This window comes from Bradyrhizobium sp., from assembly GCF_030693485.1.
Lineage (GTDB): Bacteria > Pseudomonadota > Alphaproteobacteria > Rhizobiales > Xanthobacteraceae > Bradyrhizobium.
This window is the reverse complement of sequence record NZ_JAUYAN010000009.1, coordinates 1-57,671: the sequence shown is the minus strand read 5'-3', so window position 1 is coordinate 57,671 and position 57,671 is coordinate 1. Positions and strand designations below refer to the sequence as shown.

Below are 57,671 nucleotides of genomic sequence, written 5' to 3'. Positions count from 1 at the left end.
GCGCCGAAGGGTACGGGAGCGCCGGCGAGGACGGCCGTGCAGCCGGTGCCAGCCGCCGCGCCGAAGACCACCGGCGCCGTCGGCCCGGCCCCCAAAGCCGGTCAGAAGCAGGCAGCCGGCCAGCCCGGCGACATCGGCGATATCTGCCTACTCCCCGACATCGCGCGGTTTGCCCATTAGCGCCGGCTGGAACAGCAGCACCGCCGCCAGCGTGATGACGAACGAGATCGCCAGCAGCTTGCCCATGCTGGCCGTTCCCGGATGACTCGAGAGCCACAGGCTCCCGAACGCCGTGGCTGTCGTCAGCGCGCTGAAGAAGATTGCGCGCGTCAGGCTGGTCTGCAACAGATTGGTGCGGCCCGACCGCCAGGCCGTAACGTAGTAGATCTTGAACGCGACGCCGACGCCGAGCAGCAGCGGCAGTGCGACAATGTTGGCGAAGTTGAGCGGCAACCCGATCAGCACGCAGACTTCCAGCGTCACTGCTCCCGCCACCAATAGCGGCACCATGGTATTCAGCACGTCGGTGATGTGCCGCAAGGCCAGCCAAAGCAGCAGGCTGATCACGACCAGCGCCCCGATGCCGGCGTAAATGAACGCCCGCACGATGGTTTCGCCCGATTTCAGAATCGATACCGGTCCGCCGATCGCATTCGGCTCGGCTGCCAGCACCGCATTGGCAAAGTTGCGCAGCGTTTCGTTGTCGTTGGGATCGCCGCGCGGCAACGCCTCGACGCGGATCAGACCGCCCTTGGTCTTCCAGCCGGCCACCAAATCGGCCGGCAGGGTTTTCAGGCTGACCGGCTGCGCCTGCATCGAATTCCTGAGCTGGTCGAGCGTGACCTTCAGCGGCGTGACGAAAATCGCCTGAACCTTGTTGCGCATCGCCTCGTTCGATTCGGCGAGCTTCGACAGCGCGTCGGCCAGCCGCCGCGATGCCACCGCGCCCGGGCCCTTGCCGTCGCCGGCGACCTTGCGCAGGGCCTCCACCGATCCCTGCAGGGACGCGACGTTCTCTTCGTCGGAAGGCGCGGCATCGACCGAATCGGGGTTGAGCACAGGAAGCAGGACTTTCGCCCCCTGCGCGATCAGCTTCAGCTTCGCGGGCTGATCCTCCGGCACGAAACTGTCCAGCGACATCACGCGGAGCACTTCAGGAAGCTTTTCCAGCCGGGCTTCGATCTTCCTGGCGTCGGCTTCCGAATTCGTCATCACGTTGACGGCGTTGGCGCCGGTGTTGGGATCCTTGCGCAGATCGAGGAAGGTCGCGATCGATTCGACCTCCGAGTTGCGCAGATTGATCGGGTTGAAGTCGAACTTGAGGAAATACAGCAACGGCAGGCCGGCCACCACGAGGGCCAGCGTGCCGACGATGATGATGATGCGGTGCTTCTCCAGGAACACGTCGAGCGGCGCCAGGAATGCGTAACCGACCGGCTCCTTCTCACCGGGCGGGTTGAGCATCTTGAGCAATGCCGGCAGCACCGTGATGCTGGTCAGGAACGCAATCAGCATGCCGGCGCCGGCGATCTTGCCGAGTTCCGAGATGCCCTTGTAGTCGGTCGGCAGGAAGCAGAGGAATCCGGCCGCCGTCGCCATCGCCGCGAGCGAGAGCGGGACCGCGGAGCGTTCCGCCGCCGTCGCCAGCGCCTGCGCCAGGTCGTCGTTCTTGAAACGCTCGGAGCGGTAGCGGACGCTGTACTGGATGCCGAAATCGACGCCGAGCCCGACGAACAGCACGGCGAACGCGATCGAGAGCAGGTTCAGCGAGCCCACCATGATCAGGCCCGCCGCGGTAGTGATCGCAAGTCCGATGAACAGATTGACGAACACGGCGAAGATGATTTTCGACGAATGCAGCGCCATCCAGAGAATCAGAAGCACGACCAGCACGGTGCCGACGCCGTTGACGATGGCGCCGTCCTGAACGGTTGCGAACTCCTCGTTGGCGATCGGGACCGGGCCGGTCAGCCTGACCCGGGCGCCATACTCGTCCGCGAAATTGAGGTCGGTGGCCGCCTGCCGGATCGCGTCGGTCGCGGCCTTGCCGGGTTCAAGCGCGTTGAAATCGAGGATCGGCTTGAATTCGATGAAGGCGCGCTTGTCCGAGTCGGTGAGCGGCTTGTCGCTCGTGAGTTCGCGCCACGAGAAGGTCGCACTGCCCTTGTTCAGCGCGGTCTCGACCGTCTGGGCGATCAGGTTGAAGGGCCGTTCGGTGCTGTCGAGCCTGACCTGCCCGCGCTTGATGCCGGCAAGGCCGGTTTCCAGCGCACCGGTCAGGCCGCGAATGCTGGGATCGCCCGCCATGATCTCGATCAGGGGGGCGGCGGAAGTGAACTGGCTGGTCAGCTTGCCGACTTCATCCGCCGGAAGGAACAACAGCCCGTTCTTCTCGAAAAACTCTCCGGAGCCGAGCGGCTGAATCGATTCGAAATTCTTGCTGTCGCCCGCCAGCTTCTTCGCCAGCCCGGCACTTGCCGTGCTGGTGAGTTCAGGCGTCGGCGCCTCGATGACGGCCAGGATGGTTCGGTCCCGATCGAACGCCGCGCCGAACTGATTGTCGCGCTTGCGCCAGTCCAGGTCGGGCGAAATCAGGGTGTTGATGTCGGTATTGATGGCGAAGTTCCGGGCCGCATAGAAGCCCGACGCAATCGCGAGGACGAGAGCGATCAGGACAGTTGGGACGGCAAAACGCGTGCAGGCCTTAACGATCGAGACGACAATACTTGTCAGCACATCTATTCTTTCTGATGATATCCGCTCGCCGGAAACGCCCGCTGTCTATCGGAGTTCCGCAGGCCGATCTAATGTTGTTTCTCAGGGCTTTTAGTTGGATGCACGACCAAATGGCGCAAGATTGGGCGAACTGCGCTGCCGGGCTGATATAGTCCGCTTCATAGGGCGGTAAAGTGACGAACGAGTGAGGGGGACAGGGTCATCCGCCGCGGCTTGAGCGCAACTGTATTATATTACCTATCGACTTAACGCCATTATGCGATCGTGTTGCGGGACGGCTTTTCTAATCCACCGTTTTTTGCCACAAAGCCCTGTTCCTCCATAGGCTTGGATGGAAGCACACGGCCAACCGGCATGGTGTGGATATTGCAGATCCGGAGGGCCGGACCTGGAGAGTGATTTTGGTGCAACTGCGTAACGGGCATCCCATGGAAGTTTATCTGGCACAGCCGCGAGGCTTTTGCGCGGGCGTCGTCCGCGCGATCGAGATCGTCGAGCGCGCGCTGCAGAAATACGGCCCGCCGGTCTATGTCCGGCACGAGATCGTCCACAATAAATACGTGGTCGAAAGCCTGAAGAACAAGGGCGCCATCTTCGTCGAGGATCTGTCGGAAGTACCGCCGCTGGCGGTCACCGTCTTCAGCGCCCATGGCGTGGCCAGGAGCGTCGAGGAGGAAGCCGCGGTCCGCGGCCTGCCGGTGCTCAACGCCACCTGCCCCCTCGTCACCAAGGTCCACAACCAGGGCAAGCGCTACATGTCGAAAGGGCGGGCGCTGATCCTGATCGGCCATGCCGGCCATCCCGAGGTCGAGGGAACCATGGGCCAGGTTCCAGGCCCGGTCACGCTGGTCCAGAACGTCGACGACGTCGGTTCGCTGACGCTGCCGGCCGACACCCCGGTGGCCTATATCACCCAGACCACGCTCAGCGTGGACGACACAAAAGACATAATTTCCGCCCTTCAGGCCCGATTTACCGATATTCAAGGCCCTGACATCCGGGATATCTGCTATGCGACACAGAACCGCCAATCTGCGGTAAGGGACCTGAGCAAGCTCGTGGATGTCATCCTGGTGGTGGGGGCCACCAACAGTTCCAACTCAAACAGGCTGCGTGAAATCGGCACCGAGGTCGGGGTCGCGAGTTATCTCATTGCCGACGGCAGCGAGCTGAACCCGGAATGGCTGAAAGATGCCAGGGCCGTCGGCATTACCGCCGGCGCCTCGGCACCCGAAGTTCTGGTCGATGACGTGATCGAGGCCCTGCGGCGGATCGGACCGGTCAAGGTTTCGGTGCTGCCGGGCCGGGAAGAAAATATCGAATTCCGGCTTCCGGCCGAACTGACTGCGGGCTGATCTGCTTTCGCTACCAAAGTCCAGAAAGAAAACCTGTAATGGCAATACCGTTCTTCAAAGAGTTGCGTATCGGCGGCTACATGATGAAGCAGAAGCTGCTTGGCCGAAAACGCTATCCGCTGGTGCTGATGCTCGAACCGTTGTTTCGCTGCAACCTCGCCTGCGTCGGCTGCGGCAAGATCGACTATCCCGACGCGATCCTCAACCGCCGCATGTCGGCGCAGGAATGCTGGGATGCCGCCGACGAATGCGGCGCGCCGATGGTGGCGATTCCCGGCGGCGAGCCGCTGATCCACAAGGAAATCGGCGAGATCGTCCGCGGCCTGGTGGCGCGCAAGAAATTCGTGTCGCTGTGCACCAACGCGCTGCTGCTGGAAAAGAAGCTCGATCTGTTCGAGCCGTCACCCTATCTGTTCTTCTCGGTGCATCTCGACGGCCTGAAGGACCACCACGACAAGGCGGTGTCGCAGAAGGGCGTGTTCGATCGCGCGGTCTCGGCGATCAAGGCCGCCAAGGCCAAGGGCTTCGCCGTCAACGTCAATGCCACCATCTTCGACGGCCATGCCGCGGAAGATATCGCCAAGTTCCTCGACTTCACCACTGAGCTCGGGGTCGGCGTCTCGATGTCGCCCGGCTATGCCTATGAACGCGCGCCCGACCAGGAGCACTTCCTCAACCGCACCAAGACCAAGAAGCTGTTCCGCGACGTGTTCGCGCTCGGCAAGGGCAAGAAGTGGAATTTCATGCATTCCGGCCTGTTCCTGGATTTCCTTGCCGGCAATCAGGAATACGAGTGCACCCCCTGGGGCATGCCGGCGCGCAACATTTTCGGCTGGCAGAAGCCGTGCTATTTGCTCGGCGAGGGCTACACCCAGACCTTCAAGGAACTGATGGACACCACGGACTGGGACACCTACGGCACCGGCAAATACGAGAAGTGCGCCGACTGCATGGCGCATTGCGGCTACGAGCCGACCGCGGCGAACGCGGCGCTGGCCAATCCGCTGAAGGCGATGTGGGTGTCGCTGCGCGGCATCAGGACCACGGGTCCGATGGCGCCCGAGATCAGTCTCGATCACCAGCGTCCGGCACAGTACATCTTCTCGGCTGAAGTGCAGAAGCGCCTGTCGGATATCCGCCGCGACGAGGCCGCCGCGGCTGCCGCCAAGGCGCAGCAGAAGGCTTCAACCGCCGCCTGATCAGGGCACGTCAAACAACAAGACGGGGCGCGATGCCGATCGCGCCCCGTTTTCGTTTTTCGTCAAAGATTCGGTATTCAGAGCTCCGCCGCGACGAGGCGCTCGCCGCGGAGCAGGAAGCCCCTGGTGTCGCGCAGGCTTTTCAGTGCGCGGTTGAAATCGAACCCGGTGTAGACCAGCGCGCGCAGCGTCAGCGGGTTGCGGGCCACGCCGCTCAGCACCTTGCGCAAATCGATATCGCCGTTCGGCTTGATCGCGGCCATCGCCAGCGCCGGCAAGGCCCGGCTGGCGGGATCGCTGATCACGCGCAGGGCCGCGAAGGGCAAACCGGCCCCGGTCGCGTAGGCAGCTGCGATATGGCTTTCCATGTCGACGGCGGCAGCACCCGTCTCCGAGCGCAGCGCGGCTTTGCAGGCCTGCGCGGCAACCACCCGTTCGACCCCGGCAAGACCGCCCCTGACCACGCGGCGGCGCCCAAGGGCAACGCTGGAGATCAGTTCCTCGTTGAGCGCCAGACCGGCCAGCCAGCGGGTGTCGCCGGCCAGCACCTCGGTGGCCACCACGACGTCACCTGATTTCAGGCTCGGGTCCAATCCGCCGGCGACCCCGAAGCTGATCACGCCCCTGATCGTCGATGGGTCGAAAACAGTCAGCAGCGCCCGCAATTGCTTGGGATCGCTACTACTGCAGATGACGGTCATCCCGGGCCCGGCCGCGATGCGGGCCTCCTGCACCAATCCAGTCACAATCAGTACCGGCCGCGGATCAATTGGATTGCCCACGGACGCGTCGTCCCCCGCCCCCAAAATCACATCCCGACCCCTACCACCTTGCTGTTGGTGTTCCGCAAATTCCGGTACCGCGCCAACGCCCAGAGCGGGAAGAACTTCGGATATCCATGATAGCGCAGATAAAACACCCGAGGAAAGCCTGTTGCCGTGTAGCGTTGCTCATCCCACAACCCTTTTTCGGTCTGTGTGCCTATTAGGTACTCCACGCCACGCGCGACCGCCGGATGTTCGACCTCGCCCGCTGCCATGAGACCAAGCAAGGCCCATGCCGTTTGCGAGGCGGTGCTGGGGGCACCCTCGAATCCCTTATAATCGAGTCGGTAGCTGACGGCATCCTCGCCCCAGCCGCCGTCGGCATTCTGGATCGACAGCAGCCAGTTAGCCGCCTTGCGCATCGCGGGGTCCTGGTGGTCGACGCCGGCGGCATTCAGCGCGCACAGCACCGACCAGGTGCCGTAGATATAGTTCAGCCCCCAGCGGCCATACCACGATCCCTCCACCAGCTGGGTCCGGCGCAAGTAGTCGACGCCGTCAGCGACCACCTTGCTGGTTTGCGCGGTCTCGCCGAGCTGAGCCAGCATCGAGACGCAGCGGGCGGTGACGTCCTCGGTCGGCGGATCGAGCAGCGCACCATGATCGGAAAACGGGATGTTGTTGAGATAATATTCTAGATTGTTGACGTCGAAGGCGGCCCAGCCGCCGTCGCGGCTTTGCATGCCCTCGATCCATTCGCGGCCGCGATTGATCGCAACATCATATTCCGGATCGTGGCTGGCGCGCCGGGCGCGGTCCATCGCCATCACCACGACCGCAGTATCGTCGAGGTCGGGATAGTAGTCATTGTTGTACTGGAACGCCCAGCCGCCGGGGCGAACGTCGGGCCGCTTCACGGCCCAGTCGCCCTGGACGTCCAGCACCTGCCTCGGCTTCAGCCAGTCCAGACCGTGTTTGGCCGGCGCCAGCGCCGCGTCGCTGCCGGCTTCGATCAGGGCATGACAGCTCAGCGCGGTGTCCCACACCGGCGAGACGCAGGGCTGGCAATAGGCCTCGTGCTCGCCGATCACGAGAAGCCTGTCGATGCCTCTACGGGTGATGGCGCGCGGCGGATAGTCCGCGCCCTTGCCCAGCACCTCGTACATCATCACGGTGTTGGCCATCGGCGGATAGATCGCGCCGAGGCCATCCTCGCCGTTCAGCCGTTCTTCGATGAAGGCGACGGCGGCATCGATCGCGCGGGCGCGCAACTTCCTAGGAAACAGCGGCTCGATCGTCCGCAGGATGCCGTCGATGCCGCGGAACAGATAGAACCAGCCCGCGCTCTGATGCGGTGCCTTGGCGGTCATCCCGATCGAATGCGGCGGCTGCAGGAACAATTCGTCGATGCCGATGCCGCTGACGTTCTTGGCACGCGGCTTCAGCGCCGCCAGCACCATCAGCGGCACGATGGTGGTCCGCGCCCAATAGGAAATCTTGTTGAGGTGGAACGGCGACCACATCGGCAGCAGCATGATCTCGATCGGTAATACCGGCACGCTGCGCCAGGTCAGCACCCCGAACATCGACAGCATGAAGCGCGTGAAGACGTTGCTGTGGATGGCGCCGCCACGCGAGCGGATCGCCTCGCGCGCCCGCACCATATGCGGGGCATCGGTGGAATCGCCGATCATCTTCAGCGCGAAGTAGGCCTTCACGCTGGCGCTCATTTCGAAGGCGCCGTCATGCACCAGCGCCCAGCCACCATGGGCGCCCTGGATCCGGCGCAGGTAGTTGGCGATCTTGCCCTCGAGGTCGCGATCGACGGGCTCGCCGAGATAGTGGCGGAGCAGCACATATTCCGAGGGGATGGTGCAATCGGCTTCCAGTTCGAACACCAGATGTCCGTCCGGCTGCCGGTAGCCGAGCAACCCCTGCGTCGCCGACGCGATGCTCGCCTCCAGGGCGCCACCGCTTTCATTGCCAACTGATTTGTTGCCGGAATGCATGTTGCTCGACCTCAATATTGCCCTGCCCGGTCTCACCGGAAACCTGAGGTAATGCCGTCCCCGGTCAACTCTTCGATCAGGCCTTGCGCATGGCGAGAACGAGATCGGCGGCGCGGTTGCCCGACCGTACCGATCCCTCGATGGTGGCCGGCAACCCCGTATCAGTCCAGTCGCCGGCAAGAAACAGGTTTTTGTAGGCCGTCACAGGGCCCGGCCGCTGCGCGTTCTGCTCCGGCGTGGCCTCGAAGGTGGCGCGGCGCTCGCGTACGATCTGCCACGGCGGCAGTTCGCCCTCGACGCCAGCCGCCTTGCAGATATCCCGCCAGATCGCCTGCGCCAGTTCCTCGCGCGGCATATCCACCAGGCGGTCGGCGTTGCTGATGGTGACGGACAGGCGCTGCGGAAACGCGAACAGCCACTCCACCAGTCCGCCGACCACACCGAGGATGGCGGGCTGCCCCTTCGGCGGATCGAAGCGGAAATGCGCATTGACGATGGCGCGGTATTTGGTGGGGGTTTTCAGGCCCGGCAGCATGGCGGCGGCCGGGCGTGGCGGAACCGCCAACACGACGGCGTCGCCGGGCTGGACCGCAACGCTGTCGTCGCCGAATTTCAGTTCACCGAGGCGGCCCGCCGCGACGACGAATTCGCGCAGCTCATGTCCGAACGAGATGCTGGCGCCCTTGTCCTGCAACAGCTTGATCGCTGGCTCGACCAGCACCGCGCTGAGGCCGTCGCGCGCGATCAGTGGCCGGCAGGCTTGTCCTCCCGCCAGCAGCGTTTCGCGCACCACCGCGCCGGCGAGCCCCGCGGACCCCTCCGGCGGATCGACGTTGAGCGCCGCCAGCAGCAGCGGCTGCACCAGCCGCTGATACAGTGTTCCCTCGCACGGGATCGCGTCGCCGACCAGTTTGCTCTGCGCTGACCAGATCAGCGGCATCAATGCCAAATAATCGAGCACGCCGGTGTCGGGGACGCGGCGGGCCTCGTCGAAGATCCACAGCGGCAGCCGGCTCTCGCCGAGATCGAGCTGCCAGCGCTGCCCGGTCGCGAGATCGACGAACGGGAATTGCGCGCGCTTCGGCCCGACCAGCCCCGCCTCGGTGCCGATCGACCTTGCATATTCGACCGCGGCCCGGTTGCCCGAGAGCAACAAATGGTTGCCATTGTCGATCATGAGGTTGGTCGCCGCATCGAAATAGGAACGGCAGCGGCCGCCGGCCTGCTGCGTGGCCTCGTGGAGGTGCACCCGGTAATTGGCGTTCATCAGCCGCACGGCGGCCGACAGGCCCGAGATTCCAGCGCCGATGATATGGACGGTGTTTTGCATCAGATGAACGCGTAACGAAGGAGGATGAGGAGGCGGGCCATCTTGTTGAGGCGGACCGGCGCGCGCGGCGCGGCGAACCCCCTGACAACAAGCAGCTCCAGAATCGCGCGATAATATTTCGACATGATTCGGGGCGCGCGCACCACCCGCCGCGGATTGCGGCGCATGATCTCGTCGGCCTTCTCGAAATGCGTCCGCGCGCGCGCCACCAGCGGCACGCATACTTTCGGCAGCGCCGGTTCGAGCGTGACCCTGGCCGGATCGGTCGAGGTGATGCCGGCGTGCAGCAGTCCCTCGAGCGGCAGATAGAGCCGGCCGAGGCCGGCGTCTTCGTCGATATCGCGCAGGATGTTGGTCAACTGCAGCGCTCGGCCAAGATGATGCGCCAGCAGGATGCCGTCGGCCTCGGCGAGCCCGAACACCCGCACCGACAACCGCCCGACCGCGCTGGCGACGCGGTCGCAATACAAATCGAGCGTGGCCAGGTCCGGCGCCCGGATGTCCTGCGGCACGTCCATCTCCATGCCGTCGACGATGGCCAGGAAATCCTCGCGCTTGAGCCCAAATCGCTGAACCGACACCACATAGCCGCGCAAGCGCGCCGGCGGATGGCCCTGATAGAGCGCGTCGATATCGTTGCGCCACTGCTGCAGTTCGGCCAGCCGCGCATCTCGCGGGCCGTCGGAATCCGCGATATCGTCGACCTGTCGGCAGAAATCATAGATCTGGAACATGGCCTCGCGCTGCTCGCGCGGCAGAATGCGCATCGCCGCGTAGAACGAACTGCCGGACGCCGATGTCCCGTCACTCGCATTGGCTGCCGCCGCCTCCAGCGTCATGCGCCGGCCGCCGGTTTGGAGACGGGACGCCGTCCCACCGCGCGGCGGCCAATCTCGCCGGCGATCCCGCCGAGGCTATGGGTGAGCAATTCGACCGCACCGAGATGCACCCTCTCGCTGAGGGGATCGCGCACCTTCAGCAATCCGACGATCTTGTCGGCGAAAGCCTGGATCACGGAGATTTCGCACCCCAGCCGAAAATCCCTGACTTCGGCACCTAGGGATTTGCTTTCATCGAGCAGCGCCTCGGTGCGCAACGCGAGCGCATGCAGGCATCGCAGCAGGGCCGGCGATGACCGCGCCTGTCCGAGCTCTTCGACGGAAGCGCCGGCGGAGGCGAGCGCATCGCGCGGTAGATAGACCCGGTTGAGATCGCGAAAATCCTTGCCGCAGTCCTGCAGGTGGTTGTTGATTTGCAGCCCCGCGCAGAGCGCGTCCGACGCCGCCCAGGTCGAGGTGCTTTCGCCATGGACATCGAGCATGAAGCGCCCGACCGGCATCGCTGAGTATCGGCAGTAGTGAATCACTTCGTCCCAGTTTTCATAGCGAAGCTTGGTGACGTCCATCCGGAAGGCGATCAGGACGTCGAGCGCGTGGCGCGGCGGCATCGAACGCTCCGCCAGCGCGCGGCGCAGATTGACGGCCTCGGGCTGGGTATCGCCCTTGCCGAGCAATTCGGATTCAAGCAGATCGAGAAGCGCGAGCTTCTCCGGCGCGCCGAGCGTGGCATGATCGGCGATGTCGTCGGCGGTTCGCACGAAATTGTAGAACGCGAGGATCAGCGCCCGGTGTTTCGGGTGAATGATCCAGGACGCCACCGGAAAGTTCTCGTCGCGGTGAGTCTTGCCGGATCGCAGTTCGCTCGCAATAGTCATCAGGAACTGGCTACATTCATCTGGGCATGGTTACGACGCACCCGCCAGCGGGGCCGGCTCATGCGTATCGATCGCGGACCCCATATAGGGGAATACGATGCCAAAACCAATGCTATCTGCGGTTTCCCGCACATTCAGACCGCGTCCGAACGAGGCCCCGCCAGCGTTTGCGGCGGCGATTGCCGCCGCTGCGGGCCGTCTTACTGGCCGTGGCTTTTCAGTACCTGGTCGCAGGCCTTGGTGATCTTGGGACGGTTCTGCTGGAGGCAGGCCAGAATGGTGAAGTCGCCCTGATCGATGACCGGACGGCAGAAGCGCTGAACGTCGCGCGAACAGGCCGCCTGCTCTTCCGCCGTGCCGCTGCGCTGCTGCTGGGCGATGGCGGCGGCCGGAACCGATACCGACAACAGTGTGAGTGCAAAGAGAAATTTACGCATCATCTTCCTTCATCGTGGAAATGGGAAATCCGGCACAAGGCCCGGAGGGAGCGGATTGCGGGCGCAGCGGACCGCGAGCGACCAGAAGCACTGGTAATTGCGGCCAAATTTGCAGCGGCCCGATTCCAAATTGCTGGAACCAATTCGCGAATATAACCGTTTGATATATATGACACATTTATTGCCTATCTTTTTTGCCATGGACGGTTGCAGGAAGCCCCCGAGGATAGCTAAATGGAACAATGCGAATCTTGGCGACATCATCGGCGTTTTGATTTCGCCGGATCGGAAAATGCAGTGCGCCGGCGTTATCCGGCTTGTAAATTTGCTGACTTCCGGTCCAGGGGGACGGGCAATCGCCGTGGCGGCAGGCGGCCGCCGGACATGTCATTTGAACCTAACACACTGCGGCGACACTAAATCTTCGATGCGGCGCGACGGTTCTGGTATCAGAGCGTCACTTTAAATGGGAAAACTCGCGATGAAGTTGTTTGGATCCGGCTTGTTTGGACAAGCGATCAAGGCTGCTGGCGTCGGCGCCGCACTGATGTTGTCGGTGTCAGCAGGTCATGCCCAATCGGGGCCCTTTGCCGGTTTCGAGGGGTCATGGGGCGGCAACGGGACGGTTGCGCTCTCCGATGGCACGGTCGAGCGCATCCGATGCAAGGCCAACTACAAGGTCAACGGCAACGGGCTCGGTCTGAAGCAAAACCTCAACTGCGCCAGCGACAGCTACAAATTCGTTCTGAGCAGCGATGTTACGAGCAATGGCGAGCGCATTTCCGGCAACTGGAGCGAAAAGAGCCGCAATATTTTCGGCAATCTGCAGGGCACGGCGGGCGGTGGCCAGATCGACGTGTTCGTGGAAGCTTCAGGATTTGCCGCCAACCTGACGTTGCGGACCACCGGCAACAAGCAGACCGTGCAGATCAGCTCCAAGGGCGAAATAAGGGGCGTGACCATCACGATGTCGAAGGGCGGCTGACGCCCGCACTTTCAGCAGCCGGTCACTCCACCGGCTGCTTTCGGTCCAGGGCTCGTTTCTGATTGCATCAGAACCGGGCCCTTTTCGTTTGTCTCGAAAGACTATCGAGTCCCCCGAATCCGCTGCGATACGTTGATCAGCCACATCGCTGTCGGCCGCAGGATGAAGAGATCCGCGACCAGGGCCGCGACCATCGCAAACGCGCTGAGCCAGCCGAACAGGCGCAGCGACGGCAGGTCGGAAAAAACCGTCACGACAAGTCCGCAGGCCAGCACCACCGTGGTCAGGATCAGCGCCGGACCGACCAGCACGGTCGCGCGCTCGACGGCCAGCGCGGGGTCGATGCCCGGCGTAGTCTCCATCCGCAAGCGGTTGAGGAAGTGGATGGTCGCGCTGAGGCCGAGACCGAACGACACCGTCAGCGCCACCACGCTGGCGAATTGCAGCCCCTCGCCGAGCATCCATAGCACCGTGCCCGAAAGCACCACCGGAAAGATGCCGGGGAGGATGGAGGCGAACATCACGACCCATGAGCGGAATGCCAGCCCGATGAACACGGCGACGAGCGCGAATTCGATAGTCAGTCCGTGATTGAGCTTTTCGATCATGCTGGCGCTGTTGCGCGCCGCGATCGCCGACAGGCCGGTAACGGCAATCTCGAAGCCCGGGTGTTTTTTGCGGACGCCGTTCAGGGCGGCGTCGAGCTTGTCTACCACCGGCAGGATGGCGCTCGAATCGAGGTCCGGCACCCTGCCCGAGACCACCACCGCATCCTGATCCGCGGAGATGAAGCGCCGGACCAGGTGCTCCGGGATCACGCTGACATATTCCCTCAGGGTCGCGACGTCTGAATTGCCGGCCTTTTCAGCCAGCCAGCGCCGCAAGGTTTCGAGCGACCACACATTGCCGACGCCGGCCTGGGATTCGACCACCGAGTGGACATCCGCAATGGTCTGCAAGGTCTCCGGCGCATACAGCGACGCGCCCTTGGGGAATTCGATCAGGATGTCGATCGGGTTGGCACCGGTCAACTTGGCGTCGAGCCGGCCGCTGGCCGCCACGGCCTGTTGCTTGTCCGGGACCTGATCGGCCAACCGGTAGCGCGGTTCGAGATTGGCGTAGATCACGCCGAGACCGCCGACAAATACCACCGCGATCAGGCTGAACAGCCCGGGACGCCCGACCATGCGCACCGCGATCCAGTAACAGAAGGTACGCAGCGCGTTGACGCCGGCATCGGCCGCCTGGAATTTGGCGGCAAAGACCTGTTCGTTGCGTACCAGTAGCACGCCGAACACCGGAACCAGCGATAACACCGCGATCAACGCGATGATGGTGGCCGCAAGGCCGGCTTCGCCGAAGGTGCGGATCAAATCCGAATCCGAGAACTGCAGCGCCAGGAAGGAGATTCCGGCGGTGGCGTGGGTCAGCACGCAGGCAGGCCCCACCACCAGCACAGCATTGCGGAAAGCGGTGAAACGGTCCTCGCCCGCCAGCAGCCGGTCGCGCGCGGCGAATGTCAGCTGCATCGAATCGGAGAAACTGATGACCATGATCAGCGGCGTCATCACGTTGAGGAACATGTTGAGGCTGAATCCGGCCCATCCGAGCGCGCCGAGCGACAGCAGGATGGCGAGCAGCGGCGGGAACGCCGCCACGATCATGAACGACACCTTGCGGAAGAACAGGATCGCGATCAGGCATCCCGCCAGGATGCCGGCGACGTTGTAGATCAGGCCGTCGCGCTCGACTGCGTTGCGGATCTCGAGCTGCATGACCGGGACGCCCGACAGTTCCTTGCTGAGCCCGGTATCGGCGAGATCCGTCGCCATGATCTTGCGGATTTCGTCGATCGTCTTCTTCAATCCGTTGTTGCCGACAATCGACGGCTCCAGTGAGAGCACGACCAGCGCCAGCGTGCCGTCTTCCGACAAGAGCTTGCCGCGGATGATCTCGTTGGTTTTGACCGTTTCGATGAACTTGTCGTAGTCGGCGCCCTGCGGCAGGTCGGCCGGAAACAGCGCCGCGGGCAGCTTGCCCGGCGCCGGCGCCTGACGCGCCGAGAACAGCGAGATCAGGCCGCGCGTGCCCTCGACCAGTTGCAGGTCCGTGACCAGGTCCCGGATCTTCTCCAGGTTATCCCGCTGCAACAGCGTCTTGCCTTCGACCACCACCAGCACGTCGAATTCGGTGGAGGGGAAGCGCCTGGTGACTTCCTCGTATTGCCGGTATTCCCTGGAGTCGGAACGGAACAACTGGCTGAGCGAATCGTCGATCTTGATGCGCTGGATGCCGAACACGGCGCCGATCACCATCGCGAGCAGGATGATGCAGGACAGGATCGGCGCGCGCATGGCGATCAGGCCCATGCGTTCGAGGCCGAACGCGATGCTTAGCCGCGGCTTTTCCAGCATCTGCGCGCCAGCTTCGACCGGGTTTCTCTCCAGCATGTCCTGTCCAGTTCTCACATCGGCTCAGTCTGTCTAGCTTGAATTCGTCGGGCGCGAAGGAGACTGAATCGGCCACGTCTGGTCGGCGCTAGCCGTTGAAATCATGTGATAAATTAGCCGCGAGAGGTTTAGCAGGTCTATCCGGCATCTCGCAAGCGCGCGCCCACCACCAAATCGGTGTGGATGAGGCCATAATGGCCTTCAAATCACGGATTTGTCATGCCCGCCTTCATTGGTATCGATTTGCAGATGTGCCGGACCGCCGCTCTCGTCCTTCAAGGCGACGCCGGTGACTTCCCGGGCAAGGCCCTCGCGGATCAGCCAGGCAATCCGCAAGGCCGCCTCCTCGTAGCCGAGCCCCGCGCCGTGGATGTTGGACACGCAATTGCGCTCGGCGTCGGTGATGTCGGGCCGGGGCGCAAATGTCAGATAGGCGCCGAGGCTGTCGGGCGCGGAAAGGCCAGGCCGCTCGCCGATCAACACCACGACCATGCGCGCGCCGAGAATGGCGCCGATCTCATCGCCCAATGCGACCCGCGCGCCGGAGGCGACCACGGCGCAGCCGATGTCGATTCGCATTGCCGCCAGCCGCGGCACCAGGCTGCCGACCAGCGCTACCGCATGCGCATTGACCGCAGCCGGCGACAGGCCATCGCCGACCACGATGGCCAGCTGGCAAGCACCGGCATGGCGGTTCGCCAGCAGATCTCTTGAGGCCTGGTCGAGCTTTCGCCCCAAATCCGGACGCTTCAGATATTCTCGCCGGTCGCGCGCACCGCTGGATACTTCGGGGGATTCGAGGCCGAGGGCGCCAAGGCCCGCGACCAGCGCCGGCACATCGAAGGCGGCATGCACGGCGTCGCGGGCACGCGCGTGATCGAGCGTGAATTCGAGCAACGCCCGGGTCGGCAGACCGGCGCCGGTCCGGCCGAGCCCGACGCGCGCCGGGGTAAGGTCCTGCAGATCGCGCAGCGAACGGGACGGCGGCGCCGGTACAGTCATCGCGGATTACTCGGCAGGGACCGAAGCCTCGCGCAGCCGGATCGAATAATTCGAGGCATTCTGCTGGCCGCCCGAGGCGTCGCGCGCGAACATGATCAGGTGATGCCCGATCATCGTCGATCCGATCAGGCCCTCGATGTCGCCATGGCGCAGCCGGCCCAACGCAAACTTCCAGAACACCTTTCGGTAATCGCCGAGCACACCGATCTTCCAGAAAATGTTCCGCAGCATGATCAGGCCGCGCTTGATATTGGCCCAACTCCTCTGTTCCGGCGTGACCGGCACCTTGATGCGGTTGGCATAGGTGTAATCGCACTGGTACTGATAGCGCGCATAGAGCTTTTCAGGCTGGTAGGCGACTTCCATGCATTTGCGCCACGAACTGATGACCTGATCGTAGGGCAAGCGGAAATCGACGTTGGAATCGCGGCCGTCGTCATGGATCAGCCGTCCCTCGCGTTCCAGCCGGTCCCATAGCGGCGTCTGCGGCAGCGCCTGCAACAGATTGATCGTCAGCAGTGGAATTTGGGATTGATCGACAAAGGCGAGCAATGCGTCGGCGGTCTCCGGCTTGTCGGTGTCGAGTCCCATGATGATGCCGGAGACGACCTCCATCCCGTAGCTGTTGATGCTGTGAATGCCTTCGAGGATCGGGACCATCATGTTGTGGTCCTTGTGCATCGCCTTCAGCGCCTCGGGATCGGGAGTCTCGATGCCGCAGAAGATGGTGACGAAGAAGGCGTCGCGCATCTTCTCGAGGATTTCGGGCCGCTTGGCAATGTTGAGCGTCGCCTCGCAGGCGAGCCGCATCACGTAGCCGGTTTTCTTCTGCCACTCGGCCAGATGCGGCAACAGATCGAGCGCCGCCTTGCGGTTGCCGATGAAATTGTCATCGACGAAATACACCGAGCCGGTCACCCCGCATTCGAGCAATTTGTCGAGTTCGGCGATGATCTGCTGCGGCGATTTCAGACGCGGATTGCGGCCGTAAAGGCCCGGGATATCGCAGAATTCGCACTGGTACGGACAACCGCTCGAATACTGGATGCTGCCGAGAAAATACTTTCTGACCTCGGCCAGCTCATAGGCCGGAATCGGAAAGTCGGTCATGGCGATACGGTCGGCGGTCTTCAGCACCACCTGCTGCTCGGGCCGCGACGGATCGCGCGCCAGCCGCGCCAGCAACTCATTGGTGGCGTCGCCGAGTTCGCCGACATGGAGATAGTCGAACGAGGGATAATAATCCGGGCAGGCCGACACCGACGGCCCGCCGATCGCGACCGCCAGATCAAACGCATGGGCGCGGCGGCAGATGTCGTTCATCTGCTGGCGCTGGATATGCATGCCGCTGACGAATACCGCTTCAGCCCATTCGAAGTCTTCCTGCGAGGCGGGACGGATATTCTCGTCGATGAAGCGGACCGGCCAATGTTCGGGCAGATAGGCCGCGATCAACAGCAGCCCCTGCGGCGGCATGAAGGCCTGGACGCCGTCCGTCAACGGGTAGGCGTATTCGAAAGTGCCGAAAGAAGACGTATAGCGCGGGAATACGCACAGGATGCGCCGAACCGTTTCGATGCCTTCAGCCCTCATCAAACTTCCTAACGCTTGTAAAAACCTGCCGGCGGCCAAGTTAAGCACGCGGCCGAAGGCTGGGCTACAAATTCTTCAACATTGTGGCGGGCCCTTCCAACCCGCCAGCGGCCGAATGGTTGCATGCCTGCCCGGCGGCGGCCTTACGACGCCTCAGGCCAGCAACCGCGACGCAAAATCGGGCAGCAGGCCGGTATTACCGGCGAGCCGGAAGTCGGCATCGGCCAGCCCGGAGCGCACCAGCCAGTCGTCGAATTCCGGCGCCCGCTTCAGGCCGAACAGATCACGGACATAGAGGGCGTCATGGAACGAGGTGGATTGGTAATTCAGCATGACATCGTCGGCCCCGGGCACCCCCATGATGAAGGTGACGCCGGCGGCAGCTAGCAGCGTCAGCAAATTGTCCATGTCGTCCTGGTCGGCCTCGGCATGGTTGGTGTAGCAGACGTCGACGCCGAGCGGCAGGCCGAGCAGCTTGCCGCAGAAATGGTCCTCCAGTCCGGCGCGGATGATCTCCTTGCCGTCATAGAGATACTCCGGGCCGATGAAGCCGACCACGCTGTTGACCAGCAGCGGATCGAACGCACGCGCCACCGCATAGGCCCGCGCCTCCAGGGTCTGCTGGTCGACGCCGTGATGGGCATTGGCCGACAGCGCCGACCCCTGCCCGGTTTCGAAATACATCACATTGTTGCCGACATGGCCGCGGCGCAGCGACAAACCGGCCTGGTGGGCCTGGCGCAACAGCGCCAGGTCGATGCCGAAACTGCGGTTTGCCGCCTGCGTGCCCGCGACCGACTGAAACACCAGATCGACCGGAAAACCCCGATCGATCAACCCGAGCGTGGTCGTCACATGGGTCAGAACACAGCCCTGCGTCGGGATCTGCAGCCGCATGATGATTTCGTCGAGCAGCCGCAGCAGGCCGCCGATCACGGTGGGATCGTCGCTGGCCGGGTTGATGCCGATGCAGGCGTCGCCGGATCCGAGCAGGAGGCCGTCGAGGATCGACGCGGTGATGCCTTTGGCGTCGTCGAACGGGTGATTGGGCTGCAGCCGAACGCTCATCCGGCCGCGCAGCCCGATAGTGTTGCGAAAGGCCGAGGTAACCTGGCATTTTTTCGCCACCAGGATCAGGTCCTGGTTGCGCATCAGTTTTGATACCGCCGCGGCCATTTCGGGTGTGATCCCGCGCGCCAGCTTGGCGAGAACGGCTGGTGTCGCCGCGTCGGACAGCAGCCAGTCGCGGAATGCGCCTGTGGTCAACGAGGATATCGCGGCGAAGGCCGCGGCGTCGTGGCTGTCGAGGATCAGGCGGGTGACTTCGTCATCTTCATAGGGAACGACGGCGTCCTGCAGGAACTGCTTCAGGGGGACGTCGGACAGCGCGATCCGCGCCGCGATCATTTGCGCAGCACTTTCGGCCGCGACCCCCGCGAGGCGGTCGCCGGAGCGCGGCGGCGTGGCCTTGGCGAGCAGATCGCGCAAATCATCGAACACATAACTGGTGGCGTCGATGGCGTGGCGATAGATCATGAGACCTCCGAATTCATCAGCGCCATGCGCGACGGCTTCCGAAGACTATCACCTGACAGGAGGCTACGCAGCCCGCACGGTGGCGAGGAATTTGACCACTTCGGCCTTGAGACGCTTGTTCTCGTTGGACAGCAACTGCGCCGACGCCAGCACCTGCGAGGAAGCCGTGCCGGTATCGCCGGCGCCGCGGTTGACATCGGCGATCGAGGTCGCGACCTGGGTGGAGCCGACCGCCGCCTGCTGCACGTTACGGGCGATTTCCTGGGTCGCCGCGCCCTGCTGTTCGATGGCGGCGGCGATCGCCGAGGCGATCTCGGAGACCTGCCCGATGGTGCCGTAGATCTCCTTGATCGCGACCACCGAGTCCTGGGTGGCCGCCTGCATGCCGGCGATCTGGGTCGAAATCTCGCTGGTGGCCTTGGCGGTTTGCGACGCCAGCGCCTTGACCTCCTGCGCGACCACGGCAAAACCGCGGCCGGCGTCGCCGGCGCGGGCGGCTTCGATAGTCGCATTGAGCGCCAGCAGATTGGTTTGCGCCGCGATCGTGGTGATCAGTTGGGTGACGTCGCCGATGCGGCTCGCGGCCAGCGACAATTCGGCGATCCGCGCGTCGGTCTTTCCGGCCTGCTCGACCGCTTCGGTGGCGATCCGGCTGGAATCCGCGACCTGCCGGCCGATTTCGTGGATGGAAGAAGCCATTTCTTCCGTGGCCGATGCCACCGACTGCACGTTGGCGGAAGTTTCCTCCGAGGCCGCCGCGACCACCGCCGAGAGATCCTGGCTGGCCGAACTGCTGTTGGTCAGGATGACGGCCGAATTTTCCAGTTCGCTTGATGCCGCACCGACGTTTTCGATGATGCTGCCGACCGCGGCTTCAAAACTCTCGGCCAGATTATGCAATTCGGCACGGCGGGCGACCGCCAGTTCGCGGCTCTTCTCCTCGCGCTCGGCGGTCTCGCGTTCGGCCTTGCTGATCGCCTGCACCTTGAATTCCTCGACCGCGCGGGCCATCTGGCCGACTTCGTCGCGGCGCTCGAGGCCCGGCAGCTGCACATCGAAATTGCCGACCGCGAGTTCGCGCATTGCCTTCGACATCGCGACCACCGGACGGGAAATATTGCGGCCGATCAGGAACGAAACCACGATGCCGGCGAAGGCCACCAACAGCAGCACCGCCATCAGCGTCAATTGCTGCTGCTCGAGCTTGATCCCGGCACCGGCAATCTCGCGATCCTTGCTGTCGCTGCTTCGCGCGATCAGGTCGTCGGTCAGCTTGTCGATATCGGCGAAATTCCGTTCCGCGCTCTTGATGAACATCATCGCCGAGCCGGTATCGCCGTCGGCCATCTCGATGGCATTTTTCGATTGCTTGAGATAACCGGCGACGGCCGTCTTCAGCTTTTGCAAACCATCCGGTTTGCCATCCGGTTTCGCTTCACCCTGGGCGGCTTCGACCGCCTTCAGGGCCTCCGTGATCTTCGCGGCGGCAGCGTAGGCTTCCTTGGCGATGGCATCGACTTTTTTGGTATCGGTTTCATTGGCCGCGGTCGCCGCCAGCCGGTACAGCTTGGCGTGCGCCATCCAGGTCGTGGTGGTGAGTTCGTTGGCGAGTTCCGATTGCCGCATCGGCCCCGCGACCAAGGCATCGACCGCGGTCTGGTTCGCCCGCAGCGCCTGCAAGGCGTAGACGCCGACGCCTATCAGGACCAGGATCAGGAACGACGGCGCGAGCTGAACTTTCCAGGACAGTCCGATATTCTTGATCCAGCCGAACATATCAATCCTTCGAGGCGGCGGTCGCTGTGGCAATATTGATTGTCGTGCGTCAGAGCTTGTAGATGCCCGCACACACTGCCGTGTTGTCGACCTTCTCGCAGTACATCTGCTTCGGCTCGACCTTCTTGCTCACGGGATTGACGAACTTGTAATCCTGCCAGAACGAAGGCTGCTTGGCGGCCATTTCGACCCGTTCCTTGACATAGAGCTTGCCGTCGACGTCCTGCGCATCGATCAGGTCCTTGCCGACGAACTTGGGGTTGGAGCCGTGGGCCAGCACCTTGCCGTCGAGCTGGTAGACCACAACGTACAAATCGCGATCGACGAAGCCGGCGGCCTTGCCGGTGAATTCAGGATAGGCCTTCTCGGCACCCTGCGCCTTGATGAAGCCGACGGCCTTCTTGACCATCGCGATAGCATCTTCCTTGCCCGCGCCATCGGCAGCCATGGCAGCGCCTGTGCATACGAACATGGCTGTCAGTCCAGAAACGAGCATCTTCGTTGACCAATTGTTCACGTCTTCTCTCCGGATTGATTGATTTGGGGCGCGGTAGCAACACCGCACACGGAATGATGGTCAGAAAAGAGCGAACCATCCGTTAAAGGCGTATCCGTAGGGCAACGGGGATCGGTAACTGACTTGAAAAGATGTGCCACTTCGAAACGCCGGCAACGGCAGGCACACCGGAAACGAGTCTGCCCTATTACCAGCGGCGGCGGGAGCGGCCAGGCTCAGCTCATCGTCTCTTGAACCAAGTGCTCCGGGATGATCGCGTCACGTGCTGGCCCTAGCAACTTTCGCCGCCTTCCGCCTCATAGCGTTCCGCCCAACGTTGAAATGTCCGTACGTTGATGCCGAGAAGCTCTGCAGCAGCCTCCTGCGTCAGTTCCTTCGACTCCGTCCGATCCAGCAAACTCGAAAACCCCATCCGTCGTACACCCTCGTGAATGGATGCCGTGCCCATCGTGCCCCCTTTGTTCCGGGCACCAAAAACACGACACTTCACGAGCTACAAACACACGACAGATCACGAGCTACGAACAGTTGTCGTTGCGCACGCTGGCGCAAAGGCTGACGCCAAGCTAGCCTTCAATCTGGACTCTCGACATGAGCCGCGCACCATCATGCCGACCGCCGCTCTATTCTCGGATTCGGTGCATTGCCCTCCGGTACCGGGTCGGTCCACATGAACACCTTGCGGCGCCTTTGGAATGGAGGCCTGCCATTAGCGCAGGCGTTCTGGAAATGGGCGGTGACCGGCGGAATTGCGGTCAACCTGACGACGTCAATCCTGTTTCTGGTATTGATCATGGACAACCAGATTGTCGCGGCCCTTGTCGTCGGTTACGCGCTCTCACTTCCCTACAATTTCGTCGTAACGGTCGGCGTCTGGCGGTCGGCCGGACGCTACGAGGGTGAGCGCCGTTGGGCCGACCTCGCACGCATCGTTACGGTGGCCGGAATGATCCTTCTCAGCGTCACCTGATCAACTGTCCCCCAAGCCGTTCACGGGCTCGGTTTTCCTTCATCAAGAACTAAGGCGGCCCGTCGCCGACGCCCCGGGTTTTTTGGGTCTGTGCCCTGCCCCTGGACGTGACGGCCCGCCGGCATCCGCCTGCGCTGCGGGGCTATCCCCTGCCCGGCCCTGCTGTTATCATCCCTGTCGAGAGCCTGAATGGCCCGACAAAACGACAGGGGAGAAGACGGATGGCAAGGACGTTCGTGACGTTGGCCGGCGCTGCCGTGCTGACCGGTATGCTGACTGCATTATCCACGCCCGCGATGGCGCAATATCCCGACCGCCCCATCAAGATGATCGTGCCATGGGCCGCCGGCGGCGATACCGACAACATCTTCCGGCCGTTCGCCGTCGAATTTCAGAAGCAGCTCGGCCAGCCGGTCGTCATCGCCAATGTCGGCGGCGCCTCCGGCACCGTCGGGGCGCGCGAAGCGCAGAAGTCGGCGCCCGACGGCTACACGGTCTATGCGGTGCACGACTATATCCATCTGACGTTCTATGCCGGGATCAGCGACGTCAAATACAGCGACTTCGAGCCGATCTGCCTGGTCGCGGCGACGCCCTCGGTCCTGACCGCCAGCGCCAAGACACCGTGGAAGAACTGGCAGGAGCTCGCCGACGACGCCAAGAAGCGGCCGGGCGAGATCACGGTCGGCGCCACGCTGGGCTCCACCAGCCATATCTTCCCGGCCATGATCGAGAAGGCGGCCGGCATCAAATTCAAATTCGTGTCCTATGACGGCCTGGCGCCGCGCATGAACGCGCTGCTCGGCGGCCACATCAACCTCACGGATTCCAACCTGACGCAGAAGGGCAAGGTCGAGGCCGCCGTGCTGCGCTTCATCGCGATCGCCAGCGAGAAGCGCGATCCGGAAGCGCCCGACGTGCCGACGCTGAAGGAACTCGGCATGAACATCGTGTACGAAGTGGTGCGCGGCGTGCTGGTGCCGAAGGGAACGCTGGCGCCGGTGCGCGCCAAGCTGGAGGAAGCCTGCGCCAAGGCGGTCAAGGAGCCGGGATTCGCCCAGGCCATGAAGCTGCAAGGCACCCGCGTGGCGTATCTCAATGCCAATGATTACGCCCAATTCCTCGCCAAGGTCGACGGCGAGAGCAAGGCCATCATGACCGATCTCGGCCTGATCAAGAAATGAGTATCGGCCGCGACGGAATTGCCGGGCTGGTCCTGCTCGCGTTCAGCCTGGTACTGCTGGTCTAGTCGTTCCAGCTTCCGTCGCTTCCGATTGTTCCGGTCGGGCCGGGCTTTTACCCGGCCATTGTCCTGTCCTTCATGGCGGTCGCGAGCGCGCTGCTGGTGCTGCAGGACCTCATGAAGCGGGCGCCGGTCACGGTCGAAGCAGGCGACATGCCACGGCGAAATTATCGGCTGGTCGTGATCGCCTTCGCGATCGTCGGCGGTTATGTGGCGCTGCTGCCGCTGCTGGGATTTCGCGTCGCCACGCTCCTGTTCGTCGGCGCGCTACAGGCCGCGCTGGGCCGGCCGCGAACCATGCGGCAATGGCTGGTTGTCGCTGCGATCGCGGTCGGCACCGCCCTGGTGAGCTATTTCGTGTTCGAGCGATACCTGCTGGTGCTGCTGCCGCGCGGCGCATGGACGGGCTTCTAGATGCTCGATCTGCTCGCGAACGGCCTCGTCAATATCGCACAGTGGAAATATCTGTTGCCGCTGTTTGCCGGCACCTTCATCGGCGTGATCGGCGGCTCGCTGCCGGGCGTCACCATCACCATGACGGTGATCGTGGTGCTGCCGTTCACCTACGGGCTCGATCCGCTGGCGGGGCTGGCGGCGATGACCGGCGTCTATGTCGGCGGCTCGACCGGCGGCCTGATCGCCTGCTGCCTGCTCGGCATCCCCGGCTCGCCGGCGTCGATCGCAACTACCTTCGACGGCTTTCCGATGTCGCGCAACGGCGAGCCCGGCCGCGCCATCTGGCTCGGGGTGTGGGCATCGGTCTGGGGCGGCCTGCTCGGCGCCCTGTTCCTGGTGTTCCTGACCGGGCCGCTGGCAGCGATCGCGCTGGAATTCGGGCCGTGGGAGTATTTCTCGCTGTTCGTGCTGGCGATGGCGATGGTGGCGGGGCTCACCGAAGCCTCGCTGCTCAAGGGGCTGCTCTCGACCGCGATCGGGCTGCTGATCACGGTGGTCGGCCACGATCCGATCGGCAGCGTGCCGCGTTTCACTTTCGGCTCGGAATTCATCGGCGGCGGCTTTCCGTTCCTGCCCGTGCTGATCGGCATTTTCGCCTTCGCGCAGATCATGACCGATCTGGAGAAGCTCAATGGGCCGCGCGGCCAGCCGGTGGAATCGCTGGCCGGGGTCAAGCTCGAGCGCTTCTCGCACCTCAAGGTCAACCTGGAAATCTTCAGGCAGCCGTTCCTGCTGGCGTGGTCGACGATCGTGGGCCTGATCATCGGCATCCTGCCCGCGATCGGCGGCAGCGCCTCGAGCGTGATGGCCTATGACCAGGCCAAGAAATTCTCGAAGACGCCGGAGCGTTTCGGCAAGGGCCACCCCGAGGGCATCATCGCGTCGGAAGCCTCCAACAACGCCAATGTCAGCGGCTCCCTGATGACGATCATGGCGTTCGGCATTCCCGGCGACGCCGTCACCGCCGTCATGCTCGGCGCGATGACGATCCACGGCATTCAGTCCGGGCCGCTGTTCATCTCGCAAAACCCCGACCTCGCCTACGGTATCTATGCCGCCTACATCCTGGCGCATCCCTGCATGCTGCTGATCTGCGTCGTGCTGATGCCGCTGATGCTGCGCGTCACCTCGGTGCGGATGGCGGTACTGGCGCCGGTCGTGCTGGTGCTCTGCGTGGTCGGCGCCTACGCGCTCAACAACACCATGCAGAGCGTCTACGTGCTGCTGCTGTTCGGCGTGGTCGGCTATGTTCTGGTCAAGCTCGGCTTTCCGCTGGCGCCGCTGATCCTGGGGCTGATCCTCGGCGACCAGATCGAGATCAACCTGGTGCGCGCGATCATGACCGACCCGAGCCCATGGCTGTTCCTGACGCGGCCGATCTCCGGCGGACTGCTGGTGGCGGCCGCACTCTCGGTTGCGCTCGCGATATGGCAGCATCTGCGCCACCAGAACCGGGTGGCCGAGGAAGAGCCGGATTTCTGAGATGAAGTTTGATGGCAAATTGGGAGAAGACCGTGCGACCTGATTTGCGCATTGCGGTGGTCGGGCTCGGCGCCATTGGAACGAAGGTGGTCGAAGCGCTGGACCGGGGGATCGACGGCCTGGTGCTGACCGCGGTGTCGGTGCAAAACCCCGAAAAGCACCGCGGCCGGCTGGCCAGCCTGGCGAGGCCGCCTGCCATGCTGCCGATCGCGGCGCTCGTCGATGTCGCCGACATCGTCATCGAATGCGCACCGAGCCACCTGGTCAGGTCGATCGTGGCGCCGTTCGTACGTGCCGGAAAAACCGCGGTGGTGCTCAGCGCGGGTGCGCTGCTCGACCACGACGATCTGATTGAGCTGGCGAAGCAGCATGGCGGTCAGATCGTGGTGCCGACCGGCGCATTGATCGGCCTCGACGCCGTGACTGCCGCGGCAGTCGGAAAAATCCACTCGGTCCGGATGATCACCCGAAAGCCGCCCGGCGGGCTCGCCGGCGCGCCCTATATCGTCGCAAACAACATCGGCATCGAGGGACTCACCGAGCCGCTCAGGATATTCGACGGATCGGCGCGCGAAGCGGCACGCGGATTTCCGGCCAATGTGAATGTTGCCGCGGCCCTGTCGCTGGCCGGGATCGGTCCCGACCGCACGACCATCGAGATCTGGGCCGATCCCACCGTGACGCGCAACATGCACCGGATCGAGGTAGACTCCGATTCCGCCCGCTTTTCCATGTCGATCGAGAACATCCCGTCGGAAAACCCGAAGACAGGTTTGATCACCGCCCTCTCGGTCATCGCCTGCCTGCGCAAACTGCGTGCCTCGCTTCGGGTCGGGACTTGAAGGCGCGCGAGTAGCCGGCGAGCAGAAGCGGCCATGAATTATCCGCGGGAAGGGCTTCGCGGGGGTTTAATTCCCCCTCCGGCATCCCCATATGATTGGGATGGCACAATGGCAAAAGTCCTTTACGAAGGAACCTCCGAAGACCAAGGCTGAGCTGCGCGAGATGCTGGCCGAGGCCGTGCGCAATACGCAGCCTGAGACGCTGCGGCAGTCGAAGTCCAAGACAGATCGCGGCTAATACCGCGTTTTTGGTGCGGCCTCTCCTCAGACGCATCGCCCTGCAGCCACGCCGGATGACCAAGCCCATTGGAAATTGAAGCCGCCGAGGTGGCCAGTGACGTCGACGACCTCGCCGATGAAATAAAGCCCGGGCACTGATCTCGACTCGAATGTCTTCGAGGACAGCCCCGCGGTATCGACGCCGCCGAGCGTCACTTCGGCGGTACGATAGCCCTCGGTGCCATTGGGCCGCACCCGCCACTGCGTCACGTCGGCGGCGACTTTCGTCAACAGTCTGTCGGAGAAATCGGCCAGACGTTCCGGTCCTGCGACCGCGTCCGCGATGATACGCGCCAGTCGCTTTGGCAACAGGCCTGAAAGTGCGGTGGCCAACTCCTGCTTCGGATGATCACGGCGCAATTGTTTCAGCCCGGCCAGCACCTCGGTGCCCGGCGCCATGTCGATGACGATGTCCTGGCCGTCGCGCCAGTAGGACGAGATCTGCAGGATCGCCGGACCGCTCAGCCCGCGATGGGTGAACAGCAGCGCTTCGTCGAAGCGTGCCTTGCCGCAACTGACGACGGCATCGACCGCGACGCCCGACATCTCCTTGAACTGCGCCAGCAGCGCCGCATCGAAGGTCAGCGGCACCAGTGCCGCGCGCGGCGGCACGATCTCCAGGCCGAACTGCTCGGCGACCTTGTAGCCGAATCCGCTCGATCCCATTTTCGGAATCGAGGGACCGCCGGTCGCGACCACCAGCGCGCGGCCGCGAAACTCGCCCTGGTCGGTGTCCACCACAAACCCGTCGTCGGCTTTCGAAATCGCGGAGATGCGTACGCCCAGCCGCAATTGCGCGCCGGCCTTGCGGCATTCCTCCAGCAGCATGTCGATGATCTGCCGCGACGAGCCGTCGCAGAACAATTGCCCGCGCGTCTTCTCGTGAAAGGCGATGCCGTATCGCTCCACCATCGCGATGAAATCGTGCTGGGTAAAACCGCTCAGTGCCGAATGGCAGAACCGCGGATTGTCGGACAGGAAATTCGCCGGGGTCGTATGCAGGTTGGTGAAATTACAGCGCCCGCCGCCGGAAATACGGATCTTCTCGGCCGGTTGCCGCGCCTGCTCCAGCACCAGCACCGAGCGCCCGCGCTGGCCGGCGACGCCGGCGCACATCAGGCCCGCGGCGCCCGCGCCGAGGATGATGACGTCATGAACTTTCAGGTTCGGGTTGCGAGCTTGCGTCATCCCACCAGCAGCACGTCGACCGCCACCGCGAGCTTCTGCTTGCGGGACCCCACGATGATGCCGTCGACCGGCGAGACGTCGGAAAAATCCCGCCCTACCGCCAGCACGATATGATCGTTCTCGACCAGGATGTTGTTGGTCGGATCGAAACCGATCCAGCCCAATCCCTCGCCGCACCACAGCGCGACCCAGGCATGGGTGGCGTCGGCGCCCTGCAGCCGCGGCTGGCCCGGCGGCGGGTTGGTGCGCAGATAGCCCGAGACATAGGCCGCCGGCAGACCGAGGCCGCGCAGCCCCGCGATCATAACATGGGCGAAATCCTGGCAGACGCCGTGACGTTTCTCGAACACTTCCGCCAGCGGCGTCGAGATCACGGTGGCCTTCGGGTCGTATTTGAATTCGGTGCGGATCCGGTGCATCAAATCGACCGCGCCAGCGAGGATGCCGGCGCCTTTCGGAAAGCTCCTCGACGCGTAAGCCGTCACCGGCTGCTGCACCGGCACCAACGGACTGGCAAAGATGTATCCGATCGGCGAGTCCGGCCCGAGGCTGGTGGCCTCGAAGGCCACTTCGCGAACGCCCTCCCATTCCGGACTTGGCGCGGCGCGGCCGGGGGCCGTTCGGGAGACCGACACCCGCGACCTTGAATCAATGCGCAGGCTGCGGTGCGAGGTTTCGATCACGATGATCTCGGTGTGAGTCCCGAAAAAATCATGCCTGACGGCGCGGTCCGCCGGCTTCGGCCGGATCTCGACGGCATGCGAGACCAGTTGCTGTCCATCGCCGGTCCTGGGCTCCAGCCGCAGCGAGCACCGCGAGTAACTCACCGGGCTTTCGTAGGAATAGGTGGTGACGTGACGGATGTCGTAGATCACGCGAGGCCCGTCAGCTTTTCAGGCCGGCTGGCATTGGGCCCGTGCGGAAAATAATGCGAGCCGATGGCATCGGCCAGCGTCAGAAGGTCCTGCTCCAGCGCGAACAGCGTCTTGGTGTCGAGCGAAGCCGCCTCGGCCGTCGTCAGCATCGCCTGCAGCGCCACCGCGAGCCGCTGCGGCCGCTCGATCAATCCACCTTCCTTCAGGGTCGGCAGGCTGGCGATGTGATCGTTCAGCGCCGAGACCTGGAACGCGACCGAACGCGGGTTATAGGGATCGAGCACCACGAGGTCGCGCACCGGCGGCAGCAGGGGTCCGACGAGGTATCGCGAACGGTAGGTGATCTGGCAGTCGACCAGGGTCAGCAGGATATCGAGGTCCTCGCTGACGGCTTCGTCATAGGCGAACTGGCGCGCGAAACGCACGGTGTTGATGGCGCGCTCGGCGCGGCGGCCCATTTCGAGGAAACGCCACCCGGCGGCGCGGTTCATGTTTTCCTGTGCGAGTCCCGCGAAGCTCGCGAGTTCCTGCAGCGTCAGCTCGGCGGCGATCATCATGCCGTCGTCGTCTTCGACTTCCCGCGCCAGCCGCTCGGACATTTCGGTGATCACCTGCCAGGCGTCCGGCGACAGCCGCTCACGCAGCGATGTCGCGGTTCGCTGCGCCGAACGCACCAGCGACAAGGCAGAGCCGAATTTTTCCGTGCTCTGCAGCGCCTCGGCCACGACCCTGGCGGGCTGCGACCGCGAGGTCTGCGACGCCGCACCCCATATCACCAGTAGCCGCTGCACCCGCTCGATCGCCGGCATCACGGTCGGAGATCCCTTGCCGGCATCGCGTTGCATGCCGAGCGCCCGCAAAAGCCGCAGCGTCGCCTCGGCGCGCTCCAGATAGCGGCCGAGCCAGAACAGATTGTCGGCGGCGCGGCTCGGTACCACGCCGGCGATGCGCCGGATCCGCACGGTGTCGACACCCGGCAGCAGGGTGGCGGTCGAAACTGCTCTGTCGGACACGACCCAGACGTCCGCCGCCCGGGCGCCGTCGCCCATCGATACCGCACGCGCATCGGGTTGATCGGCGATCCGGCAAAAGCCGCCGGGCATGATGGTCCAGCCATCGGCCGTTGCCGCCGCGAACACGCGCAGCACGAAAGGGCGCGGCGTGATGTGGCCGTTGTCCCACACCGGTGTGGTCGACAGCCGGACCAGTTCCTGGCCGACATAATCGATGCCGCGATCCGATATCGCGGACTTGAGCCGTTCCCGCTCGCTGGTCGACAATTCGCCGGCGAGCACGGGTCCCTTCCCAAAACCGGGAACGCCCCTGCCATAGGCGCCCTCGATGGCGAATTCGTCGAGCCGCGACAGCACTTCCTCGCGCGCGGCTTTCTGGCCGCACCACCAGGTCGCGATATGCGGCATCTTCAGGTCCTCGCCGAAGAAGCGCCGGCTCAGGCTGGGCAGAAATCCCAGCAGCGCCCGCGCTTCCATCACGCCCGAGCCCGGCATGTTGGCGATCACGACACCGTTCTTCCTGACGACGTCGATCAGGCCGGGCACACCGAGCTGCGAGGACGCGTCGAGCTCCAGCGGATCGAGCGAATTGGAATCGACCCGGCGCAGCAGCACGTCGAGCCGCTTCAGGCCGGCGACGGTGCGGATATGAATGCGATCGCCGCTGACGGCGAGATCGTCGCCCTCGACCAGCAGAAAGCCGAGATAGCGCGCCAGCGTGGCATGTTCGAAATAGGTTTCGCTGAAGGTGCCTGGCGTCAGCAATCCGATGCGCGGCTCGTCACGGTCGGCGCTGGCGCGAAGACTGTCGCGGAACGCCTCGAAGAACGGCGCGACGCGCTCGACGTTCATGGACTTGTAGAGCGAGGTAAAGGCGCGCGACAACACCAGCCGGTTTTCCAGCGCGTAACCCGCGCCCGATGGCGCCTGGGTGCGGTCGCCCAGCACCCACCAGCGGCCATCGGGCCCGCGCCCGACATCCGCGGCATAGATGCTGAGATAGCGGCCGCCCGGCGGTTTGACGCCGCACACCGAGCGCAGATATTCAGTGCTGCCGGCAATCGCCGCGGCGGGTATCGCGCCCTCCGCCACCAGCCGGCCCTCGCCGTAGAGGTCGTTCAGCACCAGTTCCAGCAATTCCGCGCGCTGCACGATGCCCGCGGTCAATTGCTGCCAGTCGGCCTCGTCGATCAGGAGTGGCAGGTGGCTCAGCGGCCAGAGCCGGTCGGCGGTCTCGCCGGGCGCGCGATAGGTCACGCCGGCTTCCCGCAAATGCCGGTCGGCGGAACCGAAACGCCGCTCGATATCGGCGGGGCTCAGGCTCGCAAAGGCATCGAAGAACCGGGTCCAGACCGCGCGGGGCGCGCCATCCTGGCCGATATATTCGTCGGGAATTCCGGGCAGCCGGACATAGTCGCGGGCCCACTGCGCCACGCGCCGATTGCCGGGACGGGCCCTGGTTCCCTGACTGCTTGCCCCAATGCTTTCCCGGCCGTCGCGTCCTGCCATCCCCGACTCTCCCGCCCTCAAAGCCCATTCTCAATGAAGCAGCGGCGTCCTCAAGTCGAGGGTCAAAGGGAACTCAATTGTGCGTTCCTCGCGGGGCGGATCGATCTTGCCGGGGGTATGGCCGTGGTCCTGGAACCGGGCCAGCCGGCGGGCCTCGGCCTCGTAGGAATTGACCGGTTTGGTGTCGTAGGTACGGCCACCGGGGTGGGCGACGTGGTAGACGCAGCCGCCCAGCGAGCGGCCGTTCCAGGTATCAATCAAGTCAAATGTCAGCGGCGCGTGAACCGGGATGGTCGGATGCAGGCCTGAATGCGGCTGCCAGGCCTTGAAGCGGACGCCTGCGACCGCCTCCCCGGCGCGGCCGGTTTCGGTCATCGGCATCCGCCGGCCGTTGCAGGTGACGACGTGGCGGCCCTCGACAAAGCCTGTGGCCTTGACCTGCAGCCGCTCCACCGAGGAATCGACGTAACGGACGGTGCCGCCGGCCGAGCCCTCTTCGCCGAGAACGTGCCACGGCTCCAGCGCCTGCCGCACCTCCAGCGAGACGCCGCCATGATGGACCCGGCCGAATACCGGAAAACGAAACTCGAGCTGCGCCGCATACCAATCCGGCGAAAAATCGTAGCCGGATTGTTTCAGCTCGGACAGCACGCCCTGAAAATCCTCCCAGAGGAAATGCGGCAGCATGAAGCGATCGTGCAGCGTAGTGCCCCAGCGCACGAACTTGCCCTGCTGCGGCTCCCGCCAGAGCTTGGCGATGAGCGCCCGGATCAGCAATTGCTGCGCCAGCGACATGCGCGGATCGGGCGGCATTTCAAGGGCGCGGAATTCGACCAGCCCGAGCCGGCCGGTGGCGCCGTCGGGCGAATAGAGCTTGTCGATGCAGATTTCGGCGCGGTGGGTATTGCCTGTGATGTCGACCAGGATGTGCCGGAACAGGCGATCGACCAGCCACAGCGGCGCCGGGGTGCCCGGCGGTGGCACATGGGACAGCGCGATCTCCAGTTCATATAGCCCGTCATGCCGGGCCTCGTCGATGCGCGGCGCCTGGCTGGTCGGCCCGATGAACATTCCTGAGAATAAATAGGACAGCGACGGGTGCCGCTGCCAGTACAGCACGAGGCTCTTCAGCAGATCCGGACGACGCAGGAACGGCGAGTCCGCGGGCCTGGAGCCACCGACCACGACATGATTGCCGCCGCCGGTGCCGGTGTGACGGCCGTCGACCAGGTACTTGTTGGCGCCGAGCCGCGTCTGCGCGGCATCTTCGTAAAGCCCGAAGGTGATATCGACGGCCTCGCGCCAGTTCTGCGCCGGCTGGATGTTGATCTCGATCACGCCGGGATCGGGCGTCACTTTTATCACTTCCACCCGCGGATCGAATGGCGGTGGGTAGCCCTCGACATGGACCTGCATCTGCATTTCTTCTGCGGTCGCTTCCACCGCGGTCACCAGTTCGAGATAGTCTTCCAGCTTCTCAACCGGCGGCATGAACGCGCACAGGATACCGTCGCGAATCTCGATCGACATCGCCGTGCGCACACCGCCGCCGCCCCTCAGCTGCTGCTCGTGCACCTCCTGATGCGGCGCGGTCTCGCCCGACGACGCCCCGTCATAAACCGGCAGTTCCTCGCGCGGCTCCAGCGGATCCTGCTCGACGATGTAGGGATATTCGTCCGCCTCGATATGCGGCAAGGACGCGATCGGCAGCCGCAATCCCAGCGGCGAATCGCCGGGCGTCAGGAACAGATTGCCGCGGCGCAATTTCCAGCGCTCGCTCTTCCAGCGCGATGGAGATTTGCCGGCGTCGGCATTCCAGCGTTGGATCGGCAGCACGAAACCCTTGGGAACGTTCAGCCCCTGATCAAACACCCGCGCCATGCGCGAGCGTTCTTCCGGATCGGACAATTTGGAATCGGAGGGATCGACATTGGGCGGCAACCCCGCTTCCTTCTGCAGCCAGTGTGCGGGATCTTCGAACGCCGGCAGGACGAATTCCGAATCGACCCCGAGTTTTTCCGCCGTGGAATCGGCAAAGCGCTCGGCATCCTCGATGCTGGCTTTGCGCGGCTTCCCGATAGTCGCAATCAGATCTGAGTTCTTCCAGATCGGCACGCCGTCCTTGCGCCAGTACAGTCCGAACGCCCAGCGCGGCAGGCTTTCGCCGGGATACCATTTGCCCTGCCCGTAATGCAGCAGGCCCCCCGGCGCGAAGCGGGTGCGCAATTTGCGGATCAGATCGTCGGCGAGACCCCGCTTGGTCGGGCCGACCGCGGCGATATTCCATTCCGGCGATTCCAGATCGTCGACCGAGACAAAGGTCGGCTCGCCACCCATGGTCAGGCGCACGTCGCCCGCTTTCAGATCGGCATCGACCTGCTCGCCGAGCGCGTCGAGCCGCGCCCAGGAATCGTCGGAGAACGGCCGGGTGATCCGCGGCGCTTCGCGAATCCGCTTGACGTTCATCTCGAAGCCGAACTCGACATTGGCAAATCCAACCGCGCCCGAGATCGGCGCCGCCGAGCGATAATGCGGCGTGGCGGCAACGGGGATGTGCCCCTCGCCGGTCAGCATGCCCGAGGTAACGTCGAAGCCGATCCATCCAGCACCCGGCAGATAGACTTCGGCCCAGGCATGCAGATCGGTAAAATCGTTCTCGACCTCGCGCGGTCCCTCGACCGGATCGATATCGGGGCGCAGCTGGATGAGATAGCCCGACACGAAGCGGGCGGCGAGCCCGAGATGGCGCAAGGTCTGGATCAGCAGCCATGCGGAGTCGCGGCAGGATCCCGCGCCTGAGGCCAGCGTCTGCTCCGGGGTCTGGATGCCCGGCTCCATCCGGATGATATAGCGTATCTGGTCGCGCAGCTTCGCATTGAGATCGACCAGGAAATTGACCGTGCTGGTCGCCTCGCGCGGAATGGTCGCGAGGTATTTTGCAAACAGCGGCCCGGGTTCCATGGTCGCGAGATAGGGCGCGAGTTCTGTCTTCAGGTCATCGGTATAGGCAAACGGAAAACTGTCGGCGTAAGGCTCGACGAAGAAGTCGAACGGGTTGATCACGGTCATCTGCGCCGTGAAATCGACCTCGATCTTGAACTCGCTGGCCTTCTCCGGGAAGACAAAGCGGGCAAGCCAGTTGCCTTGCGGATCCTGCTGCCAGTTCACGAAGTGATTGGATGGCGTGACCTTGAGCGAATAGCTCAGGATCGGCGTCCGGGTATGCGGCGCCGGCCGCAAGCGGATAGTTTGCGGGCCGAGGTCGATCGGTCGGTCGTATTTGTAATGCGTGACGTGATGTAGTGCGACGAAGATCGACAAATTCTGTGTGCTCCAGCAGCTTTTTTGAGCAGAACACTGGTTCCCGGCGGGATCAAGCACTAACAACGGGCAACGTTTGCCCACAGGGCGTACGGACTTTCGAGTTCCCACAGATCCATCGTCGTCCCTGCGAAAGCAGGCGAACGCAGGGACGACAGAACCCTACATCGTCGCCCCCAGCACCCACGGCGCGAACTCGGCGCCGCCGAAATCAAAACTCTCGCTCTTGGTCGGCCTGCCTGAGGCAGTTTCCAGCATCAGTTCAAAAATACGCTGGCCGCATTGCTGCACGGTTTCCTCGCCGTCGAGGATGGTGCCGCAATTGACGTCCATGTCGTCTTCCATTCGCTTGAACATCGCCGAGTTGGTGGCGAGCTTGATCGAGGGCGCGGGCTTGCAGCCGAATACGCTACCGCGGCCAGTCGTGAAACAGACCAGATTGGCGCCGCCGGCGACCTGCCCGGTTGCCGCGACCGGGTCGTAACCGGGCGTGTCCATGAAGACAAAACCCTTTTTTGTCACCTCTTCGGCGTAGTTCAGGACATCGACCAGATTGGTGCTGCCGGCCTTGGCCATCGCGCCGAGTGATTTCTCCAGGATGGTGGTGAGGCCGCCGGCCTTGTTGCCGGGGCTGGGATTGGCGTTCATCTCGGCGCCTTCCCGCGCCGTGTATTCCTCCCACCAGCGCATCAACGCTACCAGCTTTTCGCCGACCTCACGGCTGACCGCGCGGCGGGTCAAGAGGTGCTCGGCGCCGTAGGTCTCAGGTGTCTCCGACAAAATGACGGTGCCGCCGTGGCGAACCAGCAGATCGCTCGCAGCCCCCAGCGCCGGATTGGCGGATACGCCGGAATAGCCATCGGAGCCGCCGCATTGCAGCGCCACCGTCAACTCGCTCGCCGACACCGGCTCGCGCCTGACGTTGTTGGCGTCGACCAGCGCCTCGCGCACGAAGGCAACGCCGGCTTCCACGGTCTTGCGGGTACCGCCGACTTCCTGGATGTCCATCGCGCGCAAGCGGCCCGCGAGTTTCTGCTCCTGCATCAGCCCGCCGATCTGGTTGACCTCGCAGCCCAGCCCCAGCACGATCACGGCGGAGAAATTCGCATGCCGCGCATAGCCGCCGAGTGTGCGCCGGAGCAGACGCAGCGGCTCGTCCTGGGTCATGCCGCAGCCGGTCTTGTGGGTCAGCGCGACCACGCCGTCGACATTGGGAAAATCCGCCAGCGGATTGTCGCCGGTGAACGGATTCTTCTTGAAGATATCGGCCACCATGCCCGCGACATGGGCGCTGCAGTTCACCGAGGTGAGGATGCCGATGTAGTTGCGGGTGGCGACGCGACCCTCGGGACGGCGGATACCGTCGAACGTCGCGGGCAGATCGAAATTCGGTGTCGGCGTGACGTCGACGCCGAAGGCATAGTCTTTGGCGAAATCACCCATGCCGCAATTCTGCGTATGGACATGCTGCCCCGGCGCGATCGGAATGGTCGCAAAGCCGATGATCTGGCCGTAGCGGCGGATCGGCTCGCCCACGGCGATCGGCCTGATCGCCACCTTGTGGCCGGCCGGGATCCGCTCAACCGTGGTGACGCCATCGGCCACCGCCATGCCGGGCGGCAGGCTGGAGCGTGCGATCAGCACGCCATCATCGGGATGCAGGCGGATGACGGGGGCTGCGGCCATGGGATGCCTCCTTGGTGAAATCGGCACGAAGCGGATTGTTAGCGAAGTTACTCGGGCTCTTACAGGACGATTTCTATCCTATCGGATCCTTCGAGCCCACCTGATCCCGTTCCTGGGAAAGATGCGGCGGCAGTCACGTCGCCGCATCAGTCGACGCAACAGCTCAAGCTGCTCCCGGCCGGCGGAACATCGAGAGCAGGGTTCTCCGCGAAGAACCCTGAGGGGTGAAGGGCGAAACCCGCCGTGATCACGGGCTGGACGGGAAAGTCCTCCGGACGCGGAATATGGTGCAGGCCAAAGCTATGCCAGATCACGATATCGGTATCGACCAGCGGGCGATCCGCGACGGTCCATGCCGGCAAGCCATCGCCGCCGCGGCTGTGATTGGGGTAGCGGCCGGCAGCGTAAATCTCGTCGGGATGAAAGGCAGTGACCCACAGCTGCCGCGTCATGAAGGCCGCGCGTTTGGTTACCATTGATTGGGGGCTGGAAAAGGTCGGCACCGGGCTCAGCGGGAGCAGCTTGTAGGCGGTGGGTTTTCCCAGCCAGTTGTGTGCCTCGGCGCTCTCGATCTTCCAGAAGCGGGCAGCGTTGAAATCGACATTGCGCTGCGCCTTTTGCTCGGTTTCGAGAATCGTTTCGCGGATGGTGAAGGCATTGCCGTGCGGATTGCCAGCGCCCATCGGCAACGCGACGGTGTCGACCTCAACCACCCGGTTGCGCTCGCCGTCGACCGCCATGTCGAGGCGCATGTTGAAGATGTGCTGGTGATAGTGTGCATAGACGCCAGGCGAAACGATGGTGCCGTAGTCCGGCGATTCGCCCGGCCTCAGCCCGGCCGTATTGAGGATCCCGGTCGCCTTTATCTCGAAATGAATCGAACCGTCCTGGTGAAAGTACCAGAACGAGCCGTATTCGTAATTGCCAACGGTTGAGATCGACGACACGACCAGCCGACGGGCACGCCGCACCTCGACCTCGCCAGTGAACAGGTCGGTATGTTTCCAAAGGATGCCGAAATCCTCTTCGTGCAGGCACACTGCGCTCTCGATGCAGTAGGGATCGCCCTTGCTGTCGGCGAGCCACGCGTCGAAATAACGGATGGCGCCGAGACAGTCGCAGCCGAGCGCCAGCGAGTTGGCCAGTACCCCAATGCCGTACTCGCCGACGTCGAAGGCATTCTTGCGGAAATGCCCGCCGCCAGGATGTCCGTAGGGCACCACCATCTCCGACAGGGCGGCTCGATGCAGCACGGGCCGCAGCCTGCCGTCATCTTCGTAGCCGATGGTATGCAGCACCAATCCCTCGCGGGCATTGAAGCCCACCCGGAAACGCCATTTTTGCCAACGGACCTCATTGCCCTCGACGACAAAGCTCGGACCGGCCGGCTGCACGATTTCCAGCGGCTTGATGTCGCCGCGGAAATCGGTGCGATAGCGAGCCGCGTAGTTGCGGTTTTGCATCGGGACATCGGCCTCGCCGTAATCATCGACGCGCAGAACCTCCGCCCGGTCGAGGTCAATGACCGCACAAAGCCCCTCGATCGGATGCGCATAGCCGTTGTCGTGCTTCTCGCTCCGGTACCAGCAGAAAGTATGCGAAAGTCGACGTCCTTCTTCATCCGGAAAACCATAATTTCCTGCCGACCAGGGATCGACCTGCACCCTGTCGATATCGGTAATGCCTCGCTTGGCCAGCGCCGCCCGAAAGCGTGGATCCGCCCTGGCCACCTCTCCGACCAGAATTATGTCGTCGATCAGGATACGTGGCCGCACGCCGGGCACATGCCGCCAGTCGATGACCCGGTCCGCGACGAGATCGACGCGGGCTTCCCAGACCTCGCCGTTGGTGCGGTCGAAGGCGCACACAAAGGCTTCGCGCGGAAAGGCGTTCCCCGGCTGCACGCCATGCACTACGCTCTTGTCCGGTTCGTGCAGACCGATGGTCTCGAACATCATGTCCGCCCCGAGATCGTGCGAGGCCCGCACGGCAGCCGCCGCACGGCCGATTTCACCCGGCGTCAACGGGTCGAGCGGATGACTGGGCGGTGCGACCGCGCGGGTTTCAGCAACGGTGTCATGCATGCAAGTTCCCCCGACACTGGCGATCAAAAGGCAGTCCGGCTGCGCCGCAGCGGCCAACATATTGCGAGCGCAGACTATATCTAAACCCGCCTGGATGCGGGGGGAACAGCAGCAAGAACGTGAAATCCGACGATGTTCAAGTACCGCTGCCCACCCCGCAACCGGAAACAAGCCCGCATATCAGCCAAAGCGCTTACGCCTTGCCGCCGGAATCCTTGCGGGTCTGCGCGACCTGCATCTTGGCGTAGGTCGCCATCAGGCCGCTTTCGTTCGACAGCGTCACGAGCTTGAAGCCCATGTTGATGGCGCGCGCAGCACCGTCGGCGCCGGAGCAATGGATGCCGGGATAGAGGGAGCGCTTGCCGCACTCCTTGATGATCTTCTCGTAGATCTTGAGGATTTCCGGCTCGTCCCGGTCGAGCTTCGGCACAAGGCCATAGGAGAAGCCGAGATCGGAAGGACCGATATAGACGCCGTTGATGCCCTCGACGTCGAGGATCGATTCCATGTTCTCGACCGCGGTCTTGGTCTCCATCATCGGCAGCAGCACGATCTCGTCATTGGCGGTCTGCTGATAGGTGCCGGCCGAGCCGTACATGCCGGAGCGGATCGGGCCGTTGGAGCGCGTGCCTTTCGGTGGATATTTCGAGTACTGGACCAGGGCCTCAGCTTCCTGCCTGGTGTTGATCATCGGGCAGATCACGCCATAGGCGCCGCCGTCGAGCACCTTGCCGATGATGCCCGGCTCGTTCCAGGGAACGCGGACCATCGGCGTCACCGGATGGCCGTTCATGGCCTGGAAACACTGCACCATCGACTGGTAGTCCTGCACGCCGTGCTGCATGTCTACGGTGACGCTGTCGAAGCCGCATTGCGCGATCACCTCGGCGGAGAAGCCCGACGGGATCGCCAGCCAGGCATTGACCACGGCTTTGCCCGAGGCCCAGACTTTCTTGACGTTATTCGTTGTCATTGATCGCGTTTCCTTCTGTGATCGTTGCAATCGGTTGAAAATTCACCGCCGCCTAGCTGGCGGCCTTCTGGATGCTGACTTCGCTGACGCCGACCTCGCGGGCGGTATTGACGATCGCGGCCCAGGTATCGTCAGGCAGCGGCACGCCGTTTTTGGTACGCTCGGCACGCGTCTTCCGCTCGGGATCGCCCGGGATCAGCACCGCATCACCGCCGGCCACCGGCCGGGTCGCGCGGATGAAGTCGCTGTAGCGCGAGATTTCGCCGTCGAAGAAATTGCTGGTGTCGATCACCTTGGGGTCGACATAGAACGCGAGCATGCCGTTGGCGAAACGCCGGTCGCCCGATGTCGCTCCCGTCCCCGTCAACGCGCCGCCGAGCAACTCGCAGATGAACGCCAGTCCCGAGCCCTTATGCTCGCCGAAGGCGCGGATCGCGCCCGAGCCCTGGGTGTGGTCGCGTGGCCCCTCCGCGGTGTGGGGCCCATACAGCACCGCCGGATCTTCGCTCAAGGTGCCGTCGGCGTCGACCAGCGCTCCCTTGGGCAATTTCTTGCCGCCGCGGCTGGCGACTAAAACCTTACCTTCGGCGACGATCGACGTCGCGAAATCGAGCACGATCGGATCCTGGCCGATGCGGGGGATGCCGACGCAATAGGGCGCGGTCGACAGCCGCTTCTCGACACCGCCGTATGGCGCCACCAGCAGCGAGCCGGCGGCGTTGACGAAGTGGATCGAGACCAGTCCTTCGGCCGCTGCCATTTCAGCCCAGTCGCCGACCCGGCCGATATGCCCGGCATTGCGCAGCGCCACGGCGGATAGTCCCGCCTTCTTGCATTTCTCGATGCCGATCCTGACCGCCTGCGGCGTCACGGTCTGGCCGTAGCCGAACTTGCCGTCGACCACTGCGAGCGACGGCGTATCGACCACGACCTCGGCGATCTGGTTCGGCACCACCGAGCCCATCTTCTTCCAGTGGATATAGACCGGCACCCGGATCACGCCGTGGCTGTCATGGCCGGTGAGGTTGGCCGTCGTCAGATAGGTCGCGATGCGCTTCGCCTCTTCGGGCGAGGATTCGGAATGGGCGAAGACTTCGGCAACGAAGTTGATCAGGTTCTGAACTTGTATGGTGACCATAAGCGGATTTCGTTCTGCCTGTCTGGGACAGCCGCATCGTCAGCGGCGTCCCCTGCTCCCGCGCCGGTTTTCATGACCGGCTTGGCAGTCACTTTGAGCGAAAAATCGCGGGCGTGTCTATGGTTTCCACCGGCATCGGGGCTCGATTGCGATGATTTGCCCGGCCGCTATGCATCGTGCCGGTAGCATCATGCAAATTTGCGCTTACTGTTCCGGCTCCGCGCTGCCTTCCTCCGCCACTTCCATTGCGGAAAGGCTGTTTTCCAGCGCATGCAGCATGTCCTGCAATTCAGCGAGCTTGCGGGCGCCGTAACGTCGGGTGATGGCGGCATAGATCGCTTCAGACGACGGCGCGACCGCCTCGATCAGCTTGAGGCCATCAGCCGAAATCGACACCACGGCGCGACGCTGATCGGCTTCCGCAACCCGGCGCTCGATCAATTCCCGCGCTTCGAGGTCCCGCAGGATGCGGGACAGGCTCGGCCCCAGCAGAAACGCGGTCCGCGCCAGTTCGGTGACCTCGATGGTCTCGACCGCCGCCAGCGCGCGCAGGATGCGCCATTGCTGTTCGGTCAATTCGTGATGGCGCAGCGAGGGACGAAACTGCCGCATCACCGCCTCGCGCGCGCGCAGCAGCGACATCGGCAGCGAACGGGAGAAATCCCGCATCGGCACCCGCCGCACGGGTACGCCCGCCGGACCCGATCCGGAATTGTTGGCCGACGGCTTCCGCGCCATGACGATCGGATGCTCCAGGTTGCGCTGCAGCAAGCAGCAAATCAGTTTGCACCGAACCACTTAACATGTTAATCAGTTTTCGGCATCCTCTTTCTCGCGTGACCGCATGGCCCTTTCCGCAGACGAAATCCGCAGCGCCGCCGAGCGGCTCCATCAGGCGGAAAAGACCCGCCGGCAGATCCGGCAGCTGTCGCTGGATCATCCCGGCATCACGCTTGAAGACGCCTATGCCATCCAGAAGGCGTGGGTCGCGATCAAGGTCGCCGAGGGCCGAATCGTCAAGGGCCACAAGATCGGCCTCACCTCGAAGGCGATGCAGAGCGCGCTCAATATCGACGAGCCGGATTCCGGCATCCTGCTCGACGACATGTTCTTTGCCGATGGCGGCCTCGTGCCCTCGGACCGCTTCATCGGCACGCGCGTGGAAGCCGAACTGGCGTTCATCATGAAGCAGCGGCTGTCGGGGCCGAATTGCACCATGTTCGACGTACTCAATGCCACCGATTTCGTCGTTCCCGCATTGGAGATCCTCGACACCCGGATCGAGCGGGTCGACCCCGTAACCAAATCGACGCGCAGGATTTTCGACACCATTGCCGACAACGCCGCCAATGCCGGGATTGTGCTCGGCGGCCGCCCGTTACGCCCAGATGATGCCGACCTGCGCTGGATCGGTGCATTGTGTTACCGCAATGGTCAGCTGGAAGAGACCGGCCTCGCTGCCGGCGTGCTCAACCATCCCGCCACCAGCGTGGCCTGGCTCGCCAACAAGATCGCCGCCAACGGGCTGGCGCTTGAAGCCGGGCAAGTGGTGCTGGCGGGATCGTTCATCCGCCCGATCGAGACCCGCAAAGGCGACACGATTCAGGCCGACTATGGTCCCTGGGGCACCGTGAACTGCTACTTCGCTTGAGACGCCCGGCAAGATCGTTGGAGTAAACAAGGCATGCCGCATTTCACCATCGAATATTCCGCCAATCTCGACGCGCGCATCGACATGGCCGGGATCGTCGAGGTGGTCCGCAAGGCTGCGGTGGAAACCGGGATCTTTCCGCTCGGAGGGATTCGCGTCCGCGCCATCAAGTGCGAGCATTACGCCATCGCCGACGGCAACCCGCGGCACGGCTTTCTCGCAATGGTGCTGCGGCTCGGCGAAGGCCGTGACCTCGCGGCGCGCAAGAGGGCGGGCGAGCATATTTTCCGCGCGTTATCCGACCATCTCGATCCGGTTTTCGCCGGAAGCCAATTCGCGCTGTCGTTCGACATGCAGATCAACGACAAGGCAACCAGCTGGAAGCGCAACAACATCCACGACGCCCTGAAAGTGGAGACAACAAATGGATAAGGCGACGCCGAAAGACTTATTTGCCGCCAATCGCGAGCGCGCAGCCCCGCTGCTGAAGCAACTGCAGGCCGATGGCATCGGACACCTGATCGACGGCAGGATCGAACCGTCGGTCTCGGGCATGAGCTTTGAGACCAGATCGCCCGTCGACGGCGCGGTGCTGGCCACCGTCGCCCGTGGCAATGCCGAAGATATCGATCGCGCCGCGACGGCGGCGACAAGGGCTTTCAAGGCCTGGCGCGACATGCCGGCGCCGATGCGGAAAAAACTGCTGCACCGCGTCGCCGACGCCATCGAGGATCGCGCCGACGATATCGCCGTGCTCGAATGTATCGACACCGGTCAGGCCCACCGCTTCATGGCCAAGGCCGCGATCCGGGCTGCGGAAAACTTCCGCTTCTTTGCCGATCGATGCGCCGAAGCGCGCGACGGCCTCAATACACCCAGTGAAGAGCACTGGAATATTTCCACCCGGGTGCCAATCGGCCCGGTTGGCGTCATCACGCCGTGGAATACGCCGTTCATGCTGTCGACCTGGAAAATCGCCCCTGCTCTCGCGGCGGGCTGCACGGTGGTTCACAAGCCGGCGGAATGGTCGCCTGTCACGGCAGACCTGCTGGCGAAACTCGTCAAGCAGGCAGGCGTCCCCGACGGCGTGCTCAACACCGTACACGGCATCGGCGAGGAAGCCGGCAAGGCGCTGACCGAGCATCCCGCCATCAAGGCGATCGGCTTTGTCGGCGAAAGCTCCACGGGATCCGCTATCATGGCGCAGGGAGCGCCGACCTTGAAGCGGGTGCATTTCGAACTCGGCGGCAAGAACCCGGTGATCGTGTTCGACGATGCCGACCTCGACCGCGCACTCGATGCCGTCGTATTCATGATCTACTCGCTGAACGGCGAGCGTTGCACTTCGTCGAGCCGGCTGTTGATACAGCAGGGCATTGCGGAGAAGTTCATCGAGAAGCTCACGGCGCGGGTCAAGGCGCTGCAGGTCGGGCACCCGCTCGATCCCGCCACCGAGATCGGGCCGCTGATCCACGAGCGGCATCTTGCAAAAGTCTGCTCTTACTTTGATATCGCCCGCAAGGACGGCGCGGTGATCGCCGTCGGCGGCAAGCCGCATGCCGGCCCCGGCGGCGGGCATTACGTGCAGCCGACGCTGGTCATCGGCGCGCATGCCAACATGCGCGTCGCGCAGGAGGAAGTGTTCGGCCCGTTCCTCACCGTGATCCCGTTCCGCAACGAAGCCGAGGCGATCGAGATCGCCAACGGCGTGCAGTATGGCCTGACAGGCTATGTCTGGACCGGCGACATGGGCCGCGCGCTGCGCGTCGCCGACGCGCTGGAGGCCGGCATGATCTGGCTCAATTCGGAGAACGTCCGCCATCTGCCGACGCCGTTTGGCGGCATGAAATCCTCTGGCATCGGCCGCGACGGCGGCGACTATTCGTTCGAGTTCTATATGGAAACCAAGCACGTCTCGCTGGCGCGGGGCACGCACAAGATTCAGAAGCTGGGTATTTAGCATCAACCGTCGTTCCGGGGCGCGAAGCGAACCCGGAACCTCGAGATTCCGGGTCTAGTCCTTCGGACCATCCCGGAATGACGAATTCAACAAGGATCTCGCATGCCCGTCCCAACACATACCTTCGATCCGCCCTTCAACATCATTCGTTCCAGCCACGTCGTGCTCGACGTAACCGACCTCAAGGCCTCCAGGGAGTTCTACGAAACCACCGTGGGACTGCATGTCGAGGACCACGACGACAGAGCGGTCTACCTGCGCGGCAGCGAGGAGCATCAGCATCACTCGCTGGTGCTGCGCAAGGCGGCGGCGGCGGCGTGCAACCGGCTCGGGTTCAAGGTCGGCAACGAAGGCGATCTCGACAAGGCCGCGGCGTTCTTTTCCGGGGCGGGCGTCACCTACGCGTTTTCAGAGCAGCCGTTCCAGGGCCGCACCCTGCACTTCACCGATCCCTTCGGCTTCCAGATCGAGCTCTATGCCACGATGGACAAGCGCCCGCATCTGTTGCGCCGCTACGACCTCTACAAGGGCTGTCACCCGCAGCGGATCGACCACTTCAATGTGTTCGCGGCGGAAGTGCAGGACACCGTCGATTTCTACGCGCGTCTCGGCTTTCGCCTCACCGAATATGGCGAGGAAGACGGGCCGAACGGCCGTATCGCGGCGGCTTGGATGCATCGCAAGGGTAATGTGCATGATTTTGCCATCACCAACGGCAAGGGCCCTCGTCTGCACCATTTTGCCTATTGGGTGCCGACCGCGATGAATATCTTGCACTTGTGCGACGTGATGGCCTCCAGCGGCTTCCTGAAGAACATCGAGCGCGGACCAGGCCGCCATGGCATTTCCAATGCGTTCTTTTTGTATGTCCGCGATCCCGACGGTCACCGGCTGGAGCTCTACACCAGCGACTACTTTACGGGGGATCACGATCACGAACCGCTGCGCTGGTCGCTGAAGGATCCCCGCCGGCAGACACTGTGGGGCGCACCGGCGCCGCGTTCCTGGTTCGAACAGGGCTCGCCCTTCGTCGGTCAGGCCGTGCGTGAGCCGCTGTTCGTCGCCGACGTCACGATTGCAGACTAGGTCCGGAAACCTGATGATACCTCCCCGCCTTGCTACCTACTCCATCGACGGCTCGACCCGATACGGCGCGGTCGTCGACGGCGGTATCGTCGATCTCTCCGCTCGCTTCGCGAAAGAATACCCGACGCTGCGCGAGGTGATCGCCGCGGACGCCTTGCCAAAACTGGCGGAGGAAGCCGCGCGCCATCGGCCGGATCATGCGCTGGACGCCGTCACCTGGCTGCCGCCGATCCCCGCACCGGAAAAGATCATCTGCATTGGCGTGAATTACCCGGACCGTAACGCCGAATATAAAGACGGCCAGAACGCTCCGAAATATCCCAGTATGTTCATGCGCACGCCGCGCTCCTTCGTCGGCCACGGCACGCCGCTGGTGCGCCCGCGCGCCTCGGCGCAACTCGATTACGAAGGCGAACTGGTGCTGATCATCGGCAAGGCCGGAAGGCACATTCCGGAGAAGACCGCGCTGGATCACATCGCCGCGATCACGCTATGCAATGAAGGCACCATCCGCGATTGGGTCCGGCACGCCAAATTCAACGTCACGCAGGGCAAGAATTTTGATTCCACCGGCAGCCTCGGCCCGTGGATCGTGCCTTACACCGATGAGGCGCAGATCGCCGATATACGGCTGACCACGCGGGTCAATGGCGAGATGCGCCAGGACGACCGCACCGGCCGGCTGATATTCGGCTTCCGGTATTTGCTCAACTACCTCTCGACCTTCACCACGCTGGTGCCGGGTGACGTCATCGTCACGGGGACACCGACCGGTGCCGGCGCCCGGTTCGATCCGCCGCGTTACCTGGTTCCCGGCGACGTCATCGAAGTCGAGGCGGATGGCGTCGGGACCTTGCGCAACGGCGTGATCGACGAGACTTCGTGAATTTATTGGCGAGCGATTGGAAAAGACCATGAGTGTGAGTTCCGGCGGCGAAGCGATTGTGAGCGGCCTGGTCGCGCATGGGGTCGATACCGTATTTGGCCTGCCCGGCGCGCAGATCTACGGCCTGTTCGACGGCTTCCATCAGGCGCAGTTGAAAGTAGTCGGCGCACGGCACGAGCAGGCCTGCGGCTACATGGCTTTCGGCTACGCCCGCTCGAGCGGCCGGCCTGGCGTGTTCAGCGTAGTGCCCGGTCCCGGCGTGCTCAACGCCGGCGCGGCGCTGCTCACCGCGCTCGGATGCAATGAACCGGTGCTCTGCCTGACCGGACAGGTGCCCACAAACTTCCTCGGAAGGGGCCGCGGTCATCTGCATGAGATGCCGGATCAGCTGGCGACGCTGCGCACTTTCGTCAAATGGGCCGACCGCATCGAATATCCCGACGCCGCGCCGGCGATGGTATCGCGCGCATTTCAGGAGATGCTGTCGGGCCGCCGCGGCCCGGCGTCGCTGGAAATGCCCTGGGACGTGTTTACGCAGCGCGCGGAAACCGGCCCTGCAAAAGTGTTCGATACCTTCCCGGCGCCACTGCCTGATCCCGATCGCATCAAGGCCGCCGCCGCGCTGATCGCCGGCAGCAAGACGCCGATGATCTTTGTCGGCAGCGGAGCCATTGACGCGTGTGACGAAATCCTCGAACTGGCCGAACTGATCGACGCGCCCGTGGTAGCTTTCCGCAGCGGCCGTGGCATCGTCTCCAATGCCCATGAACTCGGGCTGACGATGGCGGCGGCCTATCGGCTGTGGCCGCAGACTGACCTCATCATCGGGATCGGGACACGCATGGAATTGCCGGCCTCGGGGTTTCGGTGGCCGTTTCAGCCCCAGGGCCTGAAATCGATTCGCATCGATATCGATCCCTCGGAAATGCGCCGCCTGACGCCTGACGCCGCCGTGGTCGCCGACGCGCCGGCCGGCACAAACGCGCTGCTCACGGCGGTAAGAAAGGTTGGTTACAGCAAGACCAGCGGCCGTCGTGCCACGATCCGCGACGCCTCGGCGGCGGCGCTGAAGGAAATTCAGTCGGTGCAGCCGCAGATGGCCTACCTGAACATCCTGCGCGAGGTGTTGCCGCAAAACGCCATCGTCACCGATGAACTGTCACAGGTCGGCTTTGCCTCCTGGTACGGCTTTCCGGTTTACGGGCCGCGCACCTTCATCACCTCGGGCTACCAGGGCACGCTCGGCTCCGGCTTTCCGACCGCACTCGGCGCCAAGGTGGCGAATCCCGATCGCCCGGTAGTCGCGATCACAGGCGATGGCGGCTTCATGTTCGGCGTGCAGGAACTGGCGACCGCGGTGCAGTTCAACATCGCCGTGGTGACGCTGGTGTTCAACAACAACGCCTACAGCAATGTGCGGCGCGACCAGCGCGAACGCTTTGATGGTCGCGTGGTGGCGTCCGATCTGGTCAATCCGGACTTTGTGAAGCTCGCAGAATCTTTTGGAGTCGGTGCGACGCGCGTTACCTCGCCGGATCACTTTCGCGCCGCGCTGGAGAAAGCGCTGGCGCATGGCGGGCCGTATCTGATCGACGTCGAGGTACCCAGAGATTCCGAAGTCACGCCATGGACGTTCATTCATCCGGCGAAGCCGTAGACTGCACACTCCCGTCATTCCGGGGTGCGAGCCCCTTGGCGAGCGAACCCGGAATCTCGAGATTCCCCGGTGCGCAATTGCGCACCTCAGGTCTGCTCCTTCGGACCATCCCGGATTGACAATCAAACCCTCCTTGCCACCATCCCCTGTTGCGCTCGCAACGCCGCGATCGCCAGCAGGCCGGCGCCGGCGACCGCCCAGCACGCCACCGGGGCCCAATGCAGCAGCGGCGCATATTCCGGCAGCTTCTGGAGGCCGCCCGCGACCGCCGCCATCCGCGCGAAAGTCGCCAGCGCCAGCGCCGAGAACACCAGCCCCACTACCTTGCCTTCCGCGCCGGTATCCCCGATCGCCAGCGCGGCTGCGACCGCGCTCATCAGCATGCAGCCCCACGCCGCGCCTGCGATGAACTGCGCGGCAATCAGCATGTTGAGGCTGCCTGCGAACTCCGCGCCAATCACCGCCAGCGCACCCAGCAGGCCGGCAGCACCCATCACGATCAACCCGCCGCGGTGCTTTACGACCACGCTGGCCGGAAACATCGCGATGTTGAAACCGATCCAGAACACCGGCATCAGCCATTGCAGATCCTCCGGTTTCGCAAAACGCAGGAAGAACGGCGTGCTGTTGATGCTGAAATGCAACTGGTAACCCAGCGACAGCAGCACCATCGACGCAATGAAGAACATCGGGATCTGACCGAGCATTCTTGTTGGTTCGACCGGCTTGGTCGGCACGGCGGGTTGCTGCGCCAGACCGCGCTCGACTTTCGACAGCGCCAGCGCGGTGATCAGCAGCACCACGCCCGAAATCACGAAGGGGATCCGGGCGTCGTGGTTGCGCAGCAGCACGCCGAGATAGGGCGACGCCGCGCCGGCCACGCCGTAACCCAGCATCGCCAGCGCCGACAGGAACGGGATGGCGGGTTTCGCGCTGTATTTCCCCAATAGTGTCAGCGGCGGGGCGCGCAGCGCCGATGAGGTGACCACCCAGATCACAATCAGGACAATGAACCAGACCTGAGCGCCCGGGCCGGTACCCGCCACATAGGGTAGCGCGATAAAGGAGGCGCAGGAGATCGCGGTAGCAATGCCGACGAAGACGCCGAGCCGGCCGACGAACGGTGCGATCTTGTCGGCGGCGATGCCCATCGCGGTGTCGGTGATGGTGAAGATCGCCTGATCCAGCATCAGGATGAGGATGACGGCGGACGGCGCGATCCCGACCTGCGCGCAGAGTTTGGGCAGATAGATCACATAGATGGTCCAGCCCAGCGTGAACACCAGTTGCAGGACAGCGAGATAGACGCCGGTGCGGTTGCCGGCGCCCGTGTCGGCCGATGCTTTGGTGTCGCTCATGGTTGCCTCCCCCAGCGGGGCAAGCATAGACCGGCGCGGGCGTTGTTGGGAAGGCGAGCGCCGCACCTTCCTTCTCCCACAAGGGGAGAAAGAAAAAGTCAGCGCGCCTTTCGAAACGTCAGGTTGATGCGCTGGCGGCCCAGCAAGGCGTGCTCGCCGTCGGCGAGCGGGACTATGCCGTGAAAGAACAGCCGCGACGGCCCACCCCAGACCACGATGTCGCCGTGCTCCAGCCGAAACCGGCGCGGTCTATCGCTGCGCTGCAAGCCGCCGAACAGGAAGATCGCCGGCAGGCCCAGCGAGACCGAGACGATCGGCGCGCCAAAATCGTCCTCGTCTCTGTCCTGGTGCAGCGACATGCGGGCGCCGGGCTGGTAGCGGTTGATCAGGCAGGCATCCGGCGCAAAACCGTCGAATCCCGACTCGGAAGCCGCCTGCGCTGCCAGCGCGCGAAACGAGGCCGGCATGGCCGGCCACGGTGCACGGGATTCCGGATCGAGGCCGTCATAGCGATAGCCGCTGCGGTCGGTGACCCAGCCGGCGCTACCGCAATTGGTCATCGCCACCGACATCTGGTGGCCACCCGGCGTCACCATGTGACGAAACGGCGCCTGCGTCACGATCTCGCCGATTGCAGCGATCAGCTCGGCTTCGACCGGCCGGGCGAAGCCGCGCAGCAACACGGCGCCCTCCGCCATCGCTTCGCGCGAGGGACGCAGATCGGGAACGCTTTCGAACAGATCGGCCGTCAATGGAGTCACCTTCATTTCGCATCGTGAAAGATCACACCCACGGTATGGCGGTGGCCGGAGCGCAGCCGGCTGACGCCATGGCGCAGATTAACCCGATAGAAGCCGCGCGTCCCCTGCACCGGCCGGTGGTGCACAGCAAAAGCCACCGCATCGCCCTGGGTCAGCGGCACCACTTCCGGCCGCGACTGCATGCGCGGCCGCTGCTCGGTCAGTACGAATTCGCCACCAGTGAAATCACGGCCCGGTTCCGACAGCAGGATCGCCACCTGCAGCGGAAACACGTGCTCGCCATAGAGATCCTGATGCAGGCAGTTGTAATCGCCGGCGCCATACTGCAGCAGCAACGGAGTCGGCCGCACCTGCCGTCGTCATGGCACCGCTTCAGGAACGCGTCGTGGCTTTCGGGATAACGGACATCGATCCCCAGCGCCTCGTTCCAGCGGTTGGCGATGTCACTGAGTTTGACGTAGAGCGCCGGGCGCAGCCCCGCGATCAGATCAGGCAAGGGATAGGAGAAGTATTTGTATTCGCCGCGGCCGAAACCGTGGCGGCCCATCACAACCCGTTGCGAAAGTTCTTGTCGTCGGGATAGAGCGCGGCAATCGCGCGGCATTCTTCCGCAGAGAGCAAACCCTTGAGGACAGCGCAGCCCTGGGCGTCGAGATCGCTGATTGCCTGCGTCCAGTCGATGACATCGATGCGCGCCGCGATGTCACAAGGAGGAGCGGGATGGATGAGGTTCTTTGCGGTTGATTTCATGGGAGCAGTTTCGCAATTCGAACTGCATGCTGCCACCCGATTTCCGGGTGCTCCCGTCATTCCAGGGCGATGCGAGGCATCGAACCCGGAAATTCGAGATTCCTGGTTCGCGCTGCCGCGCGCCCGGAATGACGGCCATCCTCAACCCAGCACCGGCAACACCGTCACATCATACGCATGCCGAATGCTGCGCTTGAGCACGGGGTCCTCGAGTTCATACTCGAAGCGATCGGCCGGGCGGATGCCGCCGATGGCGGCGAAGGTGCCGCCGAACATGGCGCAGCCGTCGGGAAAACCCTTGTCGCCGAAACCGCGCTGGATCAACTCCTTGACCGGGAGCATGTGATCCAGCGTGCCTTGTTGGTATAGCACGCGTTCGCCTGATATCCACGCCCAGGCGCGCAATGTCATGTGGTCCCAGTGGCCGATGACATCCTTCAGCTCCCATAACTCCGGCGCCATCACCTTGTCGCACATCTGCTTCGACACGGTGACGCTGTAGGCTTCCACCTTGCGGTCGGTGTGGTCGGAGCCGAGGCCGACGAGGATGCGGCCCTGCCAGCCGATCAGCACGAACTCGACCTCGCCGCTGGAATCTCCGCCGCAGACTTCAATGCTGTCCGTGGTGGTTATTCGCCGCGCCGAGACGCGGTAATAGATCGGCGTCGAGGCCGGCCGCGCGATGCCGATCGCCTCGAGTTCGGCGATGTGCTTGTCGCGCGCCACCGGATCGCGTCCGGTCCAGCCGGCGATCACGGCCTGGTCGATCGCCAGCGTCAGCGGCATGCCCGCGCCGCCATCCTGAACGGTGAAAGTGAGTTCAAACACGAATGGCGTCCTCCATGCCGGCGGCTAATTCAAAGATGCGACGGTCGGCCCCAGCAGATGCCGCCAGCATCAATCCGACCGGCACCTCGCCTTCGCGATGGCAAGGCAACGAGATCGCGCAGCCATCGCTCATGTTGATCAGCGTGCAGTTGCGCAGCGACAGCAGGTTCGCCTTGGTAAAGGCCTTGTCATCGGCGAGATCGGCGATCCGGGGCGGCGTATTGGCGGTGGTCGGCATGATCAGCGCGTCATAGGGCGCGAGGCGGACCGTGGCGCGCGCGATCATCGACTTCCGCGTCACCAGCAGATCGATATAGTCGGCGGCACTGATGCTTTCGCCGCGCATGATGCGCAAGGAGACGCGGGGGTCGTAGACGTCGCCACTGCCGGCGATCAGATAGCGGTGCCAGGCAAAGCTTTCCGCCGCAGCGAAGCCGCCCTTGGTGTTCATGACCGCGACGTCGAGGAATTCCGGTACCTCGATCCGCTCGATCAGCGCCCCCTGGCGCGACAGCGTCTCCAGCGCGCGCTCGAATGTCCGCGCCACCTCATCGTCGAGATCGTCGAGCGCCACCGTGGTCGGCACCGCCAGCCGCATCCCCCTGATCGGGCGCGGTTGCAGCGGCACGAAGGTCTCATCGGCCAGCACGGCGTCGAGCGCCGCACAGCACGCCACCGTGCGCGCCAGCGGCCCGATACTGTCGAGCGTGGACGACAGCGGCACCGCGCCGTCGAGCGGCACCCGCCGCTGGGTCGGCTTGAAGCCGACGATGCCGTTATAGGCCGCCGGAATTCGGCAGGAGCCGCCGGTGTCGGTGCCGAGCGCGCCATGCGCCATACCGTCGACCACCGACACCGCCGCGCCCGACGACGACCCGCCGGGCACATGGCCGACGCTGCGCTGCCAGGCGCCCTTCGGCGTGCCGTAATGCGGATTGATACCGATGCCGGAATAGGCGAATTCGGTCATGTTGGTGCGCCCGATCACCACGAAACCGGCCCGGCGCAACCGCGCCACCGCGGGCGCATCGGCCTCCGCCGGCGCGGAATCGTCGAGCGCGCGCGATCCGGCGCGGCTCACCTGCCCCCTGATGTCGAACAGGTCCTTGATCGAGATCGGAATGCCGGCAAAGCGCGACGGCGCGGCTTTTACCTCGCGGAGCCGGTCCATCGCCTCGGCGGCCTCGATTGCCGCTTCGGCAGCGACATGAATGAACGCCCGCGCGCCCTCGCCCGAGCTGTCGGCAATTTTGGCAAGACAGCTATCGACCAGCTTGCGGGCGCTGGTGCGGCCGCTGGCGAGATCGTCGGCCAGTGTGGCCAGGGTCGGGGCGTTCTTCATCGTCTACTCTCTGTCGGTCATGGTCAAGCGTATCGCTGACATCGCGACTATTGCTGGGGCGTGTCGTCAATGTCCAGATCGAGCAGCGCGGAACTGAGCGATTTGCCGTGGGCATCGAGCGCCAGCGAGCGCGTCACGCCGCCACCGAGCGCCCCGCTCATCACGAAGTTCAAGGCGGCGATATTGGGCAACTCATAGCGCACGACGTCGCCTTCGACCACGCCGGCAAACAGCGCCTTGACCCGCGCGCTGGTGACCTGTTCGAGCAGCAACGGGTAGTTCTCAGCGTCATAGGCGATCACCGAAATGTTGGAAATATTTCCCTTGTCGCCGGCGCGGGAATGGGCGAGTTCGCGCAGCTTTGTCATTTATGCCCCCACGAACTGGATTTGCGGTTTTGCGAGGTCACGCGGCAGCAGCACCGATGCCACCGCGACCACGTCGCGCGCCGATTTCCACGCGCCGCCGCCGGCGGCGGGACCATTGGTATAGAGCGTTTCCACTTCGTTGCCGATCCGGACCGCCTCGCGCAAATTTTCGGTGCGGCCGGCGACGCGTACGCGCACCTCGTAAGGTTCGTTGGCCTGTGCAGAGACCTGAGGCCCGTGCAGCGACTCGACGCCGACAAGCTCGAACCGCAATTCGCTGGTCACAACGCCTGTCAGCTTCAGGCGTTCCCGAACGATTTCCAGCTCCAGACTCCCCCGCGCCAGCGCGCCTGGGCCGGCGTAGGAAATCTGCCCCTCACCAATGAAGCTGTCGACATAGCCGACCGAGACCTTCAGCGTATCGGTGCGCCTGGTACCGCGCCCGCCGCTGACGCGGACTCGATCAGGTCCGATCTCCGCGACCTTCACTTCCGAAAAATCCGCCACCACGTCGGGCTGCAGATAGCGTTTGGGATCATGCACCTCGTACAGCAGCTGCTCCTTGCAGGTCTGCGCCGTTACGGCGCCGCCGGAGCCGGCGACCTTGGTGATGACGAGGCTGCCGTCCTCGCCGACTTCGCCGATCGGAAAACCGAGCCGGGCCAGATCGGCGACGTCCTTGTAACCGGGGTCGGCAAAATAACCGCCGGTGATCTGGCCGGCGCATTCCAGCAGATGCCCGGCGACGGTGCCCTGCCCCAGCAAATTCCAGTCGTCCATCGCCCAGCCGAACGCGTGGATCATCGGCGCCAGGAACAGCGCGGGATCCGAGGCGCGGCCGGTGATCACGATATCGGCGCCCGATGTCAGCGCCTGCGCGATCGGCTCGGCGCCGAGATAGGCATTGGCCGACAGCAGCCGGTTACCGAGTTGCTTGATCGTGCCGTCGAACTCCATGATCGGGAGGTCGCCGTCCTTGCAGGCGTCAAGCACGTCGTCGCCGACCACGGCGGCGATCCTCAGCGACGACAGACCCAAAGACTTCGCGATCTCCGCGGTCCTGCGCGCGGCGGCGACCGGATTGGCGGCGCCCATATTGGTGACGACCTTGATACCCCTGGCGGCGCAGAGCGGCAGCACCGCGCGCATTCGTTCTTCCAGCAGCGGATCGTAACCGCTATCGGGATTCTTCATGCGCGCCTGCTGCGCCAGCGCCACGGTGCGCTCGCCAAGACATTCGAACACCAGATACTGCAGGTCGCCTTTTTCGGCGAGCTCAACTGCAGGCTCGATGCGATCGCCGGAATAGCCGGCGCCGGACCCTATTCGAATGGTTCGCACACTGTCTCCGTCTTCATGCCTTGTGGCTGCACGAACCTAACGCGAGAGTTCGCTGGCATACAAGCTACAAGGGCCCTCGACAGCCGATTGTGCGCCAGCCGGAATAGGGCCATGCAACCTTATGGCTGGACCGTTGACGCCAGATGGTCAATGTCGCATCAAGATCGCAACAAGCGGGCCACGCGGCCCGATCCCGGGAGGACAGACCGATATGGCCGAGCCAGCGCGCGCGCGACCGAAACCGACACCGGAAACCCAGCATTTCTGGGATGGCACCGCCGCCGGCGAGTTGCGCCTGCAGCGCTGCGACGCCTGCGCCAACGTCTATTTTCCGCCGCGCCCGTTCTGCCCGTCCTGCGCTTCGCGCAAGGTCTCGATCTTCAAGGCCAGCGGCAAGGGTACGCTGTACAGCTACGTCATCAACCACCGCCCCGCCGCACCGGGCTTCACCCCGCCTTACGCCATTGCCGTGGTGGAACTGGAGGAAGGCCCGCGGATGATGAGCAATATCGTCGACTGCCCGCAGACGCCGGAGGCGCTCGAACTCGACATGAAGCTGGAAGTCGCGTTCGAGAAACTCGACGACAAGATCACGCTTCCCCTGTTCCGTCCGGCGAAGGGTTAAGCACCATGCGCAGAAACGCAGTCGCCGTCGTCGGCGCCGCCGAGACCACCGAGCTCGGCGTCATTCCCGACATGTCGCAAATCCAGTTGCACGCCGATGCGGCACTCAACGCCATTGCCGATGCCGGCCTGAAACTGTCCGACATCGACGGCATCGCCACCGCAGTGGAAACGCCGCAGCAGATCGCGCATTACCTCGGCATCAAGCCGACCTGGGTCGACGGAACGTCGGTGGGCGGCTGCTCGTTCATGCTGCATGTCCGCCATGCCGCGGCGGCGATCGAGGCCGGACTGTGCAAAACCGTGCTGATCACGCACGCCGAGAGCGGCAAGTCGATGATCGGCAAGCTGCCGCGCTCGACGCCGCCGGACAGCCTGAACGGCCAGTTCGAGTCGCCGTTCGGCGTCTACGGGCCGCCGAGCATGTTTCCGATCCCGGTGCTGCGCTACATGAAGACCCACGGCATCACCCATGAGCAGATCGCCATGGTTGCGGTGGTGCAGCGCGAATGGGCCGCGAAGAACCCGCGCGCCATGATGAAGGCGCCGATCACGGTCGCGGACGTCCTGAACTCGAAGATGATCGCCTATCCGTTCCGCATCCTGCAGTGCTGCCTCGTCACCGATGGCGGCGGTGCCTTGATCCTGACCTCGGCCGACCGCGCCAGGGACTTTCCGAACAAGCCGGTCTACATCCTCGGCACCGGCGAGAGCGTGGAAACCCCGATGGTCAGCCAGATGGAGACCTTTGACAGCTCGCGCGCCTTCCGCACCGCGGGTCCCCTCGCCTTCAGGGAAGCCGGCATCGCCCACAAGGACGTCGATCACCTGATGATCTACGACGCCTTCGCGCATCTGCCGCTCTACGGCCTCGGCGACCTCGGCTTCATGCCGCATGAAGAGACCGGCAAGTTCATCGCCGACGGCAACACCCGCCCCGGCGGCAAGCTGCCGCTCAACACCAATGGCGGGGGCTTGAGCTACATGCATTCGGGCATGTACGGCATGTACGCGTTGCAGGAGAGCGTGCGGCAGATGCGCGGCATCGCGCCGGCGCAGGTGCCGGGTGCGAAAATATCGGTCTGCCACGGCGTCGGCGGCATGTTCGCGGCATCCGGCACGATCATTTTTACGAACGAGAAGTAATCACCTTCGTCATTCCGGGATGGTGCGCAGCACCAGACCCGGCATCACAGGATTCCGGGTTCGATGCTGCGCATCGCCCCGGAATGACGAAGGACAACCGGGAGAACTCCATGACAAAATCGTTGCAGGACAAAGTCATCATCGTCACCGGCGCGGGACGCGGCATCGGCCGCGAGATTGCGCTCCTGTGCGCCGCCGAGGGCGCCAAGGTCGTGGTCAACGATCCCGGCGGCGCGGCCGACGGCGCCGGCAACAGCGCCGCACCGGCCGAGGAAGTCGTCGACGAGATCAAGAAGCGCGGCGGCACCGCCGTTGCCAATTTCGAGTCGGTGGCGGAAGCGATCCCCGCGAGCAAGATCGTCAAGACAGCGACCGACCATTTCGGCCGGCTCGACGGCGTCGTCAACAATGCCGGCATCCTCCGCGACATGATCTTCCACAAAATGAGCGTGGAGGCCTTCGAATCCGTCATCAAGGTGCACCTGATGGGATCGTTCTACGTCAGCCACGCCGCGGCGCGACTGTTTCGTGAACAGGAGAGCGGCTCCTTCGTGCATTTCACCTCGACCTCGGGCCTGATCGGCAATTTCGGCCAGGCCAATTACGCCGCCGCCAAGCTCGGCATCGTCGGCCTGTCGAAGTCGATCGCGCTCGACATGGGACGCTTCAACGTGCGCTCGAATTGCGTCTCGCCGTTCGCCTGGACCCGCATGATCGGCACCATCCCGACGCAGACCGAAGCCGAGAAGGCGCGGGTTGAGAAGATCAAGCAGATGGGCCCGGAAAAGATTGCACCGATCTGCGCCTATCTGCTCAGCGACGCCGCCAAGGACGTGTCAGGGCAAATCTTCGGCGCGCGCATGAACGAGCTTTTCCTGTTCAGCCAGAACCGGCCGATTCGCTCGGTGCATCGCGGCGAAGGCTGGACGCCGCAGACGATTGCGGAGCACGGCATGCCCGCGCTCAAGGGATCGTTCTACAAGCTCGACCGTTCGGCGGATATTTTTCCCTGGGATCCGGTCTAGCAGGCCTCCTCATTGCGAACAGCATTTGCGACGAAGCAATCCATCTTTCTTCTGATGCATGGATTGCTTCGCGGAGCCTGTCATCGGGCGCGCATTCGCGCGACCCGCTGGCTCGCAAATGACGTGGTGGGAGTTGCAGTTCATTCCAACCAGATACACGTCCGCCTTCTCGCGGCACGATCTGCCCGAGGTTTGCCTGTCGTTCCCCCTCGAAAACGAGGGAGCAGGGAATGCCGGATGCGCGCTGCACCCGCGGTCCCGTGTGCGAAGTCGTACGAAAAAGCTGCACACGAGCATACAGGGCAGCGGAGAACATCCGACATTCCCTGCGCAATGGCTTGACGGCTTATCACGTGCTCACCTCGGAGAATTCCGGCCTTTGTCGCCTCCGTCGCCCCGCGGAAACCGGCACTGCGGCCCGGTCGG

At 63.8% G+C, this 57,671-nt stretch carries 47 protein-coding genes and 1 pseudogene (1 of these 48 running past the window's edge); 18 read left to right on the top strand and 30 right to left on the bottom strand.

Going from position 1 to position 57,671, the window contains the following annotated elements; translation table 11 throughout:
• Positions 1 to 180 carry the 3' portion of a DUF2147 domain-containing protein gene (locus tag Q8N40_RS00880; protein WP_305318202.1) on the top strand. Its footprint begins 447 nt before the window's first position, so only the last 180 of its 627 coding nucleotides appear in the window; the start codon falls outside the window, past its left edge; its stop codon occupies positions 178 to 180.
• Here Q8N40_RS00880 and Q8N40_RS00875 read toward each other — a convergent pair.
• The gene (locus Q8N40_RS00875) at positions 148 to 2,736 is read right to left on the bottom strand and encodes an MMPL family transporter (protein WP_305710462.1); all 2,589 of its coding nucleotides are present in this window, start codon (positions 2,734 to 2,736) and stop codon (positions 148 to 150) included. The genes Q8N40_RS00880 and Q8N40_RS00875 overlap by 33 nt on opposite strands.
• A gap of 428 nt (positions 2,737 to 3,164) precedes the next feature.
• Here Q8N40_RS00875 and ispH point away from each other — a divergent pair, with 428 nt between their 5' ends.
• Together ispH and hpnH are read left to right on the top strand one after the other, a co-directional pair.
• Positions 3,165 to 4,091: a 4-hydroxy-3-methylbut-2-enyl diphosphate reductase gene (ispH, locus tag Q8N40_RS00870; protein WP_305318302.1), complete on the top strand. Its 927-nt coding sequence runs from the start codon at positions 3,165 to 3,167 to the stop codon at positions 4,089 to 4,091.
• 38 nt (positions 4,092 to 4,129) lie between these two features.
• On the top strand, positions 4,130 to 5,290 hold the full coding sequence (gene hpnH / locus Q8N40_RS00865) for an adenosyl-hopene transferase HpnH (RefSeq protein ID WP_305318301.1): 1,161 nt from the start codon (positions 4,130 to 4,132) through the stop codon (positions 5,288 to 5,290).
• Between the two features lie 77 nt (positions 5,291 to 5,367).
• Here the strand turns inward: hpnH and Q8N40_RS00860 are convergent, their stop codons facing one another.
• From Q8N40_RS00860 to Q8N40_RS00835, 6 genes are all read right to left on the bottom strand, one after another.
• Positions 5,368 to 6,102, bottom strand: a complete 735-nt coding sequence (locus Q8N40_RS00860) for a phosphorylase (RefSeq protein WP_305318300.1) — start codon at positions 6,100 to 6,102, stop codon at positions 5,368 to 5,370.
• Complete coding sequence (gene shc / locus Q8N40_RS00855) at positions 6,099 to 8,063, bottom strand: squalene--hopene cyclase (protein ID WP_305710461.1); 1,965 nt, start codon at positions 8,061 to 8,063, stop codon at positions 6,099 to 6,101. Before shc ends, Q8N40_RS00860 begins: the two co-directional genes overlap by 4 nt.
• Positions 8,064 to 8,139: 76 nt before the next feature.
• Positions 8,140 to 9,393 carry a hydroxysqualene dehydroxylase HpnE gene (gene hpnE / locus Q8N40_RS00850; protein ID WP_305710460.1) on the bottom strand — a complete coding sequence of 418 codons (1,254 nt, stop codon included), beginning with the start codon at positions 9,391 to 9,393 and terminating at the stop codon, positions 8,140 to 8,142.
• Positions 9,393 to 10,232 carry a presqualene diphosphate synthase HpnD gene (gene hpnD / locus Q8N40_RS00845; protein ID WP_305710459.1) on the bottom strand — a complete coding sequence of 280 codons (840 nt, stop codon included), beginning with the start codon at positions 10,230 to 10,232 and terminating at the stop codon, positions 9,393 to 9,395. Before hpnD ends, hpnE begins: the two co-directional genes overlap by 1 nt.
• Complete coding sequence (gene hpnC / locus Q8N40_RS00840; RefSeq protein ID WP_305710458.1) at positions 10,229 to 11,107, bottom strand: squalene synthase HpnC; 879 nt, start codon at positions 11,105 to 11,107, stop codon at positions 10,229 to 10,231. The genes hpnD and hpnC overlap by 4 nt, the downstream gene beginning before the upstream one ends.
• A gap of 200 nt (positions 11,108 to 11,307) precedes the next feature.
• A complete protein-coding gene (locus Q8N40_RS00835) occupies positions 11,308 to 11,544 on the bottom strand; it encodes a hypothetical protein (RefSeq protein WP_304740376.1) in 237 nt (78 codons plus the stop codon).
• Positions 11,545 to 12,025: 481 nt separating this feature from the next.
• Between Q8N40_RS00835 and Q8N40_RS00830 the strand changes: the two genes are divergently transcribed.
• Entirely contained in the window at positions 12,026 to 12,529 is a 504-nt protein-coding gene (locus Q8N40_RS00830; RefSeq protein WP_305321131.1) for a hypothetical protein, read from the top strand.
• Positions 12,530 to 12,630: 101 nt separating this feature from the next.
• Here Q8N40_RS00830 and Q8N40_RS00825 read toward each other — a convergent pair whose 3' ends face one another.
• From Q8N40_RS00825 to Q8N40_RS26625, 7 genes are all read right to left on the bottom strand, one after another.
• Positions 12,631 to 14,979 (bottom strand): RND family transporter, encoded by a 2,349-nt coding sequence (locus Q8N40_RS00825; protein ID WP_305710457.1) that lies wholly within the window; start codon positions 14,977 to 14,979, stop codon positions 12,631 to 12,633.
• A 201-nt stretch (positions 14,980 to 15,180) separates the two neighbouring features.
• A complete protein-coding gene (gene eutC / locus Q8N40_RS00820) occupies positions 15,181 to 15,981 on the bottom strand; it encodes an ethanolamine ammonia-lyase subunit EutC (protein WP_305710456.1) in 801 nt (266 codons plus the stop codon).
• A gap of 6 nt (positions 15,982 to 15,987) precedes the next feature.
• Positions 15,988 to 17,574: a B12-binding domain-containing radical SAM protein gene (locus Q8N40_RS00815; protein ID WP_305710455.1), complete on the bottom strand. Its 1,587-nt coding sequence runs from the start codon at positions 17,572 to 17,574 to the stop codon at positions 15,988 to 15,990.
• A 153-nt stretch (positions 17,575 to 17,727) separates the two neighbouring features.
• Complete coding sequence (locus tag Q8N40_RS00810; RefSeq protein WP_305318352.1) at positions 17,728 to 19,110, bottom strand: ethanolamine ammonia-lyase subunit EutB; 1,383 nt, start codon at positions 19,108 to 19,110, stop codon at positions 17,728 to 17,730.
• A 63-nt stretch (positions 19,111 to 19,173) separates the two neighbouring features.
• Positions 19,174 to 20,886, bottom strand: coding sequence for a methyl-accepting chemotaxis protein (locus Q8N40_RS00805; RefSeq protein ID WP_305318353.1), 1,713 nt, complete (start codon positions 20,884 to 20,886; stop codon positions 19,174 to 19,176).
• Positions 20,887 to 20,935: 49 nt separating this feature from the next.
• Entirely contained in the window at positions 20,936 to 21,382 is a 447-nt protein-coding gene (locus Q8N40_RS00800; RefSeq protein WP_305318354.1) for a cache domain-containing protein, read from the bottom strand.
• Positions 21,383 to 21,674: 292 nt separating this feature from the next.
• Positions 21,675 to 21,815, bottom strand: coding sequence for a helix-turn-helix domain-containing protein (locus Q8N40_RS26625; RefSeq protein WP_371135582.1), 141 nt, complete (start codon positions 21,813 to 21,815; stop codon positions 21,675 to 21,677).
• Between the two features lie 258 nt (positions 21,816 to 22,073).
• On the opposite strand from Q8N40_RS26625, the gene Q8N40_RS00795 reads away from it, so the two are divergent.
• The 5 genes from Q8N40_RS00795 (at position 22,074) to Q8N40_RS00775 (ending at position 26,396) form a co-directional block, all read left to right on the top strand.
• Positions 22,074 to 22,373: a hypothetical protein gene (locus Q8N40_RS00795; protein ID WP_305710454.1), complete on the top strand. Its 300-nt coding sequence runs from the start codon at positions 22,074 to 22,076 to the stop codon at positions 22,371 to 22,373.
• 221 nt (positions 22,374 to 22,594) lie between these two features.
• Complete coding sequence (locus Q8N40_RS00790) at positions 22,595 to 23,557, top strand: tripartite tricarboxylate transporter substrate binding protein (protein WP_305710453.1); 963 nt, start codon at positions 22,595 to 22,597, stop codon at positions 23,555 to 23,557.
• 89 nt (positions 23,558 to 23,646) lie between these two features.
• A complete protein-coding gene (locus Q8N40_RS00785) occupies positions 23,647 to 24,030 on the top strand; it encodes a tripartite tricarboxylate transporter TctB family protein (protein WP_305710467.1) in 384 nt (127 codons plus the stop codon).
• Positions 24,031 to 25,554, top strand: a complete 1,524-nt coding sequence (locus tag Q8N40_RS00780) for a tripartite tricarboxylate transporter permease (RefSeq protein ID WP_305318358.1) — start codon at positions 24,031 to 24,033, stop codon at positions 25,552 to 25,554. It begins immediately after the preceding gene.
• Positions 25,555 to 25,586: 32 nt separating this feature from the next.
• Complete coding sequence (locus Q8N40_RS00775; RefSeq protein ID WP_371135581.1) at positions 25,587 to 26,396, top strand: aspartate dehydrogenase; 810 nt, start codon at positions 25,587 to 25,589, stop codon at positions 26,394 to 26,396.
• A gap of 264 nt (positions 26,397 to 26,660) precedes the next feature.
• On the opposite strand, the gene Q8N40_RS00770 is transcribed toward Q8N40_RS00775, so the two are convergent.
• The 9 genes from Q8N40_RS00770 to hpaR all read right to left on the bottom strand — a co-directional run bounded on the left by Q8N40_RS00770 (position 26,661) and on the right by hpaR (position 41,200).
• Entirely contained in the window at positions 26,661 to 27,863 is a 1,203-nt protein-coding gene (locus Q8N40_RS00770; protein WP_305318361.1) for an NAD(P)/FAD-dependent oxidoreductase, read from the bottom strand.
• Complete coding sequence (locus Q8N40_RS00765; protein WP_305318362.1) at positions 27,860 to 28,738, bottom strand: transglutaminase family protein; 879 nt, start codon at positions 28,736 to 28,738, stop codon at positions 27,860 to 27,862. Before Q8N40_RS00765 ends, Q8N40_RS00770 begins: the two co-directional genes overlap by 4 nt.
• A complete protein-coding gene (locus Q8N40_RS00760) occupies positions 28,735 to 31,260 on the bottom strand; it encodes a circularly permuted type 2 ATP-grasp protein (RefSeq protein ID WP_305710451.1) in 2,526 nt (841 codons plus the stop codon). The genes Q8N40_RS00765 and Q8N40_RS00760 overlap by 4 nt, the downstream gene beginning before the upstream one ends.
• Before the next feature lie 30 nt (positions 31,261 to 31,290).
• Entirely contained in the window at positions 31,291 to 34,581 is a 3,291-nt protein-coding gene (locus Q8N40_RS00755) for a DUF2126 domain-containing protein (protein ID WP_305710450.1), read from the bottom strand.
• Between the two features lie 162 nt (positions 34,582 to 34,743).
• On the bottom strand, positions 34,744 to 36,267 hold the full coding sequence (locus Q8N40_RS00750) for a UxaA family hydrolase (protein WP_305710449.1): 1,524 nt from the start codon (positions 36,265 to 36,267) through the stop codon (positions 34,744 to 34,746).
• 146 nt (positions 36,268 to 36,413) lie between these two features.
• A complete protein-coding gene (locus tag Q8N40_RS00745) occupies positions 36,414 to 38,522 on the bottom strand; it encodes a primary-amine oxidase (RefSeq protein ID WP_305318367.1) in 2,109 nt (702 codons plus the stop codon).
• A gap of 22 nt (positions 38,523 to 38,544) precedes the next feature.
• Positions 38,545 to 39,324: an HpcH/HpaI aldolase/citrate lyase family protein gene (locus Q8N40_RS00740; protein WP_305318368.1), complete on the bottom strand. Its 780-nt coding sequence runs from the start codon at positions 39,322 to 39,324 to the stop codon at positions 38,545 to 38,547.
• A 52-nt stretch (positions 39,325 to 39,376) separates the two neighbouring features.
• Positions 39,377 to 40,462, bottom strand: a complete 1,086-nt coding sequence (locus tag Q8N40_RS00735; protein WP_305710448.1) for a malate/lactate/ureidoglycolate dehydrogenase — start codon at positions 40,460 to 40,462, stop codon at positions 39,377 to 39,379.
• Between the two features lie 204 nt (positions 40,463 to 40,666).
• On the bottom strand, positions 40,667 to 41,200 hold the full coding sequence (gene hpaR / locus Q8N40_RS00730) for a homoprotocatechuate degradation operon regulator HpaR (RefSeq protein ID WP_305318382.1): 534 nt from the start codon (positions 41,198 to 41,200) through the stop codon (positions 40,667 to 40,669).
• Between the two features lie 106 nt (positions 41,201 to 41,306).
• Here hpaR and hpaH point away from each other — a divergent pair, with 106 nt between their 5' ends.
• From hpaH to Q8N40_RS00700, 6 genes are all read left to right on the top strand, one after another.
• Positions 41,307 to 42,113, top strand: a complete 807-nt coding sequence (gene hpaH, locus Q8N40_RS00725) for a 2-oxo-hept-4-ene-1,7-dioate hydratase (RefSeq protein ID WP_305710447.1) — start codon at positions 41,307 to 41,309, stop codon at positions 42,111 to 42,113.
• A 33-nt stretch (positions 42,114 to 42,146) separates the two neighbouring features.
• On the top strand, positions 42,147 to 42,545 hold the full coding sequence (locus tag Q8N40_RS00720; protein ID WP_305710446.1) for a 5-carboxymethyl-2-hydroxymuconate Delta-isomerase: 399 nt from the start codon (positions 42,147 to 42,149) through the stop codon (positions 42,543 to 42,545).
• The gene (gene hpaE, locus Q8N40_RS00715) at positions 42,538 to 44,073 is read left to right on the top strand and encodes a 5-carboxymethyl-2-hydroxymuconate semialdehyde dehydrogenase (RefSeq protein ID WP_305710445.1); all 1,536 of its coding nucleotides are present in this window, start codon (positions 42,538 to 42,540) and stop codon (positions 44,071 to 44,073) included. The genes Q8N40_RS00720 and hpaE overlap by 8 nt, the downstream gene beginning before the upstream one ends.
• 102 nt (positions 44,074 to 44,175) lie before the next feature.
• Complete coding sequence (gene hpaD, locus Q8N40_RS00710; protein WP_305318373.1) at positions 44,176 to 45,159, top strand: 3,4-dihydroxyphenylacetate 2,3-dioxygenase; 984 nt, start codon at positions 44,176 to 44,178, stop codon at positions 45,157 to 45,159.
• A gap of 13 nt (positions 45,160 to 45,172) precedes the next feature.
• A complete protein-coding gene (locus tag Q8N40_RS00705) occupies positions 45,173 to 46,045 on the top strand; it encodes a fumarylacetoacetate hydrolase family protein (RefSeq protein ID WP_305710444.1) in 873 nt (290 codons plus the stop codon).
• 28 nt (positions 46,046 to 46,073) lie between these two features.
• On the top strand, positions 46,074 to 47,702 hold the full coding sequence (locus Q8N40_RS00700) for a thiamine pyrophosphate-dependent enzyme (RefSeq protein WP_305710443.1): 1,629 nt from the start codon (positions 46,074 to 46,076) through the stop codon (positions 47,700 to 47,702).
• 122 nt (positions 47,703 to 47,824) lie between these two features.
• Here Q8N40_RS00700 and Q8N40_RS00695 read toward each other — a convergent pair whose 3' ends face one another.
• The 7 genes and pseudogenes from Q8N40_RS00695 to Q8N40_RS00665 form a co-directional block, all read right to left on the bottom strand.
• Complete coding sequence (locus Q8N40_RS00695) at positions 47,825 to 49,060, bottom strand: MFS transporter (protein ID WP_305318376.1); 1,236 nt, start codon at positions 49,058 to 49,060, stop codon at positions 47,825 to 47,827.
• A 98-nt stretch (positions 49,061 to 49,158) separates the two neighbouring features.
• Positions 49,159 to 49,812 carry a DNA oxidative demethylase AlkB gene (gene alkB, locus Q8N40_RS00690; RefSeq protein WP_305710466.1) on the bottom strand — a complete coding sequence of 218 codons (654 nt, stop codon included), beginning with the start codon at positions 49,810 to 49,812 and terminating at the stop codon, positions 49,159 to 49,161.
• Positions 49,813 to 49,823: 11 nt separating this feature from the next.
• Positions 49,824 to 50,571 (bottom strand): annotated as a pseudogene (locus tag Q8N40_RS00685) (2OG-Fe(II) oxygenase).
• 141 nt (positions 50,572 to 50,712) lie between these two features.
• Positions 50,713 to 51,399, bottom strand: a complete 687-nt coding sequence (locus tag Q8N40_RS00680; RefSeq protein WP_305710442.1) for a DUF2848 domain-containing protein — start codon at positions 51,397 to 51,399, stop codon at positions 50,713 to 50,715.
• Positions 51,392 to 52,741, bottom strand: coding sequence for an amidase (locus Q8N40_RS00675; RefSeq protein ID WP_305710441.1), 1,350 nt, complete (start codon positions 52,739 to 52,741; stop codon positions 51,392 to 51,394). Before Q8N40_RS00675 ends, Q8N40_RS00680 begins: the two co-directional genes overlap by 8 nt.
• A gap of 47 nt (positions 52,742 to 52,788) precedes the next feature.
• Positions 52,789 to 53,109 carry a hypothetical protein gene (locus Q8N40_RS00670; RefSeq protein ID WP_305710440.1) on the bottom strand — a complete coding sequence of 107 codons (321 nt, stop codon included), beginning with the start codon at positions 53,107 to 53,109 and terminating at the stop codon, positions 52,789 to 52,791.
• Positions 53,110 to 54,450 (bottom strand): acyclic terpene utilization AtuA family protein, encoded by a 1,341-nt coding sequence (locus Q8N40_RS00665; protein WP_305710439.1) that lies wholly within the window; start codon positions 54,448 to 54,450, stop codon positions 53,110 to 53,112.
• A gap of 211 nt (positions 54,451 to 54,661) precedes the next feature.
• On the opposite strand from Q8N40_RS00665, the gene Q8N40_RS00660 reads away from it, so the two are divergent.
• From Q8N40_RS00660 to Q8N40_RS00650, 3 genes are all read left to right on the top strand, one after another.
• Entirely contained in the window at positions 54,662 to 55,075 is a 414-nt protein-coding gene (locus tag Q8N40_RS00660) for a Zn-ribbon domain-containing OB-fold protein (protein WP_304741010.1), read from the top strand.
• A gap of 5 nt (positions 55,076 to 55,080) precedes the next feature.
• Complete coding sequence (locus Q8N40_RS00655) at positions 55,081 to 56,220, top strand: thiolase (RefSeq protein ID WP_305710438.1); 1,140 nt, start codon at positions 55,081 to 55,083, stop codon at positions 56,218 to 56,220.
• Positions 56,221 to 56,330: 110 nt separating this feature from the next.
• A complete protein-coding gene (locus tag Q8N40_RS00650) occupies positions 56,331 to 57,245 on the top strand; it encodes an SDR family oxidoreductase (protein WP_305710437.1) in 915 nt (304 codons plus the stop codon).
• Positions 57,246 to 57,671: the final 426 nt, after the last annotated feature.

Bases quoted from the DNA above. Each gene is read 5' to 3' on its own strand.
- ispH (WP_305318302.1), top strand. From the start codon at position 3,165: ATGGAAGTTTATCTGGCACAGCCGCGAGGCTTTTGCGCGGGCGTCGTC.
- hpnH (WP_305318301.1), top strand. From the start codon at position 4,130: ATGGCAATACCGTTCTTCAAAGAGTTGCGTATCGGCGGCTACATGATG.
- shc (WP_305710461.1), bottom strand. From the start codon at position 8,063: ATGCATTCCGGCAACAAATCAGTTGGCAATGAAAGCGGTGGCGCCCTG.
- hpnE (WP_305710460.1), bottom strand. From the start codon at position 9,393: ATGCAAAACACCGTCCATATCATCGGCGCTGGAATCTCGGGCCTGTCG.
- hpnD (WP_305710459.1), bottom strand. From the start codon at position 10,232: ATGACGCTGGAGGCGGCGGCAGCCAATGCGAGTGACGGGACATCGGCG.
- hpnC (WP_305710458.1), bottom strand. From the start codon at position 11,107: ATGACTATTGCGAGCGAACTGCGATCCGGCAAGACTCACCGCGACGAG.
- Q8N40_RS00835 (WP_304740376.1), bottom strand. From the start codon at position 11,544: ATGCGTAAATTTCTCTTTGCACTCACACTGTTGTCGGTATCGGTTCCG.
- Q8N40_RS00830 (WP_305321131.1), top strand. From the start codon at position 12,026: ATGAAGTTGTTTGGATCCGGCTTGTTTGGACAAGCGATCAAGGCTGCT.
- Q8N40_RS00825 (WP_305710457.1), bottom strand. From the start codon at position 14,979: ATGCTGGAGAGAAACCCGGTCGAAGCTGGCGCGCAGATGCTGGAAAAG.
- eutC (WP_305710456.1), bottom strand. From the start codon at position 15,981: ATGACTGTACCGGCGCCGCCGTCCCGTTCGCTGCGCGATCTGCAGGAC.
- Q8N40_RS00815 (WP_305710455.1), bottom strand. From the start codon at position 17,574: ATGAGGGCTGAAGGCATCGAAACGGTTCGGCGCATCCTGTGCGTATTC.
- Q8N40_RS00810 (WP_305318352.1), bottom strand. From the start codon at position 19,110: ATGATCTATCGCCACGCCATCGACGCCACCAGTTATGTGTTCGATGAT.
- Q8N40_RS00805 (WP_305318353.1), bottom strand. From the start codon at position 20,886: ATGTTCGGCTGGATCAAGAATATCGGACTGTCCTGGAAAGTTCAGCTC.
- Q8N40_RS00800 (WP_305318354.1), bottom strand. From the start codon at position 21,382: ATGCTCGTTTCTGGACTGACAGCCATGTTCGTATGCACAGGCGCTGCC.
- Q8N40_RS26625 (WP_371135582.1), bottom strand. From the start codon at position 21,815: ATGGGGTTTTCGAGTTTGCTGGATCGGACGGAGTCGAAGGAACTGACG.
- Q8N40_RS00795 (WP_305710454.1), top strand. From the start codon at position 22,074: ATGAACACCTTGCGGCGCCTTTGGAATGGAGGCCTGCCATTAGCGCAG.
- Q8N40_RS00790 (WP_305710453.1), top strand. From the start codon at position 22,595: ATGGCAAGGACGTTCGTGACGTTGGCCGGCGCTGCCGTGCTGACCGGT.
- Q8N40_RS00780 (WP_305318358.1), top strand. From the start codon at position 24,031: ATGCTCGATCTGCTCGCGAACGGCCTCGTCAATATCGCACAGTGGAAA.
- Q8N40_RS00770 (WP_305318361.1), bottom strand. From the start codon at position 27,863: ATGACGCAAGCTCGCAACCCGAACCTGAAAGTTCATGACGTCATCATC.
- Q8N40_RS00760 (WP_305710451.1), bottom strand. From the start codon at position 31,260: ATGGCAGGACGCGACGGCCGGGAAAGCATTGGGGCAAGCAGTCAGGGA.
- Q8N40_RS00750 (WP_305710449.1), bottom strand. From the start codon at position 36,267: ATGGCCGCAGCCCCCGTCATCCGCCTGCATCCCGATGATGGCGTGCTG.
- Q8N40_RS00740 (WP_305318368.1), bottom strand. From the start codon at position 39,324: ATGACAACGAATAACGTCAAGAAAGTCTGGGCCTCGGGCAAAGCCGTG.
- Q8N40_RS00735 (WP_305710448.1), bottom strand. From the start codon at position 40,462: ATGGTCACCATACAAGTTCAGAACCTGATCAACTTCGTTGCCGAAGTC.
- hpaR (WP_305318382.1), bottom strand. From the start codon at position 41,200: ATGGCGCGGAAGCCGTCGGCCAACAATTCCGGATCGGGTCCGGCGGGC.
- hpaH (WP_305710447.1), top strand. From the start codon at position 41,307: ATGGCCCTTTCCGCAGACGAAATCCGCAGCGCCGCCGAGCGGCTCCAT.
- Q8N40_RS00720 (WP_305710446.1), top strand. From the start codon at position 42,147: ATGCCGCATTTCACCATCGAATATTCCGCCAATCTCGACGCGCGCATC.
- hpaE (WP_305710445.1), top strand. From the start codon at position 42,538: ATGGATAAGGCGACGCCGAAAGACTTATTTGCCGCCAATCGCGAGCGC.
- hpaD (WP_305318373.1), top strand. From the start codon at position 44,176: ATGCCCGTCCCAACACATACCTTCGATCCGCCCTTCAACATCATTCGT.
- Q8N40_RS00705 (WP_305710444.1), top strand. From the start codon at position 45,173: ATGATACCTCCCCGCCTTGCTACCTACTCCATCGACGGCTCGACCCGA.
- Q8N40_RS00700 (WP_305710443.1), top strand. From the start codon at position 46,074: ATGAGTGTGAGTTCCGGCGGCGAAGCGATTGTGAGCGGCCTGGTCGCG.
- Q8N40_RS00695 (WP_305318376.1), bottom strand. From the start codon at position 49,060: ATGAGCGACACCAAAGCATCGGCCGACACGGGCGCCGGCAACCGCACC.
- Q8N40_RS00675 (WP_305710441.1), bottom strand. From the start codon at position 52,741: ATGAAGAACGCCCCGACCCTGGCCACACTGGCCGACGATCTCGCCAGC.
- Q8N40_RS00670 (WP_305710440.1), bottom strand. From the start codon at position 53,109: ATGACAAAGCTGCGCGAACTCGCCCATTCCCGCGCCGGCGACAAGGGA.
- Q8N40_RS00660 (WP_304741010.1), top strand. From the start codon at position 54,662: ATGGCCGAGCCAGCGCGCGCGCGACCGAAACCGACACCGGAAACCCAG.
- Q8N40_RS00655 (WP_305710438.1), top strand. From the start codon at position 55,081: ATGCGCAGAAACGCAGTCGCCGTCGTCGGCGCCGCCGAGACCACCGAG.
- Q8N40_RS00650 (WP_305710437.1), top strand. From the start codon at position 56,331: ATGACAAAATCGTTGCAGGACAAAGTCATCATCGTCACCGGCGCGGGA.